This is a genomic window from Rhodococcus sp. NPDC056506, from assembly GCF_042794945.1.
GTDB lineage: Bacteria > Actinomycetota > Actinomycetes > Mycobacteriales > Mycobacteriaceae > Rhodococcus_F.
The window spans coordinates 1-55,807 of the sequence record NZ_JBHTSW010000005.1 but is presented as its reverse complement, the minus strand read 5'-3'; the positions used below and the strand labels follow the sequence as shown (position 1 = coordinate 55,807).

56 protein-coding genes and 3 pseudogenes (1 of these 59 cut by a window edge) are annotated in these 55,807 nt (G+C 61.5%); 19 read left to right on the top strand and 40 right to left on the bottom strand.

The annotated features are described in order from the left end of the window. From ACFQ6H_RS06875 to ACFQ6H_RS06865, 3 genes are all read left to right on the top strand, one after another. Positions 1–571: the 3' portion of a TetR/AcrR family transcriptional regulator gene (locus tag ACFQ6H_RS06875; protein ID WP_378644898.1), read on the top strand. It extends 5 nt beyond the left edge of the window; only the last 571 of its 576 coding nucleotides appear in the window; the start codon falls outside the window, past its left edge; its stop codon occupies positions 569–571. Between the two features lie 72 nt (positions 572–643). Further along, entirely contained in the window at positions 644–1,147 is a 504-nt protein-coding gene (locus ACFQ6H_RS06870) for an SRPBCC family protein (RefSeq protein WP_378644895.1), read from the top strand. 31 nt (positions 1,148–1,178) lie between these two features. After that, positions 1,179–2,429, top strand: a complete 1,251-nt coding sequence (locus ACFQ6H_RS06865; protein ID WP_378546545.1) for an NADH:flavin oxidoreductase/NADH oxidase family protein — start codon at positions 1,179–1,181, stop codon at positions 2,427–2,429. Here the strand turns inward: ACFQ6H_RS06865 and ACFQ6H_RS06860 are convergent, their stop codons facing one another. After that, entirely contained in the window at positions 2,430–3,305 is an 876-nt protein-coding gene (locus tag ACFQ6H_RS06860; protein ID WP_378546548.1) for an aldo/keto reductase, read from the bottom strand. Positions 3,306–3,343: 38 nt separating this feature from the next. Then, positions 3,344–4,444, bottom strand: a complete 1,101-nt coding sequence (gene ald / locus ACFQ6H_RS06855) for an alanine dehydrogenase (protein WP_378546551.1) — start codon at positions 4,442–4,444, stop codon at positions 3,344–3,346. Between the two features lie 109 nt (positions 4,445–4,553). On the opposite strand from ald, the gene ACFQ6H_RS06850 reads away from it, so the two are divergent. After that, positions 4,554–5,075: an Lrp/AsnC family transcriptional regulator gene (locus tag ACFQ6H_RS06850; protein ID WP_378644893.1), complete on the top strand. Its 522-nt coding sequence runs from the start codon at positions 4,554–4,556 to the stop codon at positions 5,073–5,075. Between the two features lie 19 nt (positions 5,076–5,094). Here ACFQ6H_RS06850 and ACFQ6H_RS06845 read toward each other — a convergent pair whose 3' ends face one another. From ACFQ6H_RS06845 to ACFQ6H_RS06835, 3 genes are read right to left on the bottom strand one after another with little or no spacing between them, the layout of a single operon-like run. Continuing rightward, entirely contained in the window at positions 5,095–6,159 is a 1,065-nt protein-coding gene (locus ACFQ6H_RS06845) for a maleylacetate reductase (protein WP_378644890.1), read from the bottom strand. Position 6,160: 1 nt separating this feature from the next. Next, positions 6,161–6,949 (bottom strand): pirin family protein, encoded by a 789-nt coding sequence (locus ACFQ6H_RS06840; protein WP_378639460.1) that lies wholly within the window; start codon positions 6,947–6,949, stop codon positions 6,161–6,163. A 37-nt stretch (positions 6,950–6,986) separates the two neighbouring features. Next, positions 6,987–7,502: a VOC family protein gene (locus tag ACFQ6H_RS06835; protein WP_378644887.1), complete on the bottom strand. Its 516-nt coding sequence runs from the start codon at positions 7,500–7,502 to the stop codon at positions 6,987–6,989. Between the two features lie 111 nt (positions 7,503–7,613). On the opposite strand from ACFQ6H_RS06835, the gene ACFQ6H_RS06830 reads away from it, so the two are divergent. Continuing rightward, positions 7,614–8,084 (top strand): MarR family winged helix-turn-helix transcriptional regulator, encoded by a 471-nt coding sequence (locus tag ACFQ6H_RS06830; RefSeq protein WP_378639468.1) that lies wholly within the window; start codon positions 7,614–7,616, stop codon positions 8,082–8,084. Positions 8,085–8,146: 62 nt separating this feature from the next. Next, positions 8,147–8,965, top strand: a complete 819-nt coding sequence (locus ACFQ6H_RS06825; RefSeq protein WP_378644884.1) for a Cof-type HAD-IIB family hydrolase — start codon at positions 8,147–8,149, stop codon at positions 8,963–8,965. Between the two features lies 1 nt (position 8,966). Here ACFQ6H_RS06825 and ACFQ6H_RS06820 read toward each other — a convergent pair whose 3' ends face one another. The 8 genes from ACFQ6H_RS06820 to ACFQ6H_RS06785 all read right to left on the bottom strand — a co-directional run bounded on the left by ACFQ6H_RS06820 (position 8,967) and on the right by ACFQ6H_RS06785 (position 17,358). Further along, the gene (locus tag ACFQ6H_RS06820) at positions 8,967–9,854 is read right to left on the bottom strand and encodes an alpha/beta fold hydrolase (protein WP_378644882.1); all 888 of its coding nucleotides are present in this window, start codon (positions 9,852–9,854) and stop codon (positions 8,967–8,969) included. 225 nt (positions 9,855–10,079) lie between these two features. Continuing rightward, on the bottom strand, positions 10,080–10,745 hold the full coding sequence (locus ACFQ6H_RS06815; RefSeq protein WP_378644879.1) for a hypothetical protein: 666 nt from the start codon (positions 10,743–10,745) through the stop codon (positions 10,080–10,082). 121 nt (positions 10,746–10,866) lie between these two features. Beyond that, a complete protein-coding gene (locus ACFQ6H_RS06810) occupies positions 10,867–11,631 on the bottom strand; it encodes an SDR family NAD(P)-dependent oxidoreductase (protein WP_003945543.1) in 765 nt (254 codons plus the stop codon). A gap of 145 nt (positions 11,632–11,776) precedes the next feature. Further along, positions 11,777–12,829, bottom strand: coding sequence for an acyl-CoA dehydrogenase family protein (locus ACFQ6H_RS06805; protein WP_378644876.1), 1,053 nt, complete (start codon positions 12,827–12,829; stop codon positions 11,777–11,779). Further along, positions 12,826–13,791, bottom strand: coding sequence for an acyl-CoA dehydrogenase family protein (locus ACFQ6H_RS06800; protein WP_378644874.1), 966 nt, complete (start codon positions 13,789–13,791; stop codon positions 12,826–12,828). The genes ACFQ6H_RS06805 and ACFQ6H_RS06800 overlap by 4 nt, the downstream gene beginning before the upstream one ends. Beyond that, positions 13,788–14,948 (bottom strand): acyl-CoA dehydrogenase family protein, encoded by a 1,161-nt coding sequence (locus ACFQ6H_RS06795; protein ID WP_378644871.1) that lies wholly within the window; start codon positions 14,946–14,948, stop codon positions 13,788–13,790. Before ACFQ6H_RS06795 ends, ACFQ6H_RS06800 begins: the two co-directional genes overlap by 4 nt. Then, the gene (locus tag ACFQ6H_RS06790; RefSeq protein WP_230814834.1) at positions 14,948–15,820 is read right to left on the bottom strand and encodes an enoyl-CoA hydratase; all 873 of its coding nucleotides are present in this window, start codon (positions 15,818–15,820) and stop codon (positions 14,948–14,950) included. The genes ACFQ6H_RS06795 and ACFQ6H_RS06790 overlap by 1 nt, the downstream gene beginning before the upstream one ends. Beyond that, a complete protein-coding gene (locus tag ACFQ6H_RS06785) occupies positions 15,817–17,358 on the bottom strand; it encodes a FadD3 family acyl-CoA ligase (protein WP_378644868.1) in 1,542 nt (513 codons plus the stop codon). The genes ACFQ6H_RS06790 and ACFQ6H_RS06785 overlap by 4 nt, the downstream gene beginning before the upstream one ends. A gap of 55 nt (positions 17,359–17,413) precedes the next feature. Between ACFQ6H_RS06785 and ACFQ6H_RS06780 the strand changes: the two genes are divergently transcribed. From ACFQ6H_RS06780 to ACFQ6H_RS06765, 4 genes are all read left to right on the top strand, one after another. Next, the gene (locus ACFQ6H_RS06780; protein ID WP_378644866.1) at positions 17,414–18,643 is read left to right on the top strand and encodes an acyl-CoA dehydrogenase family protein; all 1,230 of its coding nucleotides are present in this window, start codon (positions 17,414–17,416) and stop codon (positions 18,641–18,643) included. Next, positions 18,643–19,455: an SDR family oxidoreductase gene (locus ACFQ6H_RS06775; protein ID WP_003945582.1), complete on the top strand. Its 813-nt coding sequence runs from the start codon at positions 18,643–18,645 to the stop codon at positions 19,453–19,455. The genes ACFQ6H_RS06780 and ACFQ6H_RS06775 overlap by 1 nt, the downstream gene beginning before the upstream one ends. Positions 19,456–19,531: 76 nt before the next feature. Further along, positions 19,532–20,203, top strand: a complete 672-nt coding sequence (locus ACFQ6H_RS06770) for a TetR/AcrR family transcriptional regulator (RefSeq protein WP_378639507.1) — start codon at positions 19,532–19,534, stop codon at positions 20,201–20,203. An 11-nt stretch (positions 20,204–20,214) separates the two neighbouring features. Then, positions 20,215–21,363 carry an acetyl-CoA C-acetyltransferase gene (locus ACFQ6H_RS06765; RefSeq protein WP_378535149.1) on the top strand — a complete coding sequence of 383 codons (1,149 nt, stop codon included), beginning with the start codon at positions 20,215–20,217 and terminating at the stop codon, positions 21,361–21,363. A gap of 53 nt (positions 21,364–21,416) precedes the next feature. Here ACFQ6H_RS06765 and ACFQ6H_RS06760 read toward each other — a convergent pair whose 3' ends face one another. Both ACFQ6H_RS06760 and ACFQ6H_RS06755 read right to left on the bottom strand, forming a co-directional pair. Continuing rightward, the gene (locus ACFQ6H_RS06760; protein WP_283307079.1) at positions 21,417–21,734 is read right to left on the bottom strand and encodes a DUF4333 domain-containing protein; all 318 of its coding nucleotides are present in this window, start codon (positions 21,732–21,734) and stop codon (positions 21,417–21,419) included. 96 nt (positions 21,735–21,830) lie between these two features. Then, positions 21,831–23,231: a cytochrome P450 gene (locus tag ACFQ6H_RS06755; protein ID WP_378644863.1), complete on the bottom strand. Its 1,401-nt coding sequence runs from the start codon at positions 23,229–23,231 to the stop codon at positions 21,831–21,833. Positions 23,232–23,326: 95 nt separating this feature from the next. On the opposite strand from ACFQ6H_RS06755, the gene ACFQ6H_RS06750 reads away from it, so the two are divergent. Continuing rightward, on the top strand, positions 23,327–23,914 hold the full coding sequence (locus ACFQ6H_RS06750) for a TetR/AcrR family transcriptional regulator (protein ID WP_378546605.1): 588 nt from the start codon (positions 23,327–23,329) through the stop codon (positions 23,912–23,914). Between the two features lie 48 nt (positions 23,915–23,962). Here ACFQ6H_RS06750 and ACFQ6H_RS06745 read toward each other — a convergent pair whose 3' ends face one another. Both ACFQ6H_RS06745 and ACFQ6H_RS06740 read right to left on the bottom strand, forming a co-directional pair. Further along, entirely contained in the window at positions 23,963–24,952 is a 990-nt protein-coding gene (locus tag ACFQ6H_RS06745; RefSeq protein WP_378546608.1) for an ABC transporter substrate-binding protein, read from the bottom strand. A gap of 103 nt (positions 24,953–25,055) precedes the next feature. After that, the gene (locus tag ACFQ6H_RS06740) at positions 25,056–25,934 is read right to left on the bottom strand and encodes a bile acid:sodium symporter family protein (RefSeq protein ID WP_378448928.1); all 879 of its coding nucleotides are present in this window, start codon (positions 25,932–25,934) and stop codon (positions 25,056–25,058) included. A gap of 132 nt (positions 25,935–26,066) precedes the next feature. Here ACFQ6H_RS06740 and ACFQ6H_RS06735 point away from each other — a divergent pair, with 132 nt between their 5' ends. The 3 genes and pseudogenes from ACFQ6H_RS06735 to ACFQ6H_RS06725 form a co-directional block, all read left to right on the top strand. Continuing rightward, positions 26,067–26,339, top strand: a complete 273-nt coding sequence (locus tag ACFQ6H_RS06735) for a DUF2277 domain-containing protein (protein ID WP_378546610.1) — start codon at positions 26,067–26,069, stop codon at positions 26,337–26,339. A 5-nt stretch (positions 26,340–26,344) separates the two neighbouring features. Continuing rightward, positions 26,345–27,766, top strand: a complete 1,422-nt coding sequence (locus ACFQ6H_RS06730; RefSeq protein WP_378546613.1) for an alpha/beta hydrolase — start codon at positions 26,345–26,347, stop codon at positions 27,764–27,766. 137 nt (positions 27,767–27,903) lie between these two features. Continuing rightward, a pseudogene (locus ACFQ6H_RS06725) lies at positions 27,904–28,281 on the top strand (NUDIX domain-containing protein); the annotation flags it as partial. Positions 28,282–28,618: 337 nt separating this feature from the next. Here ACFQ6H_RS06725 and ACFQ6H_RS06720 read toward each other — a convergent pair. From ACFQ6H_RS06720 to ACFQ6H_RS06665, 12 genes and pseudogenes are all read right to left on the bottom strand, one after another. Further along, a pseudogene (locus tag ACFQ6H_RS06720) lies at positions 28,619–28,726 on the bottom strand (transglycosylase family protein); the annotation flags it as partial. A 477-nt stretch (positions 28,727–29,203) separates the two neighbouring features. Then, positions 29,204–29,530: pseudogene (locus ACFQ6H_RS06715) on the bottom strand (transglycosylase family protein); the annotation flags it as partial. Between the two features lie 489 nt (positions 29,531–30,019). Then, the gene (locus tag ACFQ6H_RS06710) at positions 30,020–30,925 is read right to left on the bottom strand and encodes an oxygenase MpaB family protein (RefSeq protein WP_378644860.1); all 906 of its coding nucleotides are present in this window, start codon (positions 30,923–30,925) and stop codon (positions 30,020–30,022) included. A 24-nt stretch (positions 30,926–30,949) separates the two neighbouring features. After that, positions 30,950–31,507 (bottom strand): mce associated protein mas1a, encoded by a 558-nt coding sequence (locus tag ACFQ6H_RS06705; RefSeq protein WP_378535162.1) that lies wholly within the window; start codon positions 31,505–31,507, stop codon positions 30,950–30,952. Beyond that, positions 31,494–32,714, bottom strand: a complete 1,221-nt coding sequence (locus ACFQ6H_RS06700) for an MlaD family protein (protein ID WP_378546622.1) — start codon at positions 32,712–32,714, stop codon at positions 31,494–31,496. The genes ACFQ6H_RS06705 and ACFQ6H_RS06700 overlap by 14 nt, the downstream gene beginning before the upstream one ends. Next, entirely contained in the window at positions 32,711–33,775 is a 1,065-nt protein-coding gene (locus ACFQ6H_RS06695) for an MCE family protein (protein WP_378546625.1), read from the bottom strand. The genes ACFQ6H_RS06700 and ACFQ6H_RS06695 overlap by 4 nt, the downstream gene beginning before the upstream one ends. Continuing rightward, a complete protein-coding gene (locus ACFQ6H_RS06690; protein WP_378644858.1) occupies positions 33,772–34,869 on the bottom strand; it encodes an MCE family protein in 1,098 nt (365 codons plus the stop codon). The genes ACFQ6H_RS06695 and ACFQ6H_RS06690 overlap by 4 nt, the downstream gene beginning before the upstream one ends. Beyond that, complete coding sequence (locus ACFQ6H_RS06685) at positions 34,866–35,921, bottom strand: MCE family protein (RefSeq protein ID WP_378645132.1); 1,056 nt, start codon at positions 35,919–35,921, stop codon at positions 34,866–34,868. Before ACFQ6H_RS06685 ends, ACFQ6H_RS06690 begins: the two co-directional genes overlap by 4 nt. After that, positions 35,921–36,952, bottom strand: a complete 1,032-nt coding sequence (locus tag ACFQ6H_RS06680) for an MCE family protein (RefSeq protein ID WP_378644855.1) — start codon at positions 36,950–36,952, stop codon at positions 35,921–35,923. Before ACFQ6H_RS06680 ends, ACFQ6H_RS06685 begins: the two co-directional genes overlap by 1 nt. Continuing rightward, a complete protein-coding gene (locus ACFQ6H_RS06675; RefSeq protein ID WP_378644852.1) occupies positions 36,949–38,172 on the bottom strand; it encodes an MCE family protein in 1,224 nt (407 codons plus the stop codon). The genes ACFQ6H_RS06680 and ACFQ6H_RS06675 overlap by 4 nt, the downstream gene beginning before the upstream one ends. Before the next feature lie 3 nt (positions 38,173–38,175). Next, positions 38,176–39,033: an ABC transporter permease gene (locus ACFQ6H_RS06670; RefSeq protein WP_378644849.1), complete on the bottom strand. Its 858-nt coding sequence runs from the start codon at positions 39,031–39,033 to the stop codon at positions 38,176–38,178. Further along, positions 39,033–39,842, bottom strand: a complete 810-nt coding sequence (locus tag ACFQ6H_RS06665) for an ABC transporter permease (protein WP_230814857.1) — start codon at positions 39,840–39,842, stop codon at positions 39,033–39,035. The genes ACFQ6H_RS06670 and ACFQ6H_RS06665 overlap by 1 nt, the downstream gene beginning before the upstream one ends. 538 nt (positions 39,843–40,380) lie before the next feature. Between ACFQ6H_RS06665 and ACFQ6H_RS06660 the strand changes: the two genes are divergently transcribed. Then, a complete protein-coding gene (locus ACFQ6H_RS06660; protein ID WP_378644846.1) occupies positions 40,381–41,643 on the top strand; it encodes a TetR/AcrR family transcriptional regulator in 1,263 nt (420 codons plus the stop codon). A 34-nt stretch (positions 41,644–41,677) separates the two neighbouring features. Further along, positions 41,678–42,883 carry a winged helix-turn-helix domain-containing protein gene (locus tag ACFQ6H_RS06655; protein WP_378644831.1) on the top strand — a complete coding sequence of 402 codons (1,206 nt, stop codon included), beginning with the start codon at positions 41,678–41,680 and terminating at the stop codon, positions 42,881–42,883. 246 nt (positions 42,884–43,129) lie between these two features. Here ACFQ6H_RS06655 and ACFQ6H_RS06650 read toward each other — a convergent pair whose 3' ends face one another. Beyond that, positions 43,130–44,284 (bottom strand): Rieske 2Fe-2S domain-containing protein, encoded by a 1,155-nt coding sequence (locus ACFQ6H_RS06650; RefSeq protein ID WP_378644828.1) that lies wholly within the window; start codon positions 44,282–44,284, stop codon positions 43,130–43,132. Between the two features lie 83 nt (positions 44,285–44,367). Further along, positions 44,368–45,132 carry an SDR family NAD(P)-dependent oxidoreductase gene (locus tag ACFQ6H_RS06645; RefSeq protein ID WP_378546648.1) on the bottom strand — a complete coding sequence of 255 codons (765 nt, stop codon included), beginning with the start codon at positions 45,130–45,132 and terminating at the stop codon, positions 44,368–44,370. Positions 45,133–45,382: 250 nt separating this feature from the next. On the opposite strand from ACFQ6H_RS06645, the gene ACFQ6H_RS06640 reads away from it, so the two are divergent. Then, positions 45,383–46,102, top strand: a complete 720-nt coding sequence (locus tag ACFQ6H_RS06640) for an IclR family transcriptional regulator (protein ID WP_378644826.1) — start codon at positions 45,383–45,385, stop codon at positions 46,100–46,102. 78 nt (positions 46,103–46,180) lie between these two features. Here ACFQ6H_RS06640 and ACFQ6H_RS06635 read toward each other — a convergent pair whose 3' ends face one another. Genes ACFQ6H_RS06635 through echA20 form a run of 4 tightly spaced genes read right to left on the bottom strand, consistent with a single transcriptional unit; the run spans position 46,181 to position 49,682 of the window. Next, a complete protein-coding gene (locus ACFQ6H_RS06635) occupies positions 46,181–47,242 on the bottom strand; it encodes a nitronate monooxygenase family protein (RefSeq protein WP_007734249.1) in 1,062 nt (353 codons plus the stop codon). After that, on the bottom strand, positions 47,239–47,994 hold the full coding sequence (locus tag ACFQ6H_RS06630; RefSeq protein WP_003945796.1) for a CoA-transferase subunit beta: 756 nt from the start codon (positions 47,992–47,994) through the stop codon (positions 47,239–47,241). The genes ACFQ6H_RS06635 and ACFQ6H_RS06630 overlap by 4 nt, the downstream gene beginning before the upstream one ends. Then, complete coding sequence (gene ipdA / locus ACFQ6H_RS06625; RefSeq protein WP_378535192.1) at positions 47,991–48,899, bottom strand: cholesterol ring-cleaving hydrolase subunit IpdA; 909 nt, start codon at positions 48,897–48,899, stop codon at positions 47,991–47,993. Before ipdA ends, ACFQ6H_RS06630 begins: the two co-directional genes overlap by 4 nt. A 6-nt stretch (positions 48,900–48,905) precedes the next feature. Further along, positions 48,906–49,682, bottom strand: a complete 777-nt coding sequence (gene echA20, locus ACFQ6H_RS06620) for a (7aS)-7a-methyl-1,5-dioxo-2,3,5,6,7,7a-hexahydro-1H-indene-carboxyl-CoA hydrolase (protein WP_003945611.1) — start codon at positions 49,680–49,682, stop codon at positions 48,906–48,908. Positions 49,683–49,784: 102 nt separating this feature from the next. On the opposite strand from echA20, the gene ACFQ6H_RS06615 reads away from it, so the two are divergent. Further along, positions 49,785–50,699: an SDR family oxidoreductase gene (locus tag ACFQ6H_RS06615; RefSeq protein ID WP_378546661.1), complete on the top strand. Its 915-nt coding sequence runs from the start codon at positions 49,785–49,787 to the stop codon at positions 50,697–50,699. Between the two features lie 67 nt (positions 50,700–50,766). On the opposite strand, the gene ACFQ6H_RS06610 is transcribed toward ACFQ6H_RS06615, so the two are convergent. From ACFQ6H_RS06610 to ACFQ6H_RS06595, 4 genes are all read right to left on the bottom strand, one after another. After that, positions 50,767–51,438: a GNAT family N-acetyltransferase gene (locus ACFQ6H_RS06610; protein ID WP_378644818.1), complete on the bottom strand. Its 672-nt coding sequence runs from the start codon at positions 51,436–51,438 to the stop codon at positions 50,767–50,769. Between the two features lie 94 nt (positions 51,439–51,532). Continuing rightward, positions 51,533–51,946: a DNA-binding protein gene (locus tag ACFQ6H_RS06605; protein WP_378448949.1), complete on the bottom strand. Its 414-nt coding sequence runs from the start codon at positions 51,944–51,946 to the stop codon at positions 51,533–51,535. A 57-nt stretch (positions 51,947–52,003) separates the two neighbouring features. Beyond that, positions 52,004–52,492 (bottom strand): nitroreductase family deazaflavin-dependent oxidoreductase, encoded by a 489-nt coding sequence (locus tag ACFQ6H_RS06600; RefSeq protein WP_378644815.1) that lies wholly within the window; start codon positions 52,490–52,492, stop codon positions 52,004–52,006. Position 52,493: 1 nt separating this feature from the next. Continuing rightward, a complete protein-coding gene (locus ACFQ6H_RS06595; RefSeq protein ID WP_095970996.1) occupies positions 52,494–53,657 on the bottom strand; it encodes a steroid 3-ketoacyl-CoA thiolase in 1,164 nt (387 codons plus the stop codon). 174 nt (positions 53,658–53,831) lie between these two features. On the opposite strand from ACFQ6H_RS06595, the gene ACFQ6H_RS06590 reads away from it, so the two are divergent. Continuing rightward, on the top strand, positions 53,832–55,082 hold the full coding sequence (locus ACFQ6H_RS06590) for a cytochrome P450 (protein WP_003945573.1): 1,251 nt from the start codon (positions 53,832–53,834) through the stop codon (positions 55,080–55,082). 194 nt (positions 55,083–55,276) lie between these two features. Here ACFQ6H_RS06590 and ACFQ6H_RS06585 read toward each other — a convergent pair whose 3' ends face one another. Then, positions 55,277–55,657, bottom strand: a complete 381-nt coding sequence (locus ACFQ6H_RS06585; protein ID WP_378546667.1) for a VOC family protein — start codon at positions 55,655–55,657, stop codon at positions 55,277–55,279. Positions 55,658–55,807 lie beyond the last annotated feature (150 nt).

The window sequence follows — 55,807 nt, the reverse complement described above, 5'->3', positions numbered from 1 at the left end:
AGAGCTGAGCTCACGTGATCGCATGATTCGCAGTGCGGTTGAACTGATCAGCCGCAACGGTGTCGACGCGACGTCCTTCAGCGACGTCATCAAGCACAGCGGCGCACCCCGTGGGTCGATCTACCACCACTTTCCTGGCGGTAAGACCGAGTTGATGGTCGAAGCCGTGCGCGCGGCCGGCGCGATCATCACCAGACGAATCAGCTCGGCTGCGGCTACCGGTTCCACTGCCGACGTGATCGAAGCGGTCGGCGACATCTGGCGACTCAATCTCACGCGCTCGGACTTCGCGATCGGCTGTCCGGTGATTGCCGGCGGATTGGCCCGTGCCAGCGAACCGGAGGTCGCGGAAGTGGCAGCTGAAGTCTTGCTGGGATGGCAGAAGTTGATCGAATCACAACTCGAAGCCGCGGGTTATCCTGCAGTGCAAGCAAAATCGATGGCAAATTTGACGATCACGTCGGTCGAAGGTGCCGTGGCTGTATGCCAGACGACTCGAAGTATCGAACCGCTCGAACAGGTCATCGCTTCGCTGCAGGGGCTTTCGCGTTCGCAAGCGTGGTCGAGCTGAGCGCTCGGGGGTTGACTTCGGTCGTCGAGTATCCGTAACTTCATGTAACGGCTAATTGGGCAGGAGCGGGCGATGACACATTGGTTCGACCTCGAACCGGTCGGTGTCGATTTCTTCGACACGGCACCGCATATCTTCACGTACTCGATCGATCTCGCCGCCGAACCGGATGACGTCTGGGCCGGTCTGACTGCGGATGAACCGTTGTCGTGGTGCCGGCTGCTCACGAAAGTTCACTACACCTCGCCTCGCCCGTACGGTGTCGGCACACGGCGAATCGCGGAGGTGGGCGGTGGTGCGATGCAGATGCGCGAAAAGTTCATCACCTGGGACGACGAAACGCGTCGGCACTCGTTCTACGTCGAGCAGTCGAATGTTCCACTGTTCCAATCCTTTGCCGAGGACTACCGCGTCGACGAACTTGCAGTGGGCTCGAGACTGCAGTGGACCTTTGCATTCTCACCGCGTCCGAAGCTGTCGCTCGCGGTACGCGGCGGTCTGCCGGTCAACTCACTGATCTTCTCGAGCTTCGTACGCGATACCAAGCGGCACTTCGGTTCTGCGCCCCGCCGTTGACCTTCTTCCCCCATTCACGCGAGAGGCATTCATGACCACGCTCGGAGAATCGCTGACTTTGCCCTGTGGGCAGATACTGCGAAATCGGACCATGAAAGCTGCGCTCAGCGAGGCTCTGGGGGACCGGACACATGGACCGTCCACCCGACTGGAAACTCTGTACGGTCGTTGGGGCAGCGGCGGATTCGGGTTGCTGATCACCGGCAATGTCATGGTCGATCGATCTCAGATCGCCGAACCGGGCAACGTCGTGGTCGACGACGATCGAGATGCCGAAGCGCTGACGGCTTGGGCCAAGACTGCCAAGAACGGCGGCGCCGAGATCTGGATGCAGCTGAACCACCCAGGGCGACAATCCAACCCGATTGCCAGCAGGGGCCGCCCGGTCGGCCCGAGTCCGATCGCGCTGAAGATCCCGGGAATGGCTGCGCCGCGAGAACTCTCGACCGCCGAGATCGAAGACATCATCAACAGGTTCGCGGAAACCGCTCGCGTCGCCGAGTCCTCGGGATTCGGAGGCGTGCAGATACACGCAGCGCACGGTTATCTTGTTGCGCAGTTCCTTTCGCCGTTGTCCAATCAGCGCACGGACGAGTGGGGTGGAGATCCCGAGCGTCGCCGACGCTTTCTGATCGAGATCGTTCGGCGCATACGCTCTACCGTTGCTCCCGGATTCGCGGTCTCGGTCAAACTCAACTCGGCTGATTTTCAGCGCGGTGGCTTCTCCGAAGACGAGTCGCGAGAAGTAGTGCGCGCGTTGACCGAAGAGTCGGTGGATCTCATCGAGATCAGCGGTGGCAGCTACGAGTCGCCGGCCATGATGGGTAAAGCGCAGAAGCAGAGCACTCGTGACCGAGAAGCATATTTTCTCGAATATGCCGAGACTGTCCGGGCGATCGCCGGCGACATTCCGTTGGCAGTCACGGGCGGCTTCCGCTCGCGATCGGCGATGGTCGAGGCACTCGCTTCCGGCGCGTGCGACGTGATCGGCCTCGGCCGGCCGACGATCACCATTCCCGACGCGGCAAGCGTTCTCCTGGAATCGGATCGGGAACGATTGAACGTCCCGACTGTCGAGTTTGGAGCGCGAAAATTGTTGGGGAAGGTTGCCGACATCTCGATGCTCGACGGTGCACTCGACTTGCAGTGGCACACCGATCAGTTGCACAGAATGGGCGACGGCAACGAGCCGGATCCAGCTCGTCCGTGGTGGAAGACCCTCGGAACCATGGTGAGGCGAAACGGAATCGATGCGCTTCGCCCCACCAAACGAGCGGCTTGATCAGCTCGGCGCACCGATATTGAGTTCATCGGGATGCGCGCCGACGCGCGTGCCGTCGTCGAGAGTGTCGATTTCGCTCAGATCGAGATCAGTGAGTTCGAAGTCGAATACGTCGATGTTCTGAGCGATCCGAGCGTCGTGCACTGATTTCGGGATGACGATCAGGCCGTTCTGAAGGTGCCAGCGGATGAGGACCTGTGCGGCAGTCTTGCTGTGGCGGTCACCGATTCGAGTGATGATCGGATCGGTGAGCAGCGTGTTGGGCTTCGAAGCCTTACCCCAACCTGCGTTGCTGGTGCCGCCGAGTGGGCTCCACGATTCGACCTTGATCCCGTGCTCGGCGGCCTTGTCCCGGATCGCGTGTTGAGTGAGGTGCGGATGCAGTTCCACCTGATCGACGGCGGGCAACATTCCGCCGCGATCGACAAGAAGCTGCAGATGGTGCGGCTCGAAGTTGCACACCCCGATTGCCTTGGCACGGCCCGATTCCGCGATCTTTTCGAGTGCTTCCCAAGTGCGGAGAAGGCGGTCGTTGTCCTGCAGCGGCCAGTGGATCAGGTAGAGGTCGACGTAGTCGACGCCAAGCTTGTCGATACTGGTGTCGAAAGCCTTCAACGCCGGCTCGTAGCCCTGGTCCGCGTTCCACAGCTTCGTGGTGAGGAAGATGTCCTCTCGCGCGACGGACGAGTTGGCGATACCTCGTCCGACGCCCTCTTCGTTTCCGTACGCGGCTGCAGTGTCGATGTGCCGATAGCCGGCCTCGTCGAGTGCGAACCGCACTGCATGCTCGGTTTCGTCGTTGGTGGCCTGCCAGACTCCGAGGCCGAGTTGCGGGATCGTGGTTCCGGAATTCAGCGTGATGTCAGGATTGCTCATGGATCAAGGCTAGCGATCTCCAGCCTTCCTCGCCGGGGTCAGAGCGTGGCAGCCGAGTACCCATGTGCTGCTGCGACACTGTCCGACAAGAGCAGACCGTCGTGTGTACTCAGTCCCGATTCCAGGCCGGGAACAGTCGCGACGGCGGCCTTCCATCCCTTGTCGGCCAATGCGACGACGTACGGAAGTGTCGCGTTGGTGAGCGCGTACGTCGATGTGCGGGGAACGGCGCCGGGCATGTTCGCAACGCAGTAGAAGACCGAACCGTGAACCTGGTACGTCGGATCGGCGTGGGTGGTCGCGTGCGAGTCCTCGAAGCAGCCGCCCTGGTCGATGGCGATGTCGACCAGTACCGAACCCGGCTTCATGCGCGCGACCAGGCTGTTGGACACGAGAGTGGGAGCCTTCGCCCCTGGGACCAGCACTGCGCCGATGACGAGATCGGCGTCGAGAACTGCCTGTTCCAGTTCGAGGCTGTTGGACGTGATGGTCTTGACCTGGCCGTGGTACAGCTCGTCGATTTCCCGCAGACGCGCGATCGACAGATCGAGAACGGTGACGTCGGCCTGCATGCCGTAGGCCACGGCGATGGCGTTCTTGCCGGAGACTCCCGCACCGATCACCACGACCTTGGCAGGACGTACTCCCGGCACGCCGCCCATCAGCACTCCGCGTCCGCCGCCGTGACGCATCAAGTGGTAGGCGCCGGCCTGCGGTGCAAGGCGTCCGGCTACTTCGCTCATCGGGGCGAGGAGCGGCAGTGAACCGTCGGAACCGACAACGGTTTCGTAGGCGATGGAGGTGGTCTTCGACGCCAGGAGCGCGTCGGTGCATTCCTTCGACGCCGCCAGGTGCAGGTAGGTGAAGAGCACCTGATCCTTACGGAGCCGCGAATACTCCTCTGCGATAGGTTCTTTGACCTTGAGGAGCAGATCTGCGTCTGCCCAGACCTGATCCGCGGACCCGAGGATCTGTGCGCCCGCAGCCTTGAAATCCTCGTCGCTGAAGGAGGAACCGACGCCTGCACCCGTTTCGATGACGACCTCGTGCCCTCGGCCGACCAGTTCGTGCACGCCTGCTGGGCTGATGGCCACGCGGTACTCGTGGTTTTTGATTTCGCGGGGGATTCCGACCTTCATGACACGGCTCCGAACTGAGTCTGTTGTTTCTTCGAATGGCAGGTGCCAAGCATGAAGTTTCGTCACCAGATAGTGAAGAGAAGTGAAGATAATTCTCTATGCTGTATTTATGGTGCGCGAAAGTTCAAAAATCAGTATCCAGACGGCTGCCTCACCGAAGCATGTTCGGGCAGCTGTGAAGTTGGACGAGGTCGACCGGGTTCTGCTCGAAGAGCTGGCGAAAGACGCGAGGATTCCGAACAATGCGCTGGCCGCGATCGCAGGAATTGCGCCGTCGACGTGCCTCGGCCGCGTGCGCGCCTTGGTGGACAACGGCGTGATCAGGGGATTCCACGCGGACATCGACCCCGCCGCTCTCGGAATGGATCTGCAGGCGATGATCGCAGTTCGACTGCAGGCCAACGCGAGGTCGCACCTCAACCGACTCGGTGACGACTTCGCCAAGCTGGACTCCGTGCTCAACGTGTATTTCGTGGCCGGTGTCGACGACTACATGTTGCACGTCGCAACGACGGATTCAGCGCAGTTGCGGGACTTCGTCGTCAACAACCTCTCGGCCCATCCGGCGGTGGCCGCGACCGAGACGATTCTGATCTTCGAGCACGTCAGGCCTCGTGGCGGCGCTGCCTGATTCGTTCTCACCCGCGTGCTCACAAAATGGTGGGGCGACGCCCGGACCAGGCGTTCTCGAGGAGTTCGCTCAGGCCCGGCGCGGTGATCTCACGCGGATTCGGATAGGCGGCGGAGGTCGCGAGTTCGACCGCACGGCCGATCTGATCGTGACTCATTCCCACCTCTCGCAGAGACGTCGGTCCGCCGCTCGCGGTGACGAGGTCGAATACGCCGCTAGCGGCATCGGATACACCCAGAGCGGTTGCTATTCGCGACATCACTTCCGGGACGGCAGGCCCGTTGAACGCCATTGCATGGGTGAGGACAACGGTGTGGGTGGGGGCGTGCGGCAAACCGAAGCTGCCGCCGAGGGTGTGGCACAACTTGTGATGAAGTCCCATGCCGACTGTGCCCAAGCAGGTTCCGGCCAACCAGGCAGATTGCAGCAGGTCGGCCCGGCCTTCCACATTTCTCCGATCATCGACGACGATCGGCAAAGCACGGGCGATCCCGGAGAGTGCCTCGATTGCCATCGAGTCGGTGATCGGATTGGATTCGGCGGAATACAACGCTTCAACTGCGTGAGCCATCGCGTTGACGGCGCTGGTGACGGTGGTGTCCAGCGGCAGATCGAGAGTGAGGTCGACGTCGTAGATGACGGTTTCGGGTCTGATGCGGGGTGACGAGCGAGTTGTCTTGCGTCCGTTCTCGGTTTCACCCAACACCGGAGTGACTTCTGATCCCGCATACGTCGTCGGAACGATGATCTGATCGAACCCCGCTCGCAGTGCGAGTGCTTTGGACAACCCGGTTGCCGAGCCGCCGCCGATCGCGACGACGGTGTCGACGTGATGGTGCTGGGCAAGTTTCAGCGCGGCTGTCGTGACTTCGATCGGAGTGTGCATCACGGCGCCGTCGAAGCGCACGACGGCCATGTCACCGAGAGATTCGGTGACGTCGGCGGCAAGCGCGTCCAGTCGACGGCTTGCCAGCACGATCACTCGGCTACGGCCGAGCCGTCTCACTTCTTCGGTGATCGAGCCGATCGTCCCTTGGCCGAAGACAATTCGAGCCGGTGAAGCGTCGTACGAGAAGGACTTCATGTCATCCCTGCGAAACGGTGGCGTGCATTTCCCAGACGATGACCTCGGCGCCGGTATCGGAACTGACCTGCTGGCCTCCGCCGCCGGACACTCGTACCGCGTCACCTTGTTCGAGCACACCGACGCCTTCCATGGCCGCCTGACCGTCGGCGATAAAAACATGCAGGAACGGTGCGTCCGGCAGGGTCACGGGCTGTCCGGGTTGCAGACGCGCGACGTGCATCGCGGCGTACTTGTTCTTGATCCGGATTGCCGAGTGATCGGCGTACGCGTCCATTCCCGAGGCGACGGGAACCAGTCCACCGGCAAGCAATTCGGCGTCGATCTCCAACTGCTCGTAGCCGGGGGTGATTCCAGCTTCGTCGGGGATGACCCACATCTGGATGAAGTGAACCGGGTCGCTGTGCTTGTCGGAATGGCTGCCGGCCACGTCACCGAGTCGCCACGAGTCGTTCTTCTCGGAATGCAGGATGCCAGTTCCGGCGCTCATCCGCTGGGCGAGTCCGGGGTAGATGACCCCCGAATGACCCATCGAATCCTGATGCACGAGAGAGCCTCTCAGAACCCAGGTGACGATCTCCATGTCCTGGTGCGGGTGGGTGTCGAATCCCATTCCCGGCGTGACGATGTCGTCGTTGTTGACCAGGAGAAGGCCGTGGTGAGTGTTCTTCGGGTCGTAGTGATTGCTGAACGAGAAGGAGTGCTTCGAGTCCAGCCAGCCCGCATTGGACTTGAAGCGATCGCCCGATCGGCGGACGTCGAAGTTCGGTAGCGACAAGGTGGAGGTCATGGGGTGCCTTCCGAATGGTGTGGGGGAGAGCAAGTTTTCAGAGGACGTGATTGCCGTACATCTCGCCGAGGGGATCTGCGATCAGTTCGAGTCGAGCGCCGTCGGGATCGCGGAAGTACAACGAAACCTCGCTGTGCTCGATCAATTCGACGCCCGCCTCGGTGAGTCTGGTGCGCAACTTCGCCCACTTGGCCGGCTCGACGCTGATCGCGATGTGGTGGAGGCCGCCGAGTACCTCTTGGTACGGGCCCACGTCGAGGCCCGGGAAGTCGAAGAAGGCCAGGAGGTTGCCGTTGCCGATGTCGAAGAAGAAGTGCGAAGACCCGGGATAGTCACGGTTCTCGATCAGTTCGGTGAGAGGGAAGCCGAGGAGATCCTGATAGAACTTCACGGTTCGCTCGACGTCACTGCTGATCAGGGCCGTATGGTGCAGACCGCGTGCGGTCGATGTGGGTCGTTTGTCGGCGGGGATCAGATGTCGATCCTTGATCTCGGCGCGGCGTTCCTCGAACCGCACTGCGTTGTCGTCCTGCACTGCGTTGTCGTCGCTCATGGCGCCCGCCTCTCGGTTGAATCTTCTCTTCGAACAACTAGTTGACTGATCAACTACATTGAGAATAGCTCATTTGATTTCGTTGTCAACTACTTCGGATATGCTGGCGTGATGGAATCAACGCGATGGTTGACCGACTCGGAGCAAACTGCCTGGCGGGCGTACCTGGATTCGACCCGCCTGCTTCAGCGCGTCCTCGATCAACAGTTGGTGCACGACTCCGATATTTCCTTCACGGATTTCGAGTTGCTGGTCGCGCTGGCCGAGGCGCCCGGGCGACAATTGCGCATGAGTGAGCTCGCTGACGCCGTGATGGCAACCCGTAGTGGCGTGACCAGGGCGGTCAATCGACTGGTCGGCGTCGGTTGGGTGCGCAGGGTTGAGTGTGTCGACGACAAGCGTGGCGCCAATGCGGAGCTGACCGACCAGGGCGCCGAGAAACTGGCGTCGGCAAGCCCGGCCCACGTCGCCGCCGTGCGAAAGAACATGTTCGATCTGCTGAGTCCGCGGGATGTCGAGCGTCTCGGTGTGGTGTTCGGTGAGATGCGCCGCCACCTTCTCGAGGGCCAGTCAGGTAATTGACAGAGCAACGGCCAATGTCATGTAGTTGGTGAGGACTGCGAACGGACTGCCATCATGGTCTGGTGACCCGCATTCGTATGTTCGCGACCGACCTCGACGGCACCCTGCTGCGCTCCGACCGAACGATTTCGACGCGCACCGCGCAAGCCATGGAGAACGCGCGGCTGGCGGGTATCGAAGTTGTGTGGGCGACGGCCCGCGCTCGACATTCGGTACACACGTTGGCGAGCTCGTGCGGATTTCGCGGTAAAGCTGTGTGTGCCAACGGAGCTGTCATTCTCGACCTCGCCGATGGTACTCCGGAGATCGTCGACACCGTTTCGATCGAAATGTCCTTGGCGGCAACGGCTATGGAGCAAGTTCGCGCACTGGTCCCAGGCGTCGTGTTCGCGAACGTCGGACCCACTCAGTTCTTTGCCGAGCCGGAGTACGCCGCTCTGTGTGAGTTCGCGGACCATCACCGGCACCTGCACGAGATGGTGCTGGCCGACACCTTGCCGCTCGACGTCGAGCCGATGGTCAAGATCGTGGCTCGGCATGCGGAAGTTCCCAGCGCCGACCTGTACCGAACTGCGGTCGCTGCGGGCATCGAGGGTGTGGAGTTGACCCACTCCGGGGCTCCGTACATGGAAATGGCTGCGGCGGGCGTCTCGAAGGCCAGTGCTCTCGCGCAATTGTGCGCGATCGACGGCATCGACGCGTCGGAAGTTGCGGCAGCAGGTGACGCGTTCAACGACGTTGCCATGCTGGCCTGGGCCGGAACGGCTCTGGCGCCGGCCAACGCCCGAGCTGAGGTCATCGAACTTGCCGACCGAATTCTGCCTACGAACGACGAGGACGGAGTGGCAAGCTACCTCGAAGAGTTGGTTGCGGGGAGCTAGTTCAGCTGCTGACGGCCTTGGGCCCGGTGCCGATACCGACGCCGCAGTCCGTCATGAATTCGGAGAAGACACGGTCGAAGCGATCCGGGTAGTCCAGGTGGGGGAAGTGTCCGGCGCGCTTGAAGATCTCGACCCGCCCGAGCGGTAGCTCGACGCGAGCGTTCTCGGTGTGGGCGTTGGGGATGATGGTGTCTTCCTCGCCCCACACCAATAGTGCCTGCAAGTTCTTGAAGTTGGCGAAATGCGGGGTGGCATTGACGGTTTGGCCGTTGTAGTTGATGACCGATCGTGCAGTCGCCAGAAATGCCTGACGTGTCGACGCGTCCGATACCGAAGCAAAGCTCTTACGAGCCTCACTCGCGCTGGCGCCGAGCTTGAACAGGCCGATCTTGTTGAAAAGTCCAAGCGCTTTGTCGGTCACGTCGGTCAGCGTCCGGGACGCGAGGACGGGAAGTACCAGTTCGCTGCCGGGCAGAGTCGCTGCGCGCAGGAGTGGGCTGACCTCGGGGCCGAGTCCGCCGCTGGCCACGAGGCACAGCCGTTCCACGCGGTCGGGGAACAGATAGAGCGTCTGCATCGCGATCCCGCCGCCGAGTGAGTGACCGACCAGGGTGGCCGACGGAATGTCGAGGGCTTCGAGAAGATCGCGCACAGTGGCTGCGTGAGCGCTGAGCGAGTAGTCGCCGGCAGGCTTGTCCGACGCACCATGTCCGAAGAGATCAGGAGCTATGACGCGGTAGTGGCGTGAGAGCGTCTCGATCTGCGGCTCCCAGTTGGAGTGCGCGCCCAGCAGGCCGTGAATGAGCACCACAACGGGGCCACTGCCTTGGTCGACGTACTTGAGCTGGTCGCCGTGCAATACAACCGTCTGTAATTGGTCGGTTGCCATGATTGAACCTTTCGGAGCCGCCAGTATCTGTGGCTGCTCGCGTGTTGTCGGACCGCACCCGCCCCGACGCGGATCCACGGGTATTTGTGACCGGGAGTAACCCCAGTTCCCTCAGTATGCCCACCGAGGGGCCCGATGTCGTCGCCATTGGGCGTGTTGTGACGAACCGTGAGCCGTCGGTTGAGGGGAGACGTACAACTCACCGCCGCTTGTCGGGGCGGTTGATCAGGCGAAATCAACCAGTTTGCCGAAGGTGAGGTTGATGTCCCACGGTGTGACGCCCCAGGTCTCGATAGCTGATACTGCGAAGATTCCGGCGGCCTCGATGGTGTCTTGCGAGGCTGGCGCCGAGACCGAAACACCGGCTTGGCCGTTCGGAACCTCCGGCCAGACGCCTGTGCCCACGGGTGCGGGGGTGGCCTCCATGACTGCATTGGCCAGGCCCGATTCGTCGACGGTCGTGAAGAGGCAATTCGGCTCGTGGGGAGAATCCCACCCGCCGAGTTCCGCGAGCCAGAATTCGCCGCGTCCAGCAGCGGAGATCGCGATCGAGGCGAGTGTCGACTCGAGATCTTCCCAAGCGTCGGCGGTCGGGGCCGACGCCTCGGTGAGCATGAACGGCGCGGCGAGGGCAGTGCTGTCCGGGGAAGCGAAGCGCGGCTGCACAGTAAGGGTCTGCATCTGGTCGTCGAAAAATGCAACTTCTCGGAACTTGTTGTCCGGCAGAGCAGTACGGGAAACAGTGCCGCGTCCAAGCAGCGCGCCGAGCGCCTCGGGATCGTCGACACTCCACAGGCGGGTCTCGTCCTCGGACCACGTGCGAATCATTCCGCCGACGACGGGACTGATCAGCACGGGCTCGAGGTTCGTACTGCCTGTTGACTCGCTCACCGCTGGCTCCCACCGCACGTCGTACCGCCGGACCGGTTCCGAGCGACCAGACAAGTATGCCGCCTCGCTGCTGTGCGCCTTTATTAACCGCGGGCGGTTAATAAAGGCGCACAGCAAGTAGTCACATATGCGTGCCGCCGTCGATGCGGATTTCCGTTCCGGTGACAAAGGAGCCGTCCTCGGAAGCGAGCATCGCGATCACGCCGGCGACCGCAGACGGGGGAGCGAAACCCTCCCCGATCGCCGGGGCCAACTTGCCGAGCAGCGTGAAGTCGATGTCGGCCGGGAATCCGGGATCGGACGTCATGCCCGAAGCGATGCTGCCGGGTGCGACGGCCACGGCGCGGAGGCCCTGCTTGCTGTACTCGAGAGCGAGTGCGTGCGTGAAGGATTGGATTCCACCCTTCGACGCTGCGTACGCCGTCATGTAGGGGTGGGCGAATGTCGCCGAAGTGGAACTGAAGTTGACCACGACGCCTGCTCCACTTTCGAGCAGCGCCGGAAGGGACTCCCTCGTCATGAGGAACGTTCCGGTGAGGTTGACCCCGATGACGGTGTTCCAGAAATCGAGTGTCATCTCGTGGGTGTGCGCGGAGCGCAGAATGCCCGCCGCGTTGACCAACACGTCGAGACCGCCCAGAGCCTTGATCGCAGCGCCGACCTGTTCGCGAACGGACTCTTCGCTGGAGATGTCGACCTTCACCGTGGTCAGGCGATCGGAATGGCCTGCGTCCTTCGCTGCGTTCAGCGTTTGTTCGAGGCCGGTCTCGGAAATGTCGGCGGCGACGACGGTGCCACCTTCTGCCAGGATGCGGGCAACGGTGGCCTGGCCGATTCCGGATCCTGCGCCGCTGATGAGGACGCGCTTGTCGTCGAATCGATTCACGAGAAAACTCCGGTCTGTGGGATGGACAGCTGTCTGGTTTCGATTCTGCGCGATCCAGAGCTATTAATCTGCTGGGCATTCCACTGACTGGGCACCATTGGTGCTTGTTCGCTCGCAATCCCGAGCGAACAAGCACCGACGTGTCCTACAAACCCGCTGCCTGCGCGAGGCTCGGCAGGTAGGTGCTCGGCTGACCGAAAAGCTGAGCGCTGCCGTGTGCACGCTTGAAGTACAGCTGAGCGTCGTGCTCCCAGGTGATCGCGATTCCGCCGTGCAACTGAACCGCTTCGGAGGTGATCTGCTGCAACGCTTCCGAGCAGTAGACCTTCGCCACCGCCGCATCGTCGGCCGACTGCGTCGCCACGGCTGCGTACGTCATCGACCGCGCCGTCTCGACCAACGTGTACATGTCAGCCATCCGGTGCTTGAGGGCCTGGAAAGAACCGATCGCGCGACCGAACTGCTTGCGCGACTTGGTGTATTCGACGGTCTGTTCGACGATCGCTGCGGCTGCGCCGACCTGCTCTGCAGACAACGCGATCAGGACGACGGTTCGGATTCGATCGACCAGATCTTCTGACCACTGCAGTGGTCGACCGCGAACACCGGAGAACGTGACCTCCGCCAGCGTTCGTGTCGGATCCATGGTGGGGACGCGTCGGCGGGAGACGCCCTCGGCGGCGGGATCCACTTCGTAGAACCCGTCGGCAGTCAGAACTAGCAGGGTGTCTGCGACGTGCCCGTCGAGGACATACGACGCCGTGCCGGTCAACGCATCCTCGGTTGCCTCGACGCCGAAGGTGCTCCAACCAGCGGTGCCCGCCCAGCACAGGGCGAGCGTGCTCTCACCGGCCGCGACACCGGGCAGCAGTCGAGAGCATGCGTCGTTGTCACCGGAAAGCAGCAGTGCCTGTGCGGCAAGAATCGCGGAACCCAACATCGGTGAGGGTGTCAGCGTGCGGCCCAGTTCCTCCTGGACCACGTGTACCTCGCCCAAACCTGCTCCGACGCCGTCGAACTCCTCGGGAATCGCCAGCGCGGCGACGCCGATCTGCTCGCACAGCTTGCTCCACAACGCGGCGTCGTAGCCGATCTCGGTGGTGATGGCGGCGCGGACGGCAGCGGAGTCGGAATGCTTGCTCAGGAGATCGCGTACCGACGCGCGCAATGCTGCCTGGTCTTCGGTGTCGATGCTCATGATGCAACCAGTGCTTCGACGACGCGCGCACGATGCTCGGACGGTGTGCCCCAGGCGGCGAGTAGCGCCCGCACCTTGGTGAGCCACAGGGAGAGATCATGTTCCATCGTGTAGCCGATGGCGCCGTGAACCTGGAGTCCGACGCGGGCGGCCTTGTAGGCGGCATCGCCGCACGCGACCTTGGCGGCTGAAATGTCACGCGAGGCGTCGGCCGACTGATCGCGAACCGACAGTGCGGCACCGTGCAGCAGGGGGCGGGCCATCTCGAGGGAGACGGCAACCTCGGCCAGGTGGTGCTTCATGGCCTGGAACTGTCCGATGACCTTGCCGAACTGCTTGCGCTGCTTAGCGTATTCGGTGGTGACCTCGAGTAGTGTCTGGCCGAGACCCTGCAACTGCGCGGCAGTGGCAAGAGCGCCCATGTCGAAGGCTGCCGAGAAGTCGGCAGAGCCCAGCGATTCGCCGGCGGAAACCTCGTAGAGCTTGCGGGAGAGATCCACCGACGCCTTGGCCTCGCCGGGGATGCCCACGGAGACCGCGCCGTCCTGTGCAAGTAGCACCAGGTCCACTGCATTGGCGTCGAGCGCAAACGGTGTGTGCGGGGGAGCGGCGACGGTTGCCAGTGACCCCTCGGCGAGAGCAGAGAGACGTTCCGGTGCAACGGAAGCCAGGAGCGTCGGCGCCACGGCGATCGTTTCGACGACCGGTCCGGGTACTGCGTGGCGACCGAGCTGTTCGAGCGCAACGACCAGGTCGACGGCGTCGGCGCCGAGCCCGTCGTGCTCTTCGGAGATGACGAGGCCGTTGACGCCGGTCTCGGCAAGGCGCTGCCAGAGCTTCTTGCCTGGCTCGGTGTCACCGTCGTTCCACGAACGGATGACGGCGGGCATGTCGGACTTGGTCAGCAGTGCATCGATGCTTGCAGCGAAGTCCTGGTGGGAGGAGTCGAGCGCGAATCTCATCGGTCCGCCTTCGGTAGGCCGAGCAGACGCTCAGCGATGACGTTTTTCTGAATCTCGTTGGTGCCTGCATAGATCGGGCCGGACAGGGAGAACAGGTATCCGTCCATCCAGTTGTCGGCCAACTCGGCTTCAGGGCCCTGAAGTTCGAGAGCAGTCTCGTGGGTGGCGATGTCCCACTCGGACCAGAAGACCTTGTTGATCGAGGACTCGGCGCCGAGCTGTCCACCGTCGGCCAGACGGGTGACGGTGCCGAATGTGTTGAGTTGGTAAGCGCGAGCGCCGATCCAGGCATCGGCGACCTGGTTGCGCAGCGCGCCGTCGTCAGTGCGTCCGCTGGACTTGTACAGCTCGAGCAGGCGGTCGACTGTCGCGAGGAAGCGGCCGGGGCTGCGCAGCGAGAGACCACGCTCGTTGCTTGCGGTGCTCATCGCGACGCGCCAACCTTCGTTGACGTTTCCGATCACACCGGACTCGCCGGGGTTGGACGGGTCGTCCGGAACGAAGACATCCTCGAGAAAGATCTCGGCGAAGCCGGGCTCACCGTCGAGCTGATCGATCGGGCGAACGGTGACACCCTTCGAGCGGAGGTCGAACATGAAATACGTGATGCCCTTGTGGCGCTGCGCATCCGGATCGGAGCGGAACAAGCCGAAGCCCCAGTCTGCGTAGCTGGCGCGCGAACTCCACGTCTTCTGGCCGTTGAGCAGCCAACCGCCGTCGACCTTCTTGGCGCTCGAACGCAGGCTCGCGAGGTCGGAACCGGACTCGGGCTCGGACCAAGCCTGTGCCCAGATGTCGTCGGCACGAGCCATACGCGGCATGATGCGAGCCAACTGCTCGGCATTTGCATGCTCGAACAGTGTGGGAGCCAACAGGAAGATGCCGTTCTGGCTCACGCGACCGGGCGCACCCGAGCGGTAGTATTCCTCCTCGAAGACGACCCATTCGAGCAGGGACGCGTCGCGGCCACCGAGTTCCTTGGGCCAGGACACGACGGCGTAACCGGCGTCGGCGAGGGTGTGTTCCCACTGCCGATGTTCTTCGAAGCCTTCGGCCGTGTCCATGGACTTGAGCGGAGTGGCGGGGACGTTCGCCTCCAGGAACGAGCGGACCTCGTCACGGAATGCGGTTGTGGCGTCGTCGAATACGAGATCCACTAGTTTGTTCCTTCCTGCGGTGTGCGAGCACTGGCAGCCATAGCTTTGGCGTCGAGACCACCAAGCGAGTCTTTGCCTACCTCGGCGTTGTGAGCGTGAGCGAAGTGATGCAGACCGAAGACGGAATCGATGCCGTTACGCATCCCCATCTGGTCCTCGCACTGATTGACGGCTTTCTTGGTCAAAGCCAGTCCGAAGCGCGGCATCTCGGCGATACGTCCGGCGAGCTCGAACGTCTCCTTCTCGAGGTGCTTGCGGGCGACGACGCGGTTCACCATGCCGATTTCGTAGGCACGTTGCGCAGTGAACCGATCGCCGGTGAAGAGCATTTCCTTGGCGAATCGTGAACCGACCATCCACGGGTGCGCGAAGTATTCGACGCCGGGGATACCCATGCGGACAACGGGATCGGAGAAGAAGGCGTCGTCGGACGCGACGATCATGTCGCAGACCCAGGCGAGCATCAGTCCGCCGGCTATGCAGGCGCCTTGCACCATCGCGATGGTGGGCTTGGGGATCTCCCGCCAGCGACGGCACATGCCCAGGTAGACCTCCATCTCGCGGGCGAAACGCTGGTCACCGCCTGGCTTGTCGACGTGATCCCACCACATGGTGGCCTTGTTCTCGTATTCGACGTGATGGTCGCGTCCCGGGGTCCCCAGGTCGTGACCGGCACTGAAGTGCGGTCCGTTGCCTGCCAGGACGATCACCTTCACGTCGTCGTCTTCGACGGCGCGCTGGAATGCCGCGTCGAGGGCGTACGTCACGACCGAGTTCTGGGCGTTGCGGTAATCGGGACGATTTAAGGTCACGACGGCGACCGAGTCACGAACCTCGTAGGTCACGACGTCGGCTTCGAAAGGAACAGTCATGACTGTTCCTCACGCAGAACCGTTTTGAGGACCTTGCCCGAGGGATTTCGGGGCAGGTGATCGACGAAGCGCACCTCGCGGGGCACCTTGAAGCCGGCGATCTTCTCCTTGAGGAAGGCGATCACCGACTCTTCGGTGAGGCCGGCGCCGTCGAGTTGGGCGATGTAGACGCGGCCCACCTCTCCCATCCGGTGATCGGGGATGCCGATGGCAGCCGATTCGTGGACACCGGGCAGGCGAGCCAACATCCCCTCGATCTCGGCGGGGTAGACGTTGAATCCGCCGCTGACGTACATGTCCTTGAGACGGTCGGTGATGTCGAGATATCCACGCTCGTCGAGGGTTCCGATGTCTCCGGTGTGCAGCCAGCCGTCGGCGTCGATTGCCTTGGCGGTGGATTCCGGGTCGTCGAGGTACCCGAGCATGACGTTCGGTCCACGAAGCAGGATCTCGCCCTGGTCGCCGATCTTGACCTCGAAATCGGCTGTTGCGCGGCCGGAACTGGTGGAGACGGTGACCGGATCGTCGTCGGTGCGGCACATCGTCGCAACGACCGCCTCGGTCAGGCCGTATGCCGTGAGGACGGCGTCGAAAAGCTCTGCTTGCATGCGCTCGACGAGAGCAACCGGCACGGGTGCGGCGCCGGTGATCGCGATGCGGAGCGAGGACAGGTCGTACTCGCTGCGGCGGGGGTGGTCGAGGATGGTCTGGTAGATCGTCGGGGCGCCGGGCAGGATGCTGATCTTCTCGCTGTTGACCAGTGCGAGGGTGTCGTCGATGTTGAAGACTGACACCGGCACGATCGTCGCACCGTTCAACAGACAGACCAGGATTCCGGCCTTGTACCCGAATGTGTGGAAGAACGGGCTGATGATGAGGAAGTTGTCGTCAGCGGTGACCTCGGCGCATTCGCCCCACGACTTGGCAACGGCGATGGACTGACGATGCGCGGTGATCGCGCCCTTGCTGCGTCCTGTGGTGCCGGAGGTGAAGAGGATGTCGCTGACGTCGTCGGGCTGCACCTTCGCAGCGCGGGCGTCGGCCTCGGTGCGGGCGGCGTCGGTGGCGAGCGCGAGGAAGTCCTCGAACTCGATGACGCCGTCTCGGTCGTCGTTTCCGTCGATCGGTACCTGGATGACGGTGGGGATCGACAGGCTCGGGTTGGCGTCGAGCAACTGCTGGTACCGATCGGCCTTGAGGAACGTGCCGACGATGACCAGAGCCGCGGCGTCGACGCGCTCGATGATGTCGAGAGCTTCGGTGCCGGTGTATCGAGTGTTGATCGGAATGATGGCTGCGCCGGCGTACTGAGCGCCGAGCAGGGCGATCACCCAGTGGTATGTGTTGGGCGCCCAGATGACGACGCGGTCGCCTGCCTTCACCCCACGGTTGATCAGTGCGCCGGCGAAATCGCGGACACGCTGGTGCAGCTGTGCGAAGGTCAGTCGGGTGTCGCCATCGGCGATAGCCGCGCGCTCACCGAACTCCTCGGCGGCCCGGATGAGGGCTGATGGGATGGTTCTCGGTTGTTCGGTCACTGGACTCCTACCTGACACGCTACCTAGCAAGTGCTTGGTAGGTTATCTTACATATGTGGACCAGAGCGAGAGCCCGGACGGGCAGATGACGGACGACGAGTTTGCGACCACGGTCGCGCAGTGGTTGGCCGAGAACTTGACGGGCAAATTCGCCCAGCTCAAGGGTAAGGGCGGCCCCGGCAGCGAGCACGAGTTCTTCGAGCAACGACTCGAGTGGGACAAGCACCTCGCAGCCGCAGGATGGACGTGCCTCGGGTGGCCGAAGGAATTCGGCGGACGGGGAGCAAGCATCGCTCAGCAGGTCATCTTCCATCAGGAGTACGCAAAGGCCGGCGCGCCCGCTCGCGTCAGCCACATCGGTGAAGAGCTGCTCGGCCCGACGCTGATCGCGTTCGGCACCGAGGAGCAGAAGCGTCGATTCCTTCCGGGCATCAACACGGTCAGTGAACTGTGGTCGCAGGGCTATTCCGAGCCCGGCGCCGGTTCCGACCTCGCGAACGTCTCCACCACCGCACGCCTCGAAAACGGCAAGTGGATCATCAACGGCCAGAAGGTGTGGACCTCGCTGGCCCACGTCGCGCAATGGTGCTTCGTGGTCTGCCGCACCGAAGTGGGCTCCAAGCGTCATCAGGGCTTGAGCTTCCTGCTGGTCCCGTTGGATCAGCCCGGTGTGACAGTTCGGCCCATCCAGCAGCTCACCGGTACGTCGGAGTTCAACGAGGTCTTCTTCGACGACGCCGTGACCGACGCCGATCTGGTGGTCGGCGAACCTGGCGAGGGCTGGAAGATCGCGATGGGGCTGCTCACCTTCGAGCGCGGTGTATCCACGCTCGGACAGCAGATCGGATTTGCCCGCGAGCTCCAAGGCGTCGTCGACCTGGCGAAAGCCAATGGCAGTGACCAGGATCCGCACATCCGCGAAAAGATCGCGCGCGCCTGGGTCGGTCTGCGCGTGATGCGCGCCCACGCGATGCGTACTCTCGACGCGGTCGACGCCGGAACCGGTGGCGGAGAAGCGTCCGTCGCAAAACTGTTGTGGGCCAACTGGCATCGTGATCTGGGACAGCTGGCGATGGACGTGCAAGGTGCGTCGTCGTTGGTTGCGCCTTGGGCGGATTCCGAGGGCAATGCCTCGGACATCACCGACCCCGAACATCTCGAGCTCGACGAGTGGCAACGCCTCTTCCTCTTCACCCGCGCCGACACGATTTACGGCGGCTCCAACGAAATTCAGCGCAACATCATTTCCGAGCGCGTGCTCGGTCTTCCCCGAGAGGCTCGTTAATGTCTGACACCAAAGCCGCGTCCCCGCTTTCCGTTGCGCCCGAGGAAACGCCGGGTCACGGACTGCTCGCGGGCAAGAAGGCAATCATCACTGCCGCGGCCGGAACCGGCATCGGTTTCTCAACTGCGCGCAGGGTGCTTCTCGAAGGCGGCGACGTTCTCGTCTCCGACTTCCACGAGCGTCGTCTTGGTGAGACGGTGGAGAAGCTGAAGGCCGAATTCCCCGGTCAGCAGGTCGAATCGATCATCTGCGACGTGTCGAGCACCGAGCAGGTCGACGCGCTGTTCGTCGGCGCCGCCGAGAAGTTGGGGCGCATCGACATCGTCGTCAACAACGCCGGCCTGGGCGGCGAGACTCCCGTCGTCGACATGACGGACGATCAGTGGGATCGCGTTCTCGACATCACCCTCAACAGCACTTTCCGTTCGACGCGCGCCGCGCTGCGGTACTTCAAGAGCGTTCCCCACGGCGGTGTTCTGGTGAACAACGCGTCCGTTCTCGGTTGGCGGGCGCAGCATTCCCAGGCGCACTACGCCGCAGCCAAGGCCGGTGTCATGGCGCTGACTCGGTGCAGCGCAATCGAAGCAGCGGAGTACGGAGTCCGTATCAACGCGGTCTCGCCCTCCATTGCGCGTCACGCGTTCCTGGCGAAGGTCACCAGTGAGGAACTGCTCGACCAGTTGGCTTCCGGCGAGGCCTACGGCCGCGCCGCGGAGGTCTGGGAGATCGCAACGGTCATCGCGATGCTCGCCAGCGACTACTCCACCTACATGACCGGCGAGATCGTCTCCGTTTCTTCGCAGAGGGCCTAGCGTCCCCGTGCGCGGTTAAGGAGTCCCTGGACTCGCTGACCGCGCACAGGGGAGGGCCCTGGATAGGATTGAATACATGACGCCACCTCGAAATTCCGACGAATCCAACGGCAAGTCCGGGCGCCGCGACGAGCTGCTCGAGATCGCGGCCGGGCTGTTCGCCGATCGCGGAGTGCGCGCGACGACCGTCCGCGACATCGCCGACGCCGCCGGGATCCTCTCCGGGAGTCTGTATCACCATTTCGATTCCAAGGAGTCGATGGTCGACGAGATCCTCCACCAGTTCCTCGACGAACTCTTCGGGAAATACCGCGAGATCGTTGCGGCGGGGTTGGACAGTCGCGCGACGCTCGAAGCGCTGGTAGTGACGTCGTACGAGGCCATCGACGCCTCGCACTCGGCCGTTGCGATCTACCAGGACGAGGTCAAGCACCTCGTCGGGAACGAGCGCTTCGCTTACCTGGCCGAGCGCAACACCGAGTTCCGGGACCTGTGGGTCGGCGTCCTCGAAGCCGGCGTCGCGGACGGGACCTTCCGTTCCGACATCGACGTCGAATTGGTCTTCCGATTCATGCGCGACACAGTGTGGGTCGCGGTTCGCTGGTACCGCCCGGGTGGATCCCTCTCGGCTCACGCCGTCGCGGCTCAATATCTCGCGATCGTGCTCGACGGGCTCTCCGATCCGGCAACAACTTCAGAAGCTAGTGCTGAATCAACTTCAAGAACTATTGCTGCACAACGAAACTAGGAGCTAACGCTATGTCCGAGGTTTACATCGTCGACGCCATTCGCACACCAATCGGCAAGAGGGGCGGCGCGCTGTCCGGCGTGCACCCCATCGATCTCGGTGCGCACGTCGTCAAGGCACTGGTCGAGCGCACCGGTATCGACCCCAGTGACGTCGACGACGTGATCTTCGGTTGCGTCGACGCCATCGGCGGTCAGGCCGGCAACATCGCCCGTATGTCCTGGCTCGCAGCGGGATTCCCGGAGCACGTTCCCGGTGTGACCGTCGACCGTCAGTGCGGTTCGAGTCAGCAGGCAGTGCACTTCGGCGCTCAGGCCATCCTGTCGGGCACCGCGGATCTGATCGTCGCCGGCGGCGTTCAGAACATGAGCCAGATTCCGATCTCGGCAGCGATGATCGTCGGCCAGCAGTACGGATTCGACACGCCGACTTCGGGTTCGGTCGGTTGGACCGAGCGTTACGGTGACCAGGAAGTCTCCCAGTTCAAGGGCGCCGAGATGATCGCCGAGAAGTGGGACATCAGCCGCGAAGAGCTCGAGAAGTGGGCCCTGCAGAGCCATGAGCGCGCCAAGGCTGCGATCGCCGCGGGTCGTTTCGACAACGAGATCGTCGCCATGGGTGACGCGACCGTCGACGAAGGACCCCGCGAGACCAGCCTCGAAAAGATGGCGACGCTCAAGGTTCTCGTCGAAGACGGCCGCATGACCGCAGCAGTGGCAAGCCAGATCTCCGACGGCGCGAGTGCGCTGCTGCTGGCGTCGGCGGAAGCGGTGGAGAAGTACAACCTCAAGCCCCGCGCCCGGATTCATCACCTCAGCGCACGCGGCGACGACCCGATCTTCATGCTCAGCGCGCCGATCCCGGCCACGAAGCATGCTCTCGCGAAGGCCGGTCTGAGCATCGAGGACATCGACATCGTCGAGATCAACGAAGCTTTCGCCCCGGTGGTCCTGGCCTGGATCAAGGAAATCGGTGCAGATCCGGCCAAGGTCAACGTCAACGGCGGCGCGATCGCACTCGGCCACCCGCTCGGCGCCACCGGCACCAAGTTGATGGCAACCCTGCTGAACGAACTCGAGCGCACCGGCGGCCGTTACGGTCTGCTGACCATCTGTGAAGGTGGCGGCACCGCAAACGCGACGATTATCGAGCGTATCTGATCCCTGCTGTGCGCCTTTATTAACCGCCGGCGGTTAATAAAGGCGCACAGCAGTTAGTTGTTCGGCACATCCGCAACCTTGATGTCGAAGTTGGCGCTTTCACCGTCAACGCTGGTCACGGTAGCTGTGACGTCGTATTCGGTGCCCTCTTCGGTCAGGATGCAAGTGATCGTCGCGCCGACTTCGGCGTCAAGGTTCTCCGGACACGTCACGTCGTCGGGTGGCTCGCCGATCTTCTCCGCGAGTTGAGTGGAGATCTGACTCGCGACTTCGGACTTGTCCACTTGCGGCGTCCCGACGCTCGCCGAGCACGCTCCCGTGGCCAATGCCACCGAGAGTAAGACGATTCCCACTGCAGGCCTCTTTGTCATGTGAACTCCCAGGGTGCGCCGCTGCTCGCTGCTGCCAGCTCTGGGATTACCGCATTTGGGACTGTTCAACCGACTTACTTGACGAGTTTTTCGAGGTCACCGTCGACGGACCGTCAAGTTGAAGCCTTCGGGCATGAGGGTGAGCCGTTCGGCCACCTTCAGTTCGTAATCCGGATCGGCTTCGATCGTGTATTTCTGCAAGATGGTGCCCAACACGAGAACCGCTTCGTGAATGGCGAATTGTCGTCCGATGCAGGCACGTTCACCCGTTCCGAACGGCTTGTACACGTGCGCCGGCCTGGCCTTGATGTTGGCAGGCAGGAAACGATCCGGATCGAAAGTCTCGGGATCGTTGCCCCACACCGGATCACGATGAAGTGACGGGATGAGCACGAGCATCCAGTCGCCCTTCTTCATCGGATACTTCCCAACGAGCGTGGTGTCTTCGAGTGCCGCGCGGCCGTATGCCGGTGCTGTCGGCCACAGACGCAATGATTCGTCGAGGACGCGTCGTACGTATCGAAGTTTCGCGATCTTCTCGAATGCGGGCTCCTCGCCCTCCCAGACCTTGTCGACCTCAGCTTGTGCCTTGGCCAGTACGTCAGGGTTTTGCGAGAGGTAATACAGTGCGAACGACAAAGCGCCGGAGGTTGTTTCGTGCCCGGCGACGAGGAACGTCACGACCTGATGGCGGATATTCAGTTCGTCGATACGGTTGGGATCGTTTTCGCGAGCTGCCCGCAGCATCAGTTCGAGTAAGTCTTCGGGCCCCGGTTCGGTACTTGTGCGCCGGGCACGGATCACCTCGTCCACAACCTCGGCCATGAACGCCTTGCGGACCTCGTCACGTTGATCGGCGCGACGTGCGAGCACTCGCCCGAGGGCGGTCGACTTCAGGAATGTCGTGCGCTGTGAATGGGAGAGCGCTCCGACCATTGCCTTGACGAACGGATGCTGCTCTTCACGTTCGAAAGAGTCGAACGAGTAGCTGAATCCAGTGCGTCCGATGGTCTCCAGCGTCAGCTTGGTCATGTCTGCGGAGACGTCGATGGGGGAGTCACTTTCACGACTGTCCCAATGGTCGACCAACTCGCCGACCACGTCGAGCATGGTGCGGTGGTACGAGCGCATCGCAGTCTGGCTGAACGCCGGTGCCAGGAGATTGTGTGCCTTGCCCCAGTTGGGCTCGTGGTTGTAGGCAGTGAACAATCCGTCGCCGCCGATTCCGCGTAGCGCCTTCACTCCTGGTGCAAGGTGTTTTGCGAACCGGGACTCGTCGGACAGTTCTGCCACCATGTCTGCGCCCGAGGCGAAGACAAAGCGATTTCCCAGGACGTTTCTTTCGAAGATCGGGCCGAGTTCGCGGCCGATGCTCACGGAGTTCTGCAGTGGCGTCCGAATGTTGATCCCGAGGACGTCGCCTAGGACTGGCAGGCGCCATGCCGGATGCGGGATCCGAGCATCGGTCGTCGCCTCTGGAGTGGTGTCGACGCTCATGATGTGTCCCCCGGGTGAGATCGCTTACTGAATTGGTGTCTAGTACGCAAAATACGCCTTACTGAATTGGTGTCAAGTAGTAATCTGACTTGCCTATGGTTGCACCACGAAAACGCCTGGACCGAGAGCAGCGGCGCACGCAGTTGCTCGACATCGGCGCGCAACTTTTTGCCGATCGCTCGTACGAGGACGTCTGGATCGAAGAGGTTGCCGAGATCGCAGGCGTCTCGCGCGGGTTGATGTACCACTATTTCCCGACCAAACGAGACTTCTTCGCGGCAATCGTCGAGCGCGAATCGCAGCACTTACTCGAGGTGACCGCACCGGACGCGACGCTACCGGTGCGCGAACAGGTGGCAGCCGGGTTGGATGCCTACTTCGCGTACGTGAGGTCACACAGTAGGGGAGTGCGCGCCATCAACGTCGGGACGCTCTCGGCTGAGGCAGGTATCCGAGCGATCGTCGAACGGGAACTCGAACAACAACAGATTCGGATCCTCGACGCACTCGGATTCGAGGGCGAACAAAGACAGATCGCTGCAGTCGCGGTGCGGGGATGGATCGCATTCGTCCGGGCCGTGTGTCTCGACTGGCTCGACCAACCTTCCATACCGCACGAGGAGTTGAGGGTGATCTGTCTGCGAACCCTCTCCGGAGCGTTGGGCATCGACCTCGAAACGTGAAAATGCCGACCGCGTGGGAGCGGTCGGCATTTCCATGGACAAGTCCGACTAGTCGAGCGTCGAATAAAGTTCGTCCCAGCCCTTGGCGACGTACATGTTGGTGTAGATGGACCCGTAGTACGTACTTCCTTGCAGAACGGTGACGTTCCCGGCCTGCACAGCCGGAAGTCGTTGCCACAACTTGTTGTCCGAGAGTTGATCGAAGGTGGTGTCGCTGCTGTCGGTGACGGAAACCATGAACGCTTCGCAGTCTTGCAGACGATCCATCTCCTCGATGCTCAGTCGCCCCTGATTATCGAAACCGGTTGTGTTCAATGTTCTTCCGCCGATATCGGCGAGCGTCATGTCGGTGGGTTGACGATTCTTCTTTCCCGTTTCCTCCGACACGGGCAGGCTGTCGATGTAGATCGTGGCTTTGTCCGGACTGTAGGACAAGCTTGCGACGGTTTTGCCCGCGATCGCGGAAGCGTGTCGAGTGCGAATGTCGGTGATCAGAGCGTCGTAATCGGTGATCAGGCGATCCATGGTGGGTGTTCGTCCCAGCCAATCGGAGAGCCGGGTCAGGTTCTCCCGCCACGTCTGCTTCGATTCGGTCGTCAGGACAGGAGCGATGGCTTGGAGCTTTGCAGCGGGCCAGTACTCGTTGTCGGCGTTGACGCAGATGATGAGATCGGGTGCGAGTCCGAGTATCTGCTCCAGATTGGGCTTGTCGCTGAGGTATTCGGCCGAGCCGTCGACAGGCACCCACTCGGTGGCGGGTGAGATGTTGTATCCGAAGACCGGTAGTTCCAAGGCAATGGCGAGCTCGAGGTCGGTTCGGGCGTCGACGGCCAAGACCCGCTTGGGGTTGGTAGGGATGTCATAGGTCCCCAACGGCGTGGTGACGGTGCGCATTTGAGCGTCATCAGCGGTGCCTGAACCGTCGCTGGAACTGCAGGACGACAGAATAGTTGCTACTGCTGCCATCCCGGCTCCGATGCCGAATTGGCGACGGGTAAGTGCGTCGACTAGCTCTTGCCAGACGCGTTCGTCTGGCACGGTAGGTGTATTGGTCAGCATTTTTTCGATACCCTTCGGTCTGAGTCCGTATCGATCGTAGGGTTGGCGATACCAGATCACCTATATCGAAAACCGCCTGATATTAGTCGATTTCGGCCATCGTCCGTGACTTGCGGGTGATGGTGGCGCCGAAGGCGGCGGCGAGCGGGAACATGAGAACGCCGTACACCGCGGCCGGTACTGCCAATTGCACGTTGTCGAGAAGACTGACGGCGATGGTGATCGCCAACGTGCTGTTGTGGATGCCGATTTCCATGGAACTGGCGATGGCCTGACGGTCCTCGATGCCGAAGATTCGGGGAACGATGTAGCCGATCGAGAGGCTCAGCAGGCAGAACAATGCAGCGACGACGCCGATGTCGACGAGATAGTCCGCGATGTTATCGCGCTCGGATACAACCGTTCCGACGATCACCAGCGCGAGAACAATCGCGGATCCGATGCGGACGGGCTTGTCCATGCGCTCGGCAAAGGCGCTCGAGCGCAACCGAACCCACATTCCGAGGGCGACCGGAATCAGGACGACGGCAAAGACCTGGAGGACCTTCGTGAACTGAAGTCCGAGAGTGCCGTCCGCGTCCTCGGGTTCGAAGTAACCCAACGCGAAGTTGGTGATCAACGGAAGGGTGACCACCGCGATCACCGAATTGACCGCAGTCAGTGTCACATTGAGGGCAACGTCGCCGCGGAACAGGTGACTGAACAGGTTTGCCGTGGTGCCACCCGGTGACGCGGCGAGGAGCATCATGCCGACGGCGAGTAGTGGGTCGAGGTCGAACAAGGTGACCAAGCCGAAGGCTGCGGCCGGCAGCAACAACAATTGACAGATCAGAGCGATCGAGACGGCCTTGGGCGCTTTTGCCACGCGGGCAAAATCTCCGACTGTCAGGGACAGCCCGAGGCCGAACATGATGATGGCGAGTGCGGCGGGGAGACCGACCGAGGTGAGTGCTGAGTCCATGAGTTAGTGGCTACTTCCAGTCACTGGGGGAATTTCACTGAAACTACCGTGATGCCCGGATCTGCGTGGCAGTTTGGATACATTGATGTATCGAACCGTGACGGCGTCGGTGAGCAGGGTTATCGTCGAATTATGTGCCGAAACATCACTGAACTTCGTGGACTCGAGCCCGCAGCTACGCCGGAGGAAATCGAGGCAGCCTCTCGCCAATACGTACGTAAGGTGAGCGGAATAGCCAAGGTGTCCGACGCCAACCGAGATGCCTTCGAACAGGCAGTGCATGAGGTAACCGAAACGACGACGCGCCTGCTCAGCGCCCTGCCGCCTCGTAGGCAGCCACCTCAGACGGTCCCGCCGTTGCGTCGTCCGGAAGTACAGGCTCGGATCGCAGCTCGCTCGTCCTGACTCGAGTGGATCTCACAGATATCGACGTATGGGACGTCGAAGCTTTGGATCAGCTGTCCGCTGGGCTCGAAGGCGTTCTGGTCGCTCATCGCGTCCGCGACATCCGTCGACGGCTGAATACGCTGCGCAAAGAAGCCGTCGCCGACGACTTGCATATTCGCCAGGACGGAACCGTCTCTGCGGTTGCGCCCATCGCGGACGGACACCCGCTCCACGTGCACGCCCAACTGCTCGAGGTTGCCGTTCGCGAACTGATCGGTGAGGCACTGCTGGTCAGCGCGGATCTTCATCATGCGTTGTCGCTTCGGTCCCAGGTTGGCACCGACCTCCGTGACAAGGCTGTGCGTGTGGGAGAGGAGTGGCGAGCATTCAGCCTTGATCGGCAGCGTCAGATGTTGCGCCATGCACCCAGTCTGATTGCCAACCTCGACGGCATTCCCGCAGCGGTGCGAAGTCCCGCCAATCTCGATCGGATTCAATCAGAACGAGCACGGCTGCAAGATGATTCGGTGCGAATCTCGCAAGAACTTCACCGGGAGTTCTTCGGTGGCAGGCTGAGTAACACCGGGGCGGGCCAGTGGTACGCCGAACGTAAACTCGAGGATTTGGACGCGCTCGACGAGTTGTTTCACGCCGAACCTTGTCGACGGTTACTGCTCATGGACATGCGCTCGGGTGAACGAGGATTTGCCGCGATTGCGATCGGTGATCCGGACACAGCGGATCACATCTCCGTGACGATTCCCGGATTGAACACCAACGTCAAGGACTCGATGCGCGGAATGGTCGGCGAGGCGACACGATTGCGAGCCGAGGCGATGCGCCAACTCGAACTGGCCGGTCGAAAGGAAAGCGTGGCAACGATCGCCTGGATCGGATACGACGCGCCACAGGTCATCGGGCCGGGAAAGTTCGACATCGGTCGCGCCAGCTTCGACGTCAGTCGATCTTCGAAGGCCGGCATAGCCGCCGACGCATTGGGCAGCTTTTTTCACGGTCTTCGTTCTGCGTCGGTCAACGAACGCGTCCATATCACCGCGTTGGGCCACTCTTACGGATCGCTCGCGACTTCTCTTGCGTTGCAACGTGGTGCCAGCGCCGCAGTCGACGACGTGGTCTTCTACGGTTCACCCGGAGTGCGGGCCAAGGTGGAGTCAGATCTCGGTATCGCCGACCGTCATGTCTACGTCATGAAAGCGGAAGGCGACAGTATCGCGGGGTTCGGCCGTTTCGGCGGCGATCCGACGCGCACCGAGTTCCATCGGTTGTCCACGGCCGAAGGGATCACCCCGGACGGAGTGAAGCACGAGCGGGCGTTCGGGCATGCGGAGTACGCGAGGACCGGAGACAACGGAGAACTGCGGATGTCGGGTTACAACCTCGCGGTTGTGGTTGCCGGACTTCCGGAGCTGGCCGTCATCGCCTGACCTGCTGACTTACAGTGGCACTCATGCGTCTGAGGCACTCGGCCAGGGGGTTGGTCGTTGACGGCCAGTCCCGTCTTCTGCTCTACCGATTCATCGCGCCAGGGGGCGGGCTGACGGTCTGATGTCCTCCAGGCGGCGGCTTGGAAGCAGACGAAACCCCGGCCGAGGCGCTCGCGCGCGAATTGGACGAGGAGATCGGATTGCGCGACTACGGCGCCGCCACACACGTGTGGCATGAGGAGATCCGTGATCCGACGATATTGCCGGGTTGGGACGGGGCGGTCGATGACTATTTCCTCGTGCCGGTACCGGTCGCATTCGATCCTTGTGGATCGTTGGGGCGCGAAGCGCTGGCCGTGGAGTTGGTCGAGCACTTCGAGTGGTGGAGCGTTGACCGCCTTCTGTCACACTGCGGTCGAGAAGTATTCGGGCCACGCGATTTACCCGACCGATTCGCACGCCTGGTCAAGGATGGGCCGCCGAGTTCGCCGGATCGATTTGTTCGGACACTGTGAGGGCTACGAGGCATTCCCTTAATCGAGCATTTCAGCGCCGAAAGGCGGCTACGCTGGGCTTATGGAGCACTACGTGCGCAAGGAACCCATCCCGTACGCGTCTACGGCAGCACCGGTCAGTTCTCGCACCCGGTTCAGAAGGATGCTCCAAAGGTTGTCGATGATTCTTCGCGGGATGATGGGGGATCGGAAGGCGAGTCGATATACCTCGCTCGCTCCGCGTCATCCCGACGGATCACGCACCGCCGTAACATCTTTCAACAGTAGTGGCGGAGGAACAGGATCAGGCGGGCCCTAAGGGGCGGGCAGTGACGGACTAATCGAGCTGAGATCAGCGGAGGCACTGTCCGCAAACCGACCATGCGCCGACGCCCTGGCCTGCAAAGACGTTCTCCGCGACGCGGACCTGTTCTGCCTGGCTGGCGTTGCCACCAGCGCCTTCTCCCGCACAGTGGTCGAGAAGTATTCGGGCCACGCGATTTACCCGACCGATTCGCACGCCTGGTCAAGGATGGGCCGCCGAGTTCGCCGGATCGATTTGTTCGGACGCTGTGAGGGATGCGAGATAGTGGTTCAATCCTGGATTTGGGCATCGAAAGGCGGCTACGCTGGGCTTATGGAGCACTACGTGCGCAAGGAACCCATCCCGTACGCGTCTACGGCAGCACCGGTCAGTTCTCGTAACCGGTTCAGAAGGATGCTCCAAAGGTTGTTGATGATTCTTCGCGGGATGATGGGAGATCGGAAGGCGAGTCGATATACCTCGCTCGCTCCGCGTCATCCCGACGGATCACGCACCGCCGTAACATCTTTCAACAGTAGTGGAGGTGGGAAGTAGGTATCGGTGTACAACACTGCCCGGTAGCTGTCGAAATTTCGACGAGCACCGGGCAGCGACGCACTATACGAGCTGGGGTCAGCGGAGGTACTGTCCGCAAACCGGCCACGCACCGACGCCCTGACCTGCAAGGACGTTCTCCGCGACGCGGACCTGTTCTGCCTGGCTGGCGTTGGCTGCAGTGCCCGCTCCGCCGTAGGCTTCCCACGTGCTCTGGCTGAACTGGAGCCCGCCGTAGTAGCCGTTTCCGGTGTTCGCAGCCCAGTTGCCCGAGGATTCGCACTCAGCGACACCCGACCAGTCGTGGGTGGCTGCAGATGCGGTGCCGGCGCTCAGTCCAATGGCTCCGGCTGCGAGGGCTCCGGCTGCGGCGACAGAAGCAAGGGCGCGGGTAACGGTGGTCTTGGTCATTTGGGTAAATCCTCTCGAGTCACGCCGGCGGAGGACGGTGACCGTCTCAGCTCCGCTCCCACCACTAGGAAAGTTGTCGAATCCGAACCGCGGGGTGGGACTGGCGGTGGCGATTCGGTAATGCCCGGTTGATCGGGCTGTCACCAACCATAGGAGATGATTACGGATTGGTCACGGGTCGGCGTGTCGACACAGGTTCGTGCAACAGAAATGCATCAAAGAGCGTCTTCCCAGGTCGCGCGGCGATATGCCACCTCGCTCGGTGTTACATAATCGAGATAAAGTGTGATGCAAGTCACCGATAAGGCGCCGTAAAGGCGTCGATATGCAGCGAATATGTCGCCCGATTGGCTCGTTTTGCCGACTTTTCGACCCCGGTTATGGTCGCGCTGGAGCTCAAATCGAGGCTTGATGTGTTGTCGACCGACCGCCCCGATTTACTTGTGGGGCAGCAGAATTGATACGAGTATCGCGTTGCCGGCTCTACGATCAGACGAGATTCTTGCTCGCCTTGATCCGGCGACGGATGTCGCGCATCTGAATGGTGTTTCCGGCCTGACGGATGGAGCGTGGGATGAACCTGTTGACGAACGACACGAAGATGAAGAGGTGCTCGAATCGACGGCGGTCGTCTTCGGTCCACTCGAGGTCGAGTTGGTCGCGGTAGATCGGCGGAAGGAATCCGACCGTCAGGAACCGCAACAAGTTTCGGAACACCAGGCGTATTGGCCACGCGATCATCTGTAGATTGACCAGGTCGATCAGATATTGCTTGGTGCATTCGTCTATGACGACGCGTTCGCAACCGAGATTCCAGTAGCGCTCGAAGTCTGCGCGGGTGGCCGGCCACATCTCTTCGGTGACCTGCAGTGTCGTTCCCAAAGTTGACGCGGACTGATAAAACGATTCCGCCTGCTCTTCGGACATCTTGCCGTGCAACAACTGATGGCTGTCTTCGAAGCCGATGAACAGGCAAGCGGCAACCCATAATTGGAGTTCGCGATTGAAGGCGTTGTACTTGACCGGGCTGTTCGCATCGGACTTCACGTGCCGGTGCACCGAGTTCACGGCCTCGCGGTAGGCCTTTCGCTCTTCCTCGTTGCCCAGGATTGCGACCGTCAGGTACTGCGTTGTGGTCCGTGCGCGCTTCCATGGATGCGCGGTCAGGGCACCCGATTCGACTTTGCTTTCCATGACGCCGTACGCCACCTCGGGCCAACCGAGTTGCAGGACGACGTTGGCGGCGGCCCCTGCGAATGACCAGAAATCGAGTGCGTCGGTGATGTGTGCGGGTTTGCGGGCCCACCGCTTACGCTCGGCCGTGATGGTGATGCGTGTCTGATCGGTTCGAAGAGACGACTCGGACTTTCCCGAATCCAGGTAGTGAGTGGGCATCGATCCTCCTCCGTGCGCGGTGAATTACTTGGTCTCGACGTTGCTCACGAGCCAGCGGTCGTCCGAACGAACCAGGGACACGACCATCCGGTACTTCTGTGTATTGCCCTCTGGTGCAGCAATGTTCTTGGCCTGCTGGTCGACGAAGACAAGCACCTTTGCCGACGAATCTTCCAGTGACGTGATGCCGACGTCTGTTGCCGTCGCACTCGCCTGACCTTGGCCTCCAGCGACAACCTCGCGCAGTGAATCCACCATCGTTCGGTAGGTGCCGGCAAACTCGTCGGTCGACATCGACGCGATGGTGTCCTTGTTGGCGTCCAAGTTCTGATAGTCGAAGGAGGACATGATGATCGAGTAATCCCGCGCGGTGTCCAGCGCTTCCTGTCGCAACGTGTCCTCCTCATTCACCGAATACAGGTGAAATCCGAGCACCACCAATGCTGCGACCAGTGCTACCGCCAACAGCGAGATCAGTGCGTTGCGAGGCTCTTTCAGCCGACGAAAGAACGACGGGGGAGTCGGATGTTCGGTCACCTCGGTTTCTGCTTCGTCGAGGAGTGTGCTCTCACCGTGTGCCATTTCCCAGTCCTTCCAACATCAATCTCCAATAGTTCAAGGCGTCGACTCCGGTCGGAATCAGAATCGGATCCGCGACGACCTGCGGTCCGATCGGAGTGCCGGGGACAGTCGAGTTCTGCAATCCGAGGTCGTTCGGCCTCGGAGCATTCTGTGCTCCGCGTTGGACCAGGTCGTCGGCGGGTGGGCAGTACATCGCCAGACTCGGACTGGTGGGGGAGAGATCGCCTACCTCTCGTCTGGGGGTATCGTAGTTGCACACCGGCCCCTGCGTGGCCACCAAGGCGAAATCAGCTCGATCGCCTTTGACGATGGATGCCAGCTTGGCGAGACCGTCGGGGATCGTGACGAGTCCGGTTTCCAGGGCATCCGTGCGGTCGGAGATGATCGGAGCGACCGTGACGAGATTGGCCAGCACCGCTCCGAAAGTGTTGTGGTACTTGTCGAACAACTGCTGGGCGCTATTGAGAGCGGCGGGTGAATGGTCGGTGAGATAAATCAGTACGGGGGCGTTGGACTCGAGTTGTTCGGTGAAGTTCTTTGCTGCCGCCATTCCTCGGACGAACGAATCCGATTGTGTCGCCATGGAGTCCATCAGCGTGGAGGTCCGCGACAGCAGCGCGGCGAGTTCGGCCGACTGGTCGTTCAACTGCGCCGACATTGTCCCGCCGTTGTCGATCATGGTCGCCAAGCTCGGACCGAGCCCGTTGAACGAATTCCCCAGTTCGGTCCCGATGTCGCTGATAGCTTGCGGATCAATCCCTTCCAGGACGCCGGACGCCTGAAGCATCAACTGGCTCATCTGAACTGGCTGCTGATCTGCGGGCATGGCGATCTCGTCGCCGTCCCGAAGATACGGGCCGTGATCGGTGTTGGGGTAGATGTCGACATTCTGGATTCCCGCGGCAGTTCCCATCGTCACCTTGGCGACGCTGTCGGTGGGTATTTCGGTTTTGTCGTTGAGTGAGAGTTCCACGCGAGCGGATCGGGTGCTCGAATCGAGGACAACATCACCGACTTTGCCGACCTGCACTCCGCGGTACGTGACGACCGTGCCCTTGGTCAATCCGAAGGCGTCGGACATGTTGGCGTGCAATCTGATCTGACCACCGAAACCTTGAGGGCCCACCACGTACACGATTCCGAAAGGGATGACGACAGCGGCGATCAGAGCGAACAGGCCAAGTTGAACAAGCGCAAGGCGACTCAACGTGGACCTCCCTGAAGTAGATCGGTGAGAGTTCCCGCCGGCGCGATCGATTGTCCGGCCATGCCACCGGTCCAGAGTTTGTCGATCGTTCCCGGAATATCGAGGGCGCCGTCAAAAACGAGGTAGTCACCTTGGACTGCGCCGGTGAAGTTTTCGAGCAGCCCGTTCATGTTCGCGAGTGTCTGACCGATCTCCGAGTTGAACGAATCCAGAGTCCCCACAATGGTCGACGCATCGTGCAGCATCGTGTCGAGCCCGTTGGGTGAGGAGTCGAGAATGGTGTTTGCGTTGGTGGCGAGCTGAACGGTCGAGTTCAAGAGGCTCGCGATCTGATCCTTCTGCCCCACGAGAATCGCCACCACCTGTGGAACGGAATCGAGGTAGTTGTCGACGACTTCTTGTTGCCCGGCCAACTGCGAGGAGACCCGGGCAGCGAGGTCGACGGCCTCGTCGAACTCGCTTCGGTGACTGCTTGCCTCTGCCATGAGCGAGGTCAGGGTGTCGGTCAGAGAACGAACTTCACCTGAGCGCCCGGAAAACGCGGTGTTCAGTTCGCGTACGACGGTATCGAGTTGATCGATGCCGCTGCCGGTCAGGACCGTACCGAGGGTGGCAAGTGCACTTTCGACCTGCGGACCGATCTCGGTGCGAGACTCCGGAATTGTATCGCCGTCGCTCAGCGTGGAACCGGACGGAACCTCCGGCAGCAGCAGTCGAATGAACGGGTTTCCCAGTGCGGACGGGAGTTCGACGGAGGCCTCGACGTTGTCCGGCAACTGCGTCGCAGCGTCCAGACTCAGTGTCACGTCGGCTCCGACGACGTCGGCTGACAGTGCGGATACTCGACCGATGACTTTCTGGCCACTGCGGACGTCTGCTCCCAACACCAGGCCGTCAGCGCCGGCCAGTTGTAGCGACACGGTGTATGCGTCACCGTCGGCCGAACGACCCAGCGGAAGGTCCTGAATGCCTGCACTGCAGCCGCCGAAGGCGAACACAGCCGCACAACCCATACCGATGATCGCGACGCCGGCGACTATCCGAACCGATTGCCTCGTCAATTGCCACCTCCGGGGACGGCGCCGCCGGAAATCGCGGAGGCGATGCCGAGCGGATCAGAAGTGCTGAGGGGGAAGGAAATCGGATTCGTGAATCCGGCACCGGTGCAGATCGGCAACTTGTACGCGTCGCACAGCGGCTTGGCGACGGCGAACTGAGTCAATGCAGTCGAGACATTGAGCCGAATGCGTCCGCGCTGATCAGGGCCGATAGTTTGGGAGAGGTTCTGCATCATCAACGGCACCAGGTCCATGAACTCGGCGAGGCCAGGTTGTTTGGCAGCCAGAGTGTCACCGAGAACTCTCACGTTGTCGGCTATGGCACCGACATCGTCGCCGTGAGTTGTCATGAAGCTGTTCAGTTGATCGAAGACGACCTGCAGATCCTGCAGCGGTTGGGAGATGTCCATGTTCTGGCTCGCCCACTGATCGCCCAATTCGCCGAGGTCACCAACAAGTTCGTCCAAGCTGACCTGCCGAGTGTCCAACGCATTCATCAAGGTATTGAGATTGTCGACGAGTGCACCGATGTCTTCCGACCGAGCGCCGACAACTCCGGTGGCCGTGCTGAGGTTGCGAATGGCGGTGTTGAATTGATCGCCCTGACCCTGCCACCCGGCGGCGCCGCGGCTCACGAGATCGCCGAGATTGCCACCGTCCCCGGCAAATGCGTCGGCCAAGGTACTGACGCTTCCCATCAGACCGTCGAAATCTATGGGGGAGTGGGCGCGTTCGATCGGAATCTCGTCGCCGTCTTCGAGCGTCTCTCCACCGGTGTACGCCGGACCGAGTTCGATGTGGCGATCGCTGATCACCGACGGATTGAGAACATAGGCCGAAGCGTCGGCGGGCAGATCGACGGAGTTGGGCATCGACATCGCTACTCGAACAGAAGTTCCGCGAGGTTCCACCGACGTGACCGTCCCGACGCCGACCCCGAGGACGGTGACCTTACTTCCCTCGTAAATCCCACCGACGTAACTGAAATCGGCGTACACAGTCTTGGACTGATCGGTTCGTCCGAAGATGTACCAACCGGGGAGAGCAATCGCCAGGGTCACGACCAGCATGGCGGTGACGGCTTTTCGTGTATTCACTTGCAGCCCTCCATGATGCCGAGCGCGCAGAGCAGATTGTCCGGGATCACGGCTGCCGGGGCGTTGACATCGGTCCAATTGCCGGTGCCGGTGGAGTCGGTGACCGAACGCAGAGCGGACGGAAGACGAGTCAACAGCAGGTCGATCTGATCGGCGTTGTACTTCAGCGTGGCGGTGACTGCGACGAGGTTGTCGGTCATTGCCCCGAACTCGTCCTGACGGTCTGTGAACGTCGTCGAGAGCTTCGAGATGATGATTGTCAGGTTGTCGACCAACTGAGTCAACGCGTCCTTGCGGACGGCCAGAGTACGCACGATCGTCTGAGCGTTTGCGGCGGTGCCGACAATCGAATCGGTTTGTGCCACCGCCATGTCGGACAGCTCGCGGGACATCGTGAGGATCTGGTCGATCTGTTCACCATTCTGCGCGAAAGCCGCCGAGGCTCCACTGATTCCGGCCAGAGCCCGCCCGACTTGATCGGAATCCGTCGGAATCACCTGCGAAAGGGTGTTCATCATGGACTCCATCGCCTGTAGGTCGACGCCGGTGGCCGCGTTGGTGGCATCACTGCTGACGTCATCGAGGCTGTACGGCACTGTGGTGCGGGAAAGTGGAATGACCCGCCCATCGGAGTCTTCGATCACTCCGGCCGGCACGATCTCGAGGTAGCGCTTGCCCAAGACTGTCTTGAGCCTGACCGTCGCCGTGCTCTGGTTTCCCAAGGGCTGATCCTTGTCCAGGCGGAAGTTGACGATCACGTGGTCGCCGGCAAGGTCGATCGAATCCACGCGGCCCGCGGGAACTCCGGCCACGTAGACGGGATCGGTATCGGAAAGCCCGCTGGCATTGGCGAACTCGGCTGTGTACGCCGACGTGCGGGCGTTGTACCAGAGTTTCGGAATACCCAGTGCTGCGGCGAGTCCCACCACCAGAACGAAGATTCCGAGACTACCCAGAGCGAGAGCAGTGCCGCTACCGCTGCGTCGGCGATCCCCTTTGAACAGGAAGAGCATGATGCCGACGAACACGTCGATCAGCTTGACCAGAAACATCATGAGCACACCGGCGAATGCGTCGGACCGAAGATGTTGGCTTCCATGTCGCCTGCCTTCAGAGTGAAATTACACAGATACAGGCTGATGAAACTTCCGTAACTTCCGATACGGTTGGCGGCGTCGGCGAACTGGGGAAGGTTGGCGAGAAGTCTGTTGAACTCGTCGGTGCTCGCAATCCAACTGCCGGTGACACTTTCGAGTTGTTGCACGGTCTGACCGAATGTGCCGTTCGACCCGGCCATGATCTGAGCCAGCGACGAGACAGTGCGGTTTCCCTGATCCAACAGCGAGACCAGTTGATCGTTCTGCCCGACGACGGAGGTGCTCAGGCTGTTCAAACCGTCCAGCAGACCTACCAATTCGGGTTGACGCTCGTCGACGGCAGTGAGAAGAGTGTTCATGTTCGTGAGTAGTTGCGCGAAGACGTCCTGACGGTCGACCAGGCCGGAGCTCATGGTCGCGATCTGGTCGAGCAGGGTGGTCATTGCCTGGCCCTGGCCGTTGAAGGTTTCGACAAAACTTCGTGTCAGAGTGTTCACCTGCTCGGGTTGCAGTGCGGCGAACAACGGTTTGAAGCCGTTCATCAGTGCGGTCAAGTTGATCGGGGGTGTTGTCTGCGCCAGCGGTATCGTGCTACCAGGTTCGAGCCGTTGTGCGGATACCGTTGCCTCGCTGTCATCCTGGGTCAGTGCCAGATATCGAGCACCGAGCATGTCGCCGTAGCGCACGGCAGCACGGACGTCCGACTCGAGCGAATATTGCGACTCGATGTCGACGTCGACGATCGCCTTGCTCGTCCCGCCGCCGTTGTCGGCAAACGCAACCGAGTCCACGCGGCCGATACGCACACCCGACATCGTTACCGGATTACCAGGGTTGAGTCCTTCGACGTCGGTGAACTCGAACGAGTACGAATCAGTGCTTCCGCGCACCGGGACCGACAGCGTGTTCGCCACGAACGACGCACAGGCGACGCCGGTGATGCAGAAGAGTGATAACCGAATGACCTGGCCAGGACGAACTTTCACGGGACGGTCACCTCGTTACCTCTGACCATCGGCCCCAACATCAATGTTGTTGCCGGGTTGGGGGCGTCCGACTGCTCCGGCGAGCCGCCGAGTAGTCGATCTTCGAGGAAACGCAGTGTGGCGGCTTCGGCTTCGCCACCAACGACTGGGGCAGTGACGGGTTGTGCAGGCGTCAGGTTGGAGCCGGAACACTGTGCCCCGCGCGAGTCACCGTACTGCGGGCAATCATCGCCTGTGTACGGGAGCGGTTCGGCGAACGTGGCAACTGCTGTGATGTCGAACTTCCCGGTGGCGAAGACTCGCGCACCGGAGGAGCCGAACGTACTGGCATTGGCAAGAGTGGAACGCAGTCCTTCGGGATTTGCCGCAGTGGTTGCGAGTATCTTTCCGGCGGAATCGATCACGGTGATGATATTGCTGTTGTTCTCTGCGACAAAATCGTCGACGGTAGCGGTGAAGACTGCGGCCGCGCCGATCGAGGTCTCGAGATTTGCTCTGTTGGCGACCATGCTGTTCGAGACGGATGTAGCGGCCGCCAAGGTATCGAGAATGCCGGGGGTTGCGCGGTCCAATGCGTCGATGACAGATCGGAATTCCGGAGTGGATCGCAGGAATTGGTGTGCAGCGGGAGCCAGTACTCCGGAAGCAGCACTGAGATTGTCTATCGTGGTGCCCATTTCGGCCCCGTTTCCGTCCAGGGCTTGACCGAGAGCGGTTAGAGCCGTTTGAAGTTTTTCGGGTTGCATTGCTGTGAGGACTCCGACCAACTTGGTGTACACGTCATAGAGGGCGACGGCCTCGGGTCCGTCGTCCATGCGGATCTCGTCTCCGTCCGCGAGAGTTGTTCGGCCGTGCGGCGCCGGGTTGTCCACGAGCTGCATGTAGATGTCACCGAAAAACGTGCGTGGAACAACGCGAGCCATCACGTCGGCGGGAATCTTCGATGCATCCTCAGTCTGTATCTGTAGTTGCACCACGGATTCTGTGGTACCTGATTCGATTTCGCCGATTCGGCCGATGTTGACCCCGTGGTACCGGACCGGTGCCTCGCCGCTGATCAGGCCCGCCGTGGCTGGAACAGCCACGAACACGTCGGTGCTCTGCTCGAGGTTTCCGGATCCACGCAGCACCATCGTTACTGCCGCTACGACGGCCACCACGACGGCGATCGCGCCACGTAAGGCGTAAACGATCTTCGTGCGTGTAGTGAGTCTGTCCACGGCTCAGATCCCCATTCCCGGGATCTGGGGGACGAGGCCCCACAGGCCGAAAGTCATCAGCACGTCCAGGATTCCGATCGCAAGGATGGCGGTCCGTAGTGCGCGGCCAGCAGCCTGACCGACACCCGCCGGTCCACCCGAGGCGTAATAGCCGTACGCGCAGTGCACGAGCGCGACGACGGCGGCGAAGACCACTGCCTTCAGGCCCGAGTACAGGAGGTCCTGCGGCGAGATCGCCAGATGGAAGAAGTAGTCGTAGGTACCTGCCGATGCACCGTTGAAGAACACGACGACCAGTCGGGTCGAGAGGTAGCTGGCCAGCAGTCCGATCATGTAGATCGGGATGACGCAGATCATGGCAGCGATGACCCGCGTACCCGCGAGGAAGGGAATCGATCTGATTGCCATCGAGTCCAGTGCGTCGATCTCGTCGGAGATACGCATTGCGCCGATCTGGGCGGTGAAACCCGTCCCGACCTTGGCGGCCAACGCGATAGCGACGACAACAGGGGCAAGTTCGCGTGTGTTGGCAACTGCGGAAAGCATGCCGGAGAGTGAGGTCATCCCGACAAGTTCGAGTCCGCGATGCGTCTCCACGCCCAGCATCATCGCGGCTGCAAGAGACATCGCGAACACGATGCCGATAGTGCCGCCGCCGGACAACAGCGAGTTCGTTCCGAAGCTGACTTCGCTGATCTGGCCGAGTACGTGTTTGCGGTATTTGGTGAGAGCAAAGGGGATCGAGGCGATAGTGCGGATGTAGAAGGTGACATGCTGACCGAGCGACACCAAGCCGTCGCTGGCGGTCCGCAACGGTCTGCCGGCCTGCCGCGCTCGGATCCGGAGATCGACGAGCGACATCAGAATTCACCGACTGCCGGGACGATCACGGTATACAGCGCGGACAACACAGTGTTCACGATGAAGACGAGCGCGAACGCAATGACGACGGCCTCGTTGACTGCGTCGGCAACGCCGCGGGGGCCGCCTTTTGCATGGAGACCTTTGAAGGTGGCGACCAAAGTCGAAGCGAGGCCGAAGATCGCGGCTTTCACCAAAGCCATGACGAAGTCGGAAGATCGCCCGTACTGACTGAACGTTGCCATGAACGTTCCGGCCGGAAGGTGCTGGACGTAGATGTGGTACAGGTAGCACGCGATCACGCCGCCGAAGGTGACCATCGAACAGAGTGCAAGGGAGACGATCACTGCTGCAACCAATCTCGGTGCGACCAGGCGCTCGATCACGTCGATGCCCATCACTTCCATCGCGTCGATCTCTTCCCGGATCTTTCGCGAACCCAGATCCGTGCAGATCGCCGACCCTGCGACACCGGCCATCATCAACGCGCACACCAGCGCCGCAGCCTGACCGACGATGATGAAAGCCACGACAGCTCCGGAGTATCCGCCGGCACCGATCCGGCCGGCCAGTTCACCGACCGACACGGCGATGAAAACACCGATCGGAATCATGAGAAGCAACGACGGACCGGTGCTGACGCGACCGATGAACAGGGTCTGAGTAATCGTCTCGTGCAACGAGAGTCGCCTGCGGAGGATTGCCGTGAACAGGCCGAAGAGTGCCTGAACCGAAAATCCGATCAGATAGCCCCCCTGTAACGCTACGTCTCGTACCGGGCCCTTCGCGGCTGGTAGCTCGTACGTCATCTAATTGAATTCCTTTGCAGATCAACAGTGTTCGGCACGGAGCTCGAACTGTTCGAGCGCGGACGGTCGAGCGAACTGCCTGTGAAGCATCTCACACATATATGTGTCCAAGCAAGCATTATGTGAACCGAGATTCTCCCTGCGAATCGAGCGGTGTAGACTGAGTTCTCGCAAGTGACGTGGCAGTATGGGAACTGTTCGGATCCATACCCAGTGTATGTTTACGAATATTCCGAATCTGTCAGCCTGGTTGAGTTGCGGTTGTGCAGCGGATGCTTCGAGCGGTGACCCTACCCACGATCGGCGCCCTCAGGCAACGTTTTGTTAACGCACGTTCTGGTTGATGAGCATAACGATCAAGGTCGAGGGGCAGTTTCTTCTTGCGATCAATAGTCTCTTGAACTGCCGCGATGGTGCTGCAGGCGGGCGAAGTGATGAAAAATGTGTATGAATTCTCGGGATCATGCTTATGCTGATTCTCGTTTGGTGGACAGGCGGATCGAGGTGCGTCGAGCGTGTGGGCTGGAAAATGGGGTACATGGTGAGCCTGGGCGATCAGTTCGTCGACGCGCCGACGTCGAATGGGATTGTTCGGCAGGTGAGGTCCGACTCCGTCAAGAGGCGCCCGAAGGATCGCAAGGCGCAGATCGCGGCAGCCGCGGCAATCGCGTTCAGTGAGCGCGGATATCCTGCTGTCAGTGTCGATGACATCGCGTCGGCGGTGGGTATTTCGGGTTCGGCGCTGTATCGGCACTTTCCGAACAAGTACGCGATGTTCCGTCACGCGGCACTGGAGTTGACCGAAGCGCTCGGTAGTGCGCTCGACGACGTCTCGGTTGCCCCAGCAGCGACCGATGCGGACCGATTACGCGAAGATCTGATTGCAGTGATACGAACGACAATTCGCAATCGGCGCACGGCCGGAATCTATCGTTGGGAGAGCCGGTTTCTCGATGCTTCCGATCGGAAATCCGTTCGAGCACAGGCCGACGCGGTCAATAGTCGAGTGGCCCGGAATCTTTCGCTCTCCGATCCGGCGATGACGGCGCGGGACGAGACCCTTGTCGTGGTAGCGATGTTCAGCGTGATCGGCAGCATCACCGTCCATAATCTGTTGCTGCCTCAGCGGGCGATGGAACAGGTTCTGCTCGACGCGTGCCTGGCGATAGATCAAGGTGAGGGTGCAACCACCGCAAGCCGCTTGGAGCAGTCCTCGCTGCCTAGGACCGTGACCACGAACAAACGTGAACGTCTCTTGCAGGAAGCGGTGCGGCTCTTCGACTCTCGCGGATATCACGACGTCAGCATCGAAGAGATCGCCGCGGCCGCCGGCTTGAATGCTTCCGGTATGTACCGCTACTTTCCCAGCAAGGCCGAGCTTCTCGGCGCCGTGTTCTATCGAGCTGCAGATCGCTTGGACTTGGCGACGGCAGCGGTCTTCGATTCCGCGACGTCGCACGAAGAAGTGCTCCGGGCACTGGCGGCGATGTACGTGGAGTTGTCGTTTGCACAGCACGAATTGATGTCGGTCTACTTTTCCGAGATGAACAACCTTCTGCCGAGTCATCGAAGCGATCTGAAGAATCGCCAGAAGCTTTACGTGGTCGAATGGGCGCGAGTTCTCCGCGAAATCCGTCCGGAGCTTTCGGCGGTAGAGGCGAAGTTCGTTGTTCATGCTGCGCTCAACCTGGTTCCGGATGTCGGACGCATGGTGAAGTTCGACGGGGCCGCAGAAAATGCGACCAGACTGCAGATGTTCATGTCGGCAGTTCTGTTCGGCTGTCACACTTCGCCCTCCTGAAACGTGTCGGAGGGTGTGCGTACTCTGACCCGCTATGAGCGAAGTCGTGTCTCCGGCAGCTGCCCGTCGCATAGCGCTTGCCGCTCAAGGATTCGGCAGATCGCACCCCACAACGGTGACGCGTCGCAATCTGGTCAGCGTGATGGACCGGCTGCAGGTGCTGCAGATCGACTCGGTCAATGTCTTCGAACGCAGCCACTACCTGCCGGTTTACGCTCGGCTGGGCGCGTACGACAAATCCAGGCTCGATCAGCTCGCCTTCGCCCCCGGCTCGGGGTACCTCGAATACTGGGGCCACGAGGCTACGTTCCTACCGGTGGACATGTGGCCGCTGTTCCGCTGGCGGATGGACCAGTTTCGTGCCAAGGCGTTGAGCGACAAGGGAGGATGGGCTTCCGATCGAAGTGTCTTCCTCGATTGGTTGCGGCAGGAGTTGCGCGACAACGGTCCGATGGCGGCGAGCGAGATCGAACACGAAGCGAACACACGACGGGGTCCGTGGTGGGGGTGGTCCGACGTGAAAGTCGGCCTCGAGACGCTGTTCCGTTGGGGCGAGGTGGTGTCGGCAGGTCGAGCCGGCTTCGAGCGTCGTTACGGCCTGGCCGAGCAGATGCTTGCACCCGAGATACTCGACGCACGGGTCGAGCGGTCGGAGGCGATACGCGAGCTGGTGGTGCGGGGAGTGCGGGCGCATGGTCTTGGCACACTCGACGACATCGCCGACTACTTTCGTCTGCCCAGCGCAGAAGCACGAACGGCATTGCAGGAACTCGAAGATGCCGGCAGTGTGCGCCGGGTGTCCGTCGACGGCTGGGAGCGTCGAGGCAAGGCAAGGGAGGTGTGGATCGATCCGCGAGCGAAGCGTCCCAGGTCCATTCGTGCGGAAGCGCTGTTGTCACCCTTCGACCCGGTAGTGTGGGCACGCGATCGAGCGTTGCGGCTCTTCGGCTTTCACTACCGGATCGAGATCTACACTCCGGCGCACAAGCGAGTTCACGGATACTACGTGCTCCCGGTCTTGATCGACGACAAAATCTGCGCCCGAGTCGATCTCAAGAACGACCGTCAGAACGCTCGACTGCTTGTCCGCGCGGCATGGGCCGAACCCACCGCGGACGCAGAGACTGCGCCGCGGTTAGCGGAACTCCTTCGCAGAACTGCGCATTGGCAGGGCTGCGACACCGTTGAGGTGGAGAACAAAGGTACGTTGTCTCAGGAGTTGGCCGCCGCTATGACGTGAGCCTTCAGGGTCGCGAGGACGATTGTCATTCGGGAACTGTTATGCGTCCGTCGGTCGCTGCCTGATTGATGGAATTTCTCAATGCGGAACAACTTCCGGATCGAATTCTCGGCGGTGCAGCATCATCGCGGTACTCCAAACATGCGGTGCGCGAATCTGATCGCCACTGGGTCGAAGTGTGATGCCAGCTGTTCTTCTCCACGAGGACGTATGTTCCGCACCGCTCGCAGTCCAGCGGCTCCATGGTCATTGCGGCGCTCCTGCTGCGGCTTTGCGTGCAAGGTTGTCCGCAACTTCTTGGTGCCACACTTCGGTGGGCTTGCTTGTGTCGAACTCGAATTCGAAGCGGTCGACCATGTCCGGGGTGATGGCGGCGACGTCCACGTAGAACTGTTCGTACCAACGGCGCAGTTGGTAGACCGGGCCGTCCTCGCTGCACAGCAGAGGATTGTCGATGCGAGTCTTGTTCTTCCACACTTCGATGTCCTGCTCGAATCCGACGCCGATATATCCGATCATTGCGTCGACAAGTTGATCCGCGAACTCGGCGGGCATCTCCTCGGACTTCTGGACGGTAATGCCGTACATGAGTACGAATTTGTTCGGGCTCACCGGGTAGTGGCAGTTGATCAGCACAGAATCGGTCGTGAAGTTCTCGTAGATGTAGCGCAAGTCGTCGATCATGAACGACGGTCCGTGGTAGGCCGCTGTCGAAAGATTCGACACCAACTTCGGTACGTCGGGGTCGGTCCAGGTCACGATGTCGTCGCGGTTGATGCCGCTCTGCTCCTGGATGGCGACGTGTCCTTCGAAGACGTTCTTGAAATAGGTGGGGAACGAGAAGTGCACGTAGAAGAAGTGCGCCATGTCGACGACGTTGTCGACGATTTCTCGGCAGTTCGTATCGATGACTATCGACTTCCACACCCAATCGGTCCACTCGTGCTCCGCAGACTTGATGATCGGTATGGCGACTTCGGCAGGAGGCGGATTGCCTTCGGGGTCGTGCCAGACGAAGAGCAGTCCGTCTTGTTCGAGCGCAGTCCAAGCGCGGGTCTTGGCAAGCGGGGGGACACGTCGAGCATAGGGAATCGCGGTGCACTTACCGTTGCCTCCCCACCTCCAGTCGTGGAAGGGACACGCGATCGAATCGCCCTTGACCGTGCCCTGACTCAGGTCGCCGCCCATGTGACGGCAGTACGCGTCGAGGATCTTCAGTTCGCCATGCGAGTCGGAGAAGACGACCAGTTTGGTACCGAAAGCTTCGACGGAATGGGGGTTCCCGTCGCTGTAGTCCTTGGCGAGGCCGAGGCAGTGCCATCCGCGGGCAAATCGAGTGGGAGGTTCTCCCTGGTCGATGATGCGAACCTCTTCCGATTCATTGACATCCGCAATTGTCATGTTCTTCCTTTCGTGAGTGCACCCGGTGGGCTGGACCGAGCGACGTTGTACGACAGTCGAAGGGGTGTAAATCTTTGGGCAAGTCACATACGTTGCGACGAGATGTTGCCGCCGTCGACAACCAATTCCGTTGCGGTGATGTAACTTGCTTCGTCGGACAGCAGGAAGCGGACAGCGTGTGCGATTTCCTCCGGGCGACCGAGCCTGCCGAGGAGGATGCGTCGTTCGAATGCCCCGTCGCCCAATGCGTCTACGGTCGGCTGAAGCATAGGGGTCAGAATCTGTCCGGGCGAGACGCAGTTGATCCGAATGCCGTCCGGGCCCAGTCGGTCCGCAAGCGATCGGACCATCGACAACATCCCACCCTTTGCAGCGGAGTAGACAGGGTTGATTGCATTGCCCAAAGTTGCGTTGATCGAAGCGATTCCGACTATTGCCGAACCGGGATTGGCCGTGAAATCAGGCATCAACTGTTGAACCAACAGGATAAGCGGACGTAGATGGGTGTTGATACCCATCTCCCACACGTCGAGCGTCACTCCTTCGAGGGATCCGGTATCGACAACCCCGGCGGAATGAACAAGTCCGCCGATGGAGGAAAGTGAGGAACGGGTTGTGGCCAATGCGGCCGCGTAGTCGTCCGCTCTCGTGAGATCGATTCCCACTCCGATGGCGTCGATGCCGAATTCGGAGGAGATCACTGCTGCCTGATCGACCGCTTTTGCCTCGTCGATATCCCAGAGAGCGACTGGTCGTCGGATCGCCGCGAGCGCGCGGGCGGAGGCCAATCCGATTCCGGATGCGCCGCCGGTGATGATCACGCCTGTCGACGGGGATGAAGCATTCATGTGTCCTCCTGATTTTGGAGCGTTCTGCTCGGCGCCGCATGATCTGATGGGCTCCGGTCATCACTGTGACGAGGGATGGATTCGGGCTCAACGAACATGGCCGATCATCGGTATCGATGCTGGTGAAAGCCCATGCAGATGCATCTCCCGCTGCGTGGGAGACGTACTGGCGTCGTGAGTCCACGGAAGCTCAGATGGGCGGAACGAATGTTGGCTGCCGAAGCGGCGGGCCACCGGAACGGAGACATCGATGTTGGTCGGACCGATCACCGAAGAGCCCATCCCCATGTCAACTCTCGACAGACTGTCGGTGGTGGTGGACTGCTTTCGTGACGCGCCTCGGCTGACATTGGGGGAGGTGGCGCGCCGAACCGGGATTCCGCGATCGTCCGTGCACCGGATGCTACTGAAACTCGTGAGGATGAACTGGCTACGCCGCGAAGGACTCGAGTACGAAATAGGCGACAAGCTAGGAGATCTGGGCGCGCTCTCGCTGTATCGAAACAAAGTGGATCGAGTGGTTACGCCCCTACTTCAGCAGCTGCATCTCGTGACTGGACATGCTGTGCACCTTGGGGTTTTGGAAGGGAACCATGTGCGCTACATCCAGAAAATCGGGAGCCAGATGGTCCCCGACCTTCAGACTCGTGTCGGCTCACGCATCCCTGCGCAATCGTCGACCATCGGGAAATCACTGTTGAGCGCTGGGCACAGACCGGTGGCGTCGCTGCAAAACACCAATGACGTTCGCCAACAAGCAGTTGCGTTCGGAATATGTAATTCCGGGATGGGTTGTATCGGTGCACGAATCGGGGTGTTCGACCACATGCAGGCGGGTCTCTCGATTTGTGGACCTTTGATTCGCGGCACGATAGACAAAAGGAACGCCGCTGCCGTGCAGATGGCGGCGGTGGCGATCTCCCAGTATTTCGGAATGATCGACGGGTTCGGGCAGGAGAAGACGGGATAGTCCGACAAACGCAAAGAGTGCGCCTCCCCCCACTACGCGTAAAGCGCAGTGGGGGAGACGCACTCGGATAGAGCTGTGTCAGCGAAGAGCCGCAAGCGCGTCGATACGCCCCGCGGCACCCTCCATGATGCTTTCGATCAGTTCCTTGCAGCTGGGCAGATCGTTGATCATGCCGACAACCTGACCCGAAGCAAGAACACCGGCTTCCGTGTTGCCCTCGACCAGTCCGGCCTTGAGCAACATCGGGGTGTTGGCTGCCATGATGATCTGCATCAGCGTGCGGTCACCCGACCGCTTCATCGCGAGACCGTCCTTGGCGAGGGTCGACCACTTCATGCCCGTCATGGCCTTGAACTTCGTGGCATTCTTGGCCGCGGCGATCAAACCGGTTGCATAGCTGGAACCTTCGAGGCTGTTGACCAGGTCGGTGTTGAGCACACGATGAGGCATGCCGTCGACCTTGCGGGAGACAGTCGTATCCGTCAGTCCGCGCTTGAGATACTCCTGTTTGACGGAATCGGGCACCGAAGAGTCGCTGGTGAGAAGGAATCGCGTTCCCATCGCGACACCGGCAGCGCCGTACGCCAGTGCGGCAGCCAGCCCGCGGCCGTCGAAGAATCCGCCACCGGCGATGACCGGAATATCGACCGCGTCGAGAACCGAGGGGAGAAGCAATGTCGTGGCCACACCGCCGGTATGGCCACCACCTTCGCCGCCCTGGACGATGACGGCGTCCGCGCCCCAGGATGCAACCTTGACCGCGTGCTTCGCGGCACCGATCGAGGGCACGACGACGATGCCGTGGTCCTTGAGCTTGGCGATCAGTTCCTTCTTGGGAGCCAAGGCAAACGACGCGACCTTGACGCCTTCACGGATCAGCAGATCCGCGCGTTGCGGGGCGTCAGTGGCGTCGGCACGCATGTTGACGCCGAACGGCTTGTCCGTGAGCTGCTTCGTCTTCTTGATCGCGTGCTCGAGCTCGTCGTACGTCATCGTGGCCGAAGCCAGGATGCCGAGACCACCTGCGTTCGCCGTTGCCGACGTGAGAGCGGGACCGGAAACCCAGCCCATACCCGTCTGCACGATCGGGTACTCGACACCGACCAGTTCGGTCAGCGCGGTCTTCAGGGTGGGGGTCATGCCGAGACCTCACGGTCCCGGAGGTTGCGCGGATCGAGGGTTTCGCGGATGAGGTGAAGTTCTTCGGCGGTGGGGTCACGGGTGATACCGGCCTCGGCGAGTCCGGCAACCTCGAACGAGGTGTTCTCGGCTACCTCTTCGGCGGTGACGCCGGGGTGAAGGCTCAACGCGCGGAAGGTGTTTCCCGGTCCGCCGAAGTCGAAGACACCGAGGTTGGTGACAACGCGGGGGATGTTCAGATACTTGTATGCGGGGTTCTCGGGATCGATCTGGTCGTAGCCGACGCCGCACACCACGTCGACCTTGTCGACGAACACTCGCTTGGAGTGCTTGGGGACGAAGTAGCTCGTCGCATGGTTGATGGTATTGCCCGGGGCGCCGCGCACACCGAACATCTGACGCGTCGGCTGCTGAAGCGGGCCGAAAGCGGAGAGGTTCTGGTTACCGTGGCGATCGAGTTGATTGGCGCCCATCACAACGTGGCGACGACCGGAAGCGACGACGTCGAACACCTTGCGGAAGGGCATCCAACCTTCGACGGGGCCCTTCGTTCCGACTGCCGGAGTGTCCTCGAGGATGAGGGCTTCACCGTCGGTGATGAGCAGGTCGGGTTCGGTGGTGAGCCGAGCCAGGCGAGCGCCGATGGTGGACGACGTCGACATCGGGCTGGCCATGATTTCGCCTGCACCGGAAAAGATTTCAGCGCACGCAAGAACTACGTACTCTGCGCGGGTGACGGTGGATTCGCTCATTTTGCCTGCTCCCCTGCCGTTGATGAATCGGCAAACTTCTTTACTGCGGCTTGGTAGTCCTCTTCGCTGCCGGAGAGGAAGGTGTCGACGAACGCCTGCCACGACTCGGGGGTCTTGGCGGCCTCGGCGTAGTGACGCTGGAACTTCTCGTCGCGGCCGTAGCTTTCGCCGGCCAACGTGAAGTGTGCACCGTTCGGTGCCTCGACGACGGCGTCGACCATCATGCGGTTGAGTAGAAGGTTCTGCAGTGGAACGGATTTGACCAGTTCCTCGGTCTCGACGATGCGCTCGACGGAGACGTAACGCTTCTCGGCGGCCATGCAGTACAGGTCGTCGAAGTACGGGTCGACGCCGTTGTAGGCGGCATTGCCGTGCTTGTCACCGAGATTGAGGTGGACGAACGACGCATCGAGGTTGAGCGCAGGCATCGCGATCAAGGTCTCGGAACGGCCGTCGGCCTCGGGGTACGGAGAGGTGACGGTCTTGAGTTCGTCGCCCCAGAAGTTGCGGACATCCGAACCCAGGCCGGCACGGATCGGGAGGAAGGGAAGCCGAGCGGCAGCGGCTTCGAGGCCGCACTTGACCATGCCCTCGTCCATCTCGCGGACTTCGATCTCACCTGCTGTGCGCGCCTTGGCAAACCACGGATCGTAGAACGGCGCGGAGTCCAGGGACACGAAACCGTAGTACGCCTTCTTGACCTTGCCGGCCGAGCACAGCAGTCCGAGATCCGGTCCGCCGTAGGTGACCACGGTCAGGTCCGTGATGTCCGAACGCAGAATTGCACGCACGAAGGCCATCGGCTTGCGGCGAGATCCCCAGCCGCCCAAGCCGATCGTCATTCCGCTGCGCAGTTCGCCGACTACCTCGTCGAGCGACTTCGTCTTGTCACGCTTGCTAGCCATGTTTTCTCAGCCTTCCTTCTGGGTTGCGTTCTCGCGCGGCTTGCCGGTGGCGACGAACTCGTCGCGGTGCTCGTCAGACACACCGAGAAGGTTGAGTTCGAAGGTGTAGCCCTGCTCGAGGCGGTAGCTGCCCTTGACGTCGACCGGGTCGATGCCGTTGATGGCTTCCTTGGCGCACCGGATGATGCGGGTGTCCTTCGCGGCGATCTTCGCGGCGATCTCGCGAGCGCACTCGTCGAGCTTCTCGCGCGGGACCACGTCGTAGACGCTGCCGAACTGCTTGAGCGTGTGTGCGTCGACGCTCTGCGCCGTGTAGTACAGCGTGCGCATCATGTGCTGCGGCACCAGGCGTGAGAGGTGAGTCGCAGCGCCGAGGGCGCCGCGGTCGACCTCGGGGAGGGAGAAGATCGCGTCGTCGGAAGCGACGATGACGTCCGCGTTGCCGACCAGTCCGATGCCGCCGCCGACGCAGAATCCGTTGACCGCCACGACGACGGGGACGGCGCAGTCGTAGACGGCGGCGAAGGCTGCGGCACAACCGCGGTTGGCGGCGACCAGCGCGTCGAATCCCTCGGTAGCCTGCATCTCCTTGATGTCGACGCCGGCGTTGAATCCGCGTCCCTCGGCTCGCAGGATCACCACGTGCGTGTTGAGATCCTTGCCCGCGTCGAGGATGGCGTCGGCAAGCTCGAACCATCCCTTGGACGGGATTGCGTTGACCGGCGCGTAGTCGATGGTGACCGTGGTGATGCCGGTTCCGTCGGAAGAGGTGCTGATGCCCATATCGGGATTCCTTACGTCTGTGTACCAAACCAAGCGATTGCTTGGTAAGTTAGCACACAAGCGGAGCCGACAAGCCCGAGCAGAGTGCAATAGGAGACAAAAATGAGTGGATTGGTCGACGGACGCGTAGTCATCATCACCGGGGCAGGTCGAGGTATCGGGCGTGCGCATGCGTTGGCGTTTGCTGCCGAGGGCGCCAAGGTCGTCGTCAACGACATCGGTGCGGGTGCCGACGGTTCCGCGACCGGCGAAAGTCCGGCCGAGCAGGTTGTCGCGGAGATCATCGCTGCGGGTGGCCAGGCAGTGGTCAACGGAGACGACGTCGCCGACTGGGCGGGTGCCGAAAATCTGATCAAGACCGCGATCGACACCTTCGGTGGTCTGGACGTGCTTGTGAACAACGCAGGCTTCCTGCGTGACCGCATGCTCGTCGGCATGAGCGAAGGTGAGTGGGACGCGGTGATCCGCGTGCACCTCAAGGGGCACTTCGCGCCTTTGCGTCACGCTGCTGCCTACTGGCGCGGCGAAGCCAAGGCCGGCAACACCGTCGACGCACGCATCATCAACACCAGTTCGGGTGCAGGACTGCAGGGTTCGATCGGCCAGGGCAACTACGCCGCGGCGAAGGCCGGCATCGCCGAGATGACCATTCAGGCCGCCGCCGAGCTCAAGAATTACGGAGTCAGTGTCAACGCGATCGCGCCTGCTGCGCGCACGCGCATGACCGTCGGTGCGGGTGGGGCGATGGCAGAAGCGATGGCAGCTCCGGAAGAAGGATTCGACGCCATGGCTCCCGAGAACATCTCGCCGCTGGTCGTCTGGCTCGGAAGCGCCGAGTCCAAGGACGTCACGGGCCGAGTATTCGAGGTAGAGGGCGGAAAGATCACCGTCGCGGAAGGCTGGCGTCACGGCCCGAGCGAGGACAAGGGTGACCGTTGGGACCCGAAGGAGATCGGGCCGGTCGTGGCAACGCTGTTGGAGAAGGCGGAGATTCCGACGCCGGTGTACGGGGCGTAGGGCCTTCGGCCCCGTGAGTGGTTAAGGAGTGCAGGGACTCCTCAACCACTCACAGGCGGCGTGCCGCCTACGCGGGTGCCCGAACCACCAATACAGTGCCGGGGAACTCTGCTGCGAGCTCGCGCCGCGAATGCTTCACGCAGGCGGTGCCGTAGCCCTTCTTGCGGGACTCGGGTGCAATCCAGATCGCGACGTTGACCTCTTGGCCGTCGAGTTCGCCGAACACCAGGCCGACGCTCGTCGGGCTGTCACCGGAGACGTCCTCGGCGACGAACCAGGCAGCGCTCTCGTCGTCGATGCGGCCGAGGCCACCTGTGCGCTCGGCTTCGATTCGATCCTCGCTCCACGGCTTGCCGTCTTCGTCGAGCTGCTCACCCGAGCGAATCGTGAACAGCGACTTGTCTTCTGCGCTGTCGCTGAACGGACGCAGGCTGAAGTTCTGCCCACTGCTCGCGGGGCGATCAAGCGTCGTCCATTCGAGAGTTGCGTCGAGATTCTCCAACTCGCCCTGGATGCGATCGCGTGCGGCCTTGGTGAGCGCACTGAACTTGAGGTTCAGAACGGCTTCGGCATTTGCTTCCGACGTGCCGAGAAGTTCCGCGACGGTGGTCAGTGCCTCCTGATGGTCCTTGCTGTCGACCACTGCATCCAGCACCTCGTGGCGACGCTCCAGCGCACGCACGAGTGCGGAAGTGATCTCGCGTCGGTCCAGGATTTGATCTTGAATATGCGTCGTCATATATGCGACTCCTTGCTGTGTTCGAGGCTCTGTCGAAACGCCGTGCGGACCGTACGAGTCAATAGTGCTCCAACTCGCCCGTTATGGCACGTGTTCAGCCTCCGGTGCGGCGAACAAGCCGTTCGTAGCGCTGGCGGGCGGCTTGAGTACTGCCGAGCCCGAGTCCGAAGGCAATGTCCTGCCAGGTCATACCCCGTTCACGGGCAATTCCGAGGAACAGTGCTTCCAGCTGTTCCATTTCGGCTCGGGCCTTGGGAATGAGTGTCAACGCAGCCATGACGTCGGCGTCGTCGACTTCGGGTTCGTTCACCTCGGGTGTGTCGGTGCCGCCGGCCAGACGAGCCACGACGCGCACCGCGCCGTAGGGCTCGAGCATCTCCGGATGAGATTGCCGCGCGCGCTGGCTTCGGGTCGCGCCGTGGCGCTCGCTGATCCGAAAGAGTCCGGCGTACTCGCGATGTGCGCGTTCGCGGCCGGAATCGATCGGTCTGAACTGGTCATCGGTCATGAATCCAGGGTGGCACGAACCCGGACCGATGTAAACGTTCTGTTGTGAACAAATTGTTCAGTTTGTCAGTGGCTCGCACACGATGACGGGAATGACGCGGTCCGTCCAGGCCTGATAGTTGTCGAAATCCGGATACATTGCCGTCAACTTCGGCCACAGCCGAGCGCGCTCGTCCTCGGTTGCGACGCGGGCTTTCATCGAGCGGATCCGAGACTTGATCTGCACCGTCACCACCGGATCCGCCTCGATGTTGAGGTACCACATCGGATTCTTCGGAAGACCACCTTGCGACGCCACCAGAATCACGTCTTCGCCGTCCTCGAGGAACAGCAACGGGCTGATTCGCTCCTCACCGGATTTGCGACCGGTAGTGGTGAGCAGGCAGATCGGCAGCCCGCGTGGGAACGCGCTGCCGACCCGCCACTTGCTACCCAGCCTCCCGTCGGTGGCGCGATACATGGCGACGTTTGCCTTCGACATCCACTTGATGATCTTGACCGTCGCCGGAGCGTCGAGTCCCTTGGGTTTGGCTGGGGGAGTAGTCATCTCAGATACGCTCGATGATGGTTCCGGTGGCCAGCGCGCCGCCGGCGCACATCGTGATCAGAGCCGTCGAGCCGTTACGACGCTCCAGTTCGTGCAGTGCGGTGGTGATCAGTCGAGAGCCCGTGCTGCCGACCGGATGGCCCAGAGCGAGGGCGCCGCCGTTGACGTTGACGTTGTCGAAGTCAGGTTCGTGGACCTGGGCCCAGGACAGAGCGACCGACGCGAATGCTTCGTTGATCTCGAAGAGGTCGAGGTCGCCGATCTTCATTCCGCTCTTCTCCAGAACACGGCTGGTTGCCTGTACCGGTCCGTCGAGGTGGAACTCCGGTTCCGAGCCGACCAGTGCCTGGGCGATGATGCGGGCGCGTGGCTTCAATCCGAGTGCGCGAGCCTTGTCCTCGTCCATGAGCAGGACTGCGGCCGCACCGTCGGAGATCTGGGAAGACGTTCCGGCAGTGTGAATCCCGCCTTCGAGGACGGGCTTCAACCGGGCAAGGGACTCGGCCGTCGTATCGCGCAGGCCCTGATCGCGATTGACGAGCTTGGTCTCGCCAGTGAGGTTTCCTTCCTTGTCGACCTGGGGCGCCGAGAGTTCGAGTACCTCTCGGTCGAAACGCCCTTCCTCCCAAGCCTGCTTGGCCAGTGCCTGCGAGCGGACACCGAGAGCTTCGACGTCGTCGCGGGTCAGTCCGCGTCGGCGCGCGATGCGTTCTGCAGCCTCGAACTGGTTGGGCATGTCGATGTCCCACGTCGCCGGCCGACGCGGTCCGGCCTGGTCACCGACGTTGGCGCCGAGGGGAACCTGGCTCATCGCTTCGATGCCGCAGGCGATGCCGGCATCGATGGCGCCGGTGGCGATCAGTCCGGCGATCAGATGGTTCGCCTGCTGGGCCGAACCGCACTGGCAGTCCACGGTCGTGGCGCCGGTCTGCCACGGCAGACCTGCATGCAACCAAGCAGTGCGCGTGATGTTGTTGGACTGAGCGCCGGCCTGGGTGACGCAGCCGCCGATCACCTGCTCGATCAGCAACGGGTCGATTCCCGACCGGTCGAGAACTCCCTTTTGTGCAGCTCCGAGGATCTCGGCGGCGTGCAGACCGGCGAGCCAACCTCCGCGCTTGCCGATCGGTGTACGGACAGCCTCGACGATTACTGGTGTGCCCACAGCGGGCTCCTTTCCTTGTAATGAAAAAGTAGAACAGGTTCTCTGCGGGAAGCAAGACCTGCCGACGTTTCCTTTCCTAGTAAGCAGGCTTGTGTTTCAATGAGAGTAGAACGTGTTACACATCACGGATCCCCATCACCCCTGTGATGAAAAGGCTTAGGGCAGGAGACATCAGTGGCACAGCCCGCATTCCCCGAGGGAATCGACTTCACGGACCCCGACATCTACGCGGAACGTATGCCGTTCGAGGAGTTCGCAGAACTCCGGAAGACGGCCCCCGTGTGGTGGAATCCGCAGCCCCCGGAAATCGGCGGATTCCAGGACGAGGGCTTCTGGGTGGTCACCCGTCATGAAGAGGTCAAGGAGGTCTCGCAGCGAAGCGACATCTTCTCGACCCACGAGAACACTGCGATTCCTCGCTTCGCCGACGACATCCCACGCGAGAACGTCGAGATGCAGCGCTTCATCCTCATCAACAAGGACGCTCCGGAGCACACCAAGCTTCGCAAGCTGGTTTCGCGTGGATTCACCCCGCGAGCCATCAACAGCCTGCGCGAAGAACTGACCGAGCGCGCCGAAAAGATCGTCAAGACTGCGGCTGCCGGTGGTGCCGGAGACTTCGTGGTTCAGGTCGCGTCCGAACTTCCGCTGCAGGCAATCGCCGAGCTTCTCGGTGTGCCGCAGGAAGATCGAATGAAGCTCTTCGACTGGTCCAACCAGATGACGTCGTACGACGACCCCGAATTCGACATCGACCCGCAGGCAGCGTCGATGGAGATTCTGGGATACGCGTACCAGATGGCGGATCAGCGCAAGAAGTGTCCCGCCGATGACATCGTCACCAAGCTCATCGAAGCTGACATCGACGGAAATGAGCTCTCCCCAGAGGAATTCGGCTTCTTCGTGATCCTGCTTGCGGTCGCGGGCAACGAGACCACTCGCAATGCCATCACACACGGCATGGTTGCCTTCCTCGACAATCCCGACCAGTGGGAGCTGTACAAGAAGGAACGCCCGAAGACTGCGGCCGACGAGATCGTTCGTTGGGCCACCCCGGTGACCTCTTTCCAGCGCACCGCGCTCGAAGACACCGAACTCGGCGGACAGAAGATCAAGAAGGGCGATCGCGTCGTGATGATGTACGCGTCGGCCAACTTCGACGAAGACGTCTTCGAGAACCCCACGAAGTTCGACATCATGCGTGACCCCAATCCGCACCTCGGATTCGGCGGCACCGGTGCGCACTTCTGCATCGGCGCGAACTTGGCTCGTCTCGAAATCGATCTGATCTTCAACGCGATCGCCGATCACCTACCCGACATCACCAGGCTCGGCGATCCGCGTCGCCTGCGCTCGGGCTGGCTCAACGGCATCAAAGAGTTTCAGGTTGATTACAAGACATCGGGATGCCCGGTCAAACACTGATCCGGACATATACTGACCTGATAACCGGCGAGTAGGTTCTGTGTAGCTTTTCGGGAGTTGCCTCTGCAACCTCGAACACGCAGAACTACAGTAGACGTTCCGGGGGGCCACTAGCTGGCAACCTGGAACTGCGGCGGCGTCTGCGGGATCCCTCATCTCCCGTAGGCGCCGCCGTTTGTAGTTCAATCACCAATTCAGCCGCCGTATGGTTTGGTGATCGCTTCGAGGAAGTGGCCCGACGGGTCGAGGAAGTAGACCCCACGCCCACCGTCGTTGGTGTTGAAGCCGGTACTCGACTGGCGCGGATCGGCCCAGTGATCAAGCTTCAAGGCTTGTATGCGCTGGTAGATGCCGTCGAAGTCGTCTTCGGAGACGAGGAAGGCGTAGTGCTGAGACGCAACCTCGGCGCCGTCTTCCACCTGTGCGAAATCGAGCGTCACGCCGTGCTCGAGTTCGACGCCGAGAAAGTAGCCGGCTTCGACAGGGCCCGGTAGGCCGAACATGTGAGTGAAGAACCACGCCGACTCTTGTCGGTCTTTTGCGGCGATGATGGTGTGATTGAACGAAATGGTCATGAGTGACCCCTTGCAGTACGACGCCTCCATGCCTGACGCAGTCCGTCATCGACACGCGACGTTGGGAACCAGGAAACCATTTCGAGGTTCGCGGTGCAAGTACGACAGGCTTATTCGATTGCGACGCGGCGACGGGGTCCGTCATCGAGC

Excerpts from the sequence above, each read along its gene's own strand:
- ACFQ6H_RS06870 (WP_378644895.1), top strand. The coding sequence starts at position 644 with ATGACACATTGGTTCGACCTCGAACCGGTCGGTGTCGATTTCTTCGAC.
- ACFQ6H_RS06865 (WP_378546545.1), top strand. The coding sequence starts at position 1,179 with ATGACCACGCTCGGAGAATCGCTGACTTTGCCCTGTGGGCAGATACTG.
- ACFQ6H_RS06860 (WP_378546548.1), bottom strand. The coding sequence starts at position 3,305 with ATGAGCAATCCTGACATCACGCTGAATTCCGGAACCACGATCCCGCAA.
- ald (WP_378546551.1), bottom strand. The coding sequence starts at position 4,444 with ATGAAGGTCGGAATCCCCCGCGAAATCAAAAACCACGAGTACCGCGTG.
- ACFQ6H_RS06850 (WP_378644893.1), top strand. The coding sequence starts at position 4,554 with ATGGTGCGCGAAAGTTCAAAAATCAGTATCCAGACGGCTGCCTCACCG.
- ACFQ6H_RS06845 (WP_378644890.1), bottom strand. The coding sequence starts at position 6,159 with ATGAAGTCCTTCTCGTACGACGCTTCACCGGCTCGAATTGTCTTCGGC.
- ACFQ6H_RS06840 (WP_378639460.1), bottom strand. The coding sequence starts at position 6,949 with ATGACCTCCACCTTGTCGCTACCGAACTTCGACGTCCGCCGATCGGGC.
- ACFQ6H_RS06835 (WP_378644887.1), bottom strand. The coding sequence starts at position 7,502 with ATGAGCGACGACAACGCAGTGCAGGACGACAACGCAGTGCGGTTCGAG.
- ACFQ6H_RS06830 (WP_378639468.1), top strand. The coding sequence starts at position 7,614 with ATGGAATCAACGCGATGGTTGACCGACTCGGAGCAAACTGCCTGGCGG.
- ACFQ6H_RS06820 (WP_378644882.1), bottom strand. The coding sequence starts at position 9,854 with ATGGCAACCGACCAATTACAGACGGTTGTATTGCACGGCGACCAGCTC.
- ACFQ6H_RS06805 (WP_378644876.1), bottom strand. The coding sequence starts at position 12,829 with ATGAGCATCGACACCGAAGACCAGGCAGCATTGCGCGCGTCGGTACGC.
- ACFQ6H_RS06800 (WP_378644874.1), bottom strand. The coding sequence starts at position 13,791 with ATGAGATTCGCGCTCGACTCCTCCCACCAGGACTTCGCTGCAAGCATC.
- ACFQ6H_RS06790 (WP_230814834.1), bottom strand. The coding sequence starts at position 15,820 with ATGACTGTTCCTTTCGAAGCCGACGTCGTGACCTACGAGGTTCGTGAC.
- ACFQ6H_RS06775 (WP_003945582.1), top strand. The coding sequence starts at position 18,643 with ATGTCTGACACCAAAGCCGCGTCCCCGCTTTCCGTTGCGCCCGAGGAA.
- ACFQ6H_RS06770 (WP_378639507.1), top strand. The coding sequence starts at position 19,532 with ATGACGCCACCTCGAAATTCCGACGAATCCAACGGCAAGTCCGGGCGC.
- ACFQ6H_RS06765 (WP_378535149.1), top strand. The coding sequence starts at position 20,215 with ATGTCCGAGGTTTACATCGTCGACGCCATTCGCACACCAATCGGCAAG.
- ACFQ6H_RS06760 (WP_283307079.1), bottom strand. The coding sequence starts at position 21,734 with ATGACAAAGAGGCCTGCAGTGGGAATCGTCTTACTCTCGGTGGCATTG.
- ACFQ6H_RS06755 (WP_378644863.1), bottom strand. The coding sequence starts at position 23,231 with ATGAGCGTCGACACCACTCCAGAGGCGACGACCGATGCTCGGATCCCG.
- ACFQ6H_RS06750 (WP_378546605.1), top strand. The coding sequence starts at position 23,327 with ATGGTTGCACCACGAAAACGCCTGGACCGAGAGCAGCGGCGCACGCAG.
- ACFQ6H_RS06740 (WP_378448928.1), bottom strand. The coding sequence starts at position 25,934 with ATGGACTCAGCACTCACCTCGGTCGGTCTCCCCGCCGCACTCGCCATC.
- ACFQ6H_RS06735 (WP_378546610.1), top strand. The coding sequence starts at position 26,067 with ATGTGCCGAAACATCACTGAACTTCGTGGACTCGAGCCCGCAGCTACG.
- ACFQ6H_RS06710 (WP_378644860.1), bottom strand. The coding sequence starts at position 30,925 with ATGCCCACTCACTACCTGGATTCGGGAAAGTCCGAGTCGTCTCTTCGA.
- ACFQ6H_RS06705 (WP_378535162.1), bottom strand. The coding sequence starts at position 31,507 with ATGGCACACGGTGAGAGCACACTCCTCGACGAAGCAGAAACCGAGGTG.
- ACFQ6H_RS06685 (WP_378645132.1), bottom strand. The coding sequence starts at position 35,921 with ATGTTTCTGGTCAAGCTGATCGACGTGTTCGTCGGCATCATGCTCTTC.
- ACFQ6H_RS06670 (WP_378644849.1), bottom strand. The coding sequence starts at position 39,033 with ATGTCGCTCGTCGATCTCCGGATCCGAGCGCGGCAGGCCGGCAGACCG.
- ACFQ6H_RS06665 (WP_230814857.1), bottom strand. The coding sequence starts at position 39,842 with ATGACGTACGAGCTACCAGCCGCGAAGGGCCCGGTACGAGACGTAGCG.
- ACFQ6H_RS06660 (WP_378644846.1), top strand. The coding sequence starts at position 40,381 with ATGGTGAGCCTGGGCGATCAGTTCGTCGACGCGCCGACGTCGAATGGG.
- ACFQ6H_RS06655 (WP_378644831.1), top strand. The coding sequence starts at position 41,678 with ATGAGCGAAGTCGTGTCTCCGGCAGCTGCCCGTCGCATAGCGCTTGCC.
- ACFQ6H_RS06650 (WP_378644828.1), bottom strand. The coding sequence starts at position 44,284 with ATGACAATTGCGGATGTCAATGAATCGGAAGAGGTTCGCATCATCGAC.
- ACFQ6H_RS06645 (WP_378546648.1), bottom strand. The coding sequence starts at position 45,132 with ATGAATGCTTCATCCCCGTCGACAGGCGTGATCATCACCGGCGGCGCA.
- ACFQ6H_RS06640 (WP_378644826.1), top strand. The coding sequence starts at position 45,383 with ATGTTGGTCGGACCGATCACCGAAGAGCCCATCCCCATGTCAACTCTC.
- ACFQ6H_RS06635 (WP_007734249.1), bottom strand. The coding sequence starts at position 47,242 with ATGACCCCCACCCTGAAGACCGCGCTGACCGAACTGGTCGGTGTCGAG.
- ACFQ6H_RS06630 (WP_003945796.1), bottom strand. The coding sequence starts at position 47,994 with ATGAGCGAATCCACCGTCACCCGCGCAGAGTACGTAGTTCTTGCGTGC.
- ipdA (WP_378535192.1), bottom strand. The coding sequence starts at position 48,899 with ATGGCTAGCAAGCGTGACAAGACGAAGTCGCTCGACGAGGTAGTCGGC.
- echA20 (WP_003945611.1), bottom strand. The coding sequence starts at position 49,682 with ATGGGCATCAGCACCTCTTCCGACGGAACCGGCATCACCACGGTCACC.
- ACFQ6H_RS06615 (WP_378546661.1), top strand. The coding sequence starts at position 49,785 with ATGAGTGGATTGGTCGACGGACGCGTAGTCATCATCACCGGGGCAGGT.
- ACFQ6H_RS06610 (WP_378644818.1), bottom strand. The coding sequence starts at position 51,438 with ATGACGACGCATATTCAAGATCAAATCCTGGACCGACGCGAGATCACT.
- ACFQ6H_RS06605 (WP_378448949.1), bottom strand. The coding sequence starts at position 51,946 with ATGACCGATGACCAGTTCAGACCGATCGATTCCGGCCGCGAACGCGCA.
- ACFQ6H_RS06600 (WP_378644815.1), bottom strand. The coding sequence starts at position 52,492 with ATGACTACTCCCCCAGCCAAACCCAAGGGACTCGACGCTCCGGCGACG.
- ACFQ6H_RS06585 (WP_378546667.1), bottom strand. The coding sequence starts at position 55,657 with ATGACCATTTCGTTCAATCACACCATCATCGCCGCAAAAGACCGACAA.